Source organism: Novosphingobium sp. 9 (assembly GCF_025340265.1).
GTDB lineage: Bacteria > Pseudomonadota > Alphaproteobacteria > Sphingomonadales > Sphingomonadaceae > Novosphingobium.
This window is the reverse complement of the sequence record NZ_CP022707.1, coordinates 904,839-960,806: the sequence shown is the minus strand read 5'-3', so window position 1 is coordinate 960,806 and position 55,968 is coordinate 904,839. Positions and strand designations below refer to the sequence as shown.

Genomic DNA, 55,968 nt, shown 5'->3' with positions numbered 1-55,968 from the left:
ACGTGCTGCAGCTTACGCTCGATATCGAGGTGCGGGAAGAAGCCTGAAGGGTAGTGGGAACGCGCGCACGGTGATGATCAATGGACGCAAGAGGGCCGCCCACTCCTGTAAAACAGGGCTCAGCCTGCTTCGCGAACTTGCGAGGCGAGCAGCGTCAGGCGTTCCTGACAGACTTCCTGCACCAGCTGGCCGAGCTTTTCGACCCTGGCGGCAAGCCACTCCAAGTCCTCTTTTGCGATGCGGTAGTGCTTGGAGTAGCGCGCCTTCACATAGGCATCCTTGAGCTTCTCGAAGAGCGCTCGTTCACGCCGGGTATTGCGCGGCCATGCATCGACAAGGCGCATGTCGAGGCCCTCAGCCTGCGCGCGCAGGAAGGCGAGATTGTGGTTGTGTGGGGTGTAGAAAGTGCCGACTAAAAGTACGCAATGAAAGAGAAATTCTGCTGACTGGTGCAGGTCGAATGCAGCTTCTTTCAGGTAGCCTTCTTTGATGTCGAAGCGCGCAATGTTGAAGCGCTTATTAGCTGCAGGAAACCACTCGTCGAAGTATTCCTGCGCCATGGCCAGCGCCTGTTCGGGCGTCTTGGGCTTGGGCTCGGGAAGCGGTCTGTCGTCGGCCTCGAACAGCACCACGCCATCGCGGGCGATGTCCATGAAGAAGTAGCGCCCGTGGGCCAGACCATCGCCGACTTCCTGCCACGTATGGACCACGAAGTTGGCAGGCGTGCGCAGACGCCCTGCGAGCTTCTCCTCGATCAACCGCTGGTCGGCAGCGGTCCAGTGCGCGGCGCGGTCGGTCAGGTCCTTCTGGTTGACGATCACCAGCAGGTCGAAGTCCGAGACGTAGCCCTTGGCGGTATGCGGCTCGTCGACCCAGCCGCCACGGGCATGGCTGCCGTAGAGAATAACCTTGAGGATCCGGCCCCGCCGACGGCGCGCGGTGGCATTCTCGTGCGCTGCGGCGAATTCCTCGAACAGGATCTGGACCACACGGTCCAGGTCCCGCTGCTTGCTTGCAGGCAGATGATCGAGGTCGGTTTTCATAAGGCCAGACTCGCTGCTATTCCCTGTAATGCCAAGCACAAAGTGGCAGGCCGGTCCCACCGGGAACCGGCCCTATCCCCTGTCATGCCGCCTTGGGCAAGGCGGTATCGGCATCGGTGTCGGTGTGGGGGCGGTTGCCCCTTCGCCTTCATCGGCTTGGACATCGCCCTCGGCGTCGGCGTCTTCGACCTCTGACACAGGCGCCTCGGTAGATGCGATCCGGCCTGCCCGCTCGACACTGCCGACCCCGCCGCGCATCGTGTAGGCGCTCGCCGGAAACGCCATCCAGCGCGGCACCCAGCTTTCGTGTCTGCGCCGTCCACTGGCCCCGGCAAGGCAATCGCGGATGATCCCGCGCTGTACCTTGGTAGTGGCCTTGGCGTTCTCGGTTGCCACCGCTTCGCCTGCCAGATCGGCCAGCAAATGCCCGATCACCTCGCGGTCGCGCACGGCCTCGAGCAGCGCATCGTCGGCCTGCCAGACATCGGCCATGGTCACGCCCATGTGCGTGCCCAGCATTTCGATCAGGCCTGTACCCACATCGAGCGTCTCGCCCATGACCACGGCCAGAACTTGCAGCACCGCTGCATCGTCCAGGGCGATCAGCCGCAGCAGCAGACCGCAGATGCCGTGCTCTTCCTCGCTGCCGGTGACAGTCGGGGTATCGGGATCGCGTTCCAGCAAGGCCAGAACCTCGCGCCGCCTTGCATCGAACAGGGCTTCGGACAGGCAGGACTCGATGCTCTCGACCACGGCATCGGTGGGGCATTTCTGTGGTTCGATCCGCACGGTCCACAGCCCCGACCCCATGATCGCATGGGCCACCATCACCCGCAGCGACAGGCCGGTATCTTCCACCAGTCTGGCCCGCACGGCAGCATGGCGGTGCAGATCGATATAGGCATTCACCGTGCTCGACACTTCGGGCCGGGAGACCTTCTCCAGTACCTCCCCGCGTTCCAGCCGCCGTGCTTCCTTCGTGGTCACATAGCCTTCGTGGAACGTGACATCGCCGCGATGGCCGATAACGACATAGACCCGCCCGCCTTTACCCTTGGCCATGCGCTCGTGCTCCCATGTGTGGAAGGCATCGCCGCGCGGGAGGATCACCACCTCGCCCCAGCCTGCTTCGCGACAGGCGTCGGCACGGGCCTCGATGGCCTCCATCTGCGCGCTCCAGAACACCTCGGCACAGGCGAAGTAGCGCTCCTCGCCGAACAGGTCGGCAACGATCTCGCCGGGATAGGCCTCCACATCGAACAGCGCGGCCCCGACCGGGATCGAGGCACCCCCGAACAGCCATGCCTTGAGCCATGCTCCGGTCGGTGCTGTTGCGCGTTCGTCGTCATAAAGGGCCAGCCACTCCTTCTGCTTTGCCTTCGAGGCCATCGTCAGGTGCCGCAGCGACACTGCATCGATACCGTCTGCCCGGTAGAGGTTGCGCAGGCGCGGGATCAGGTTGCCGAGCGCCAGCGTGCGCTTCACCTGCAAAGCCGTCAGCCCGAAGGTCAGGGCAATGCCATCCACATCGCGGCCCTCGCGCACCAGCCGGGTGAACGTTTCGCAGCGGGTCATCTCGTCAGGATCGAGCCGTGCAATGTTCTCGATCAGCGAGGCTTCGAGCGCCCCTGCATCGTCCCCCGGCTCGATCACCGCGCAGGGCAGGTCCTCAATGCCGCCACCTTCTTCCACCACGGTAAGCGCCGCATGATAGCGCCGCTTGCCTGCCAGAATCTCGTAAGCAGGGCGATGCTCCACCCCGTCTGCGACCTCACTTCCAGACCGATCCATCTCGCGAACGATCAGCGGCACCAGCACGCCGCGTGCCCTGACCGAGGGCAGGATATTGGCGATGTCGCAGGCCTTCCTCGTGCCCCGCATGTTGAGGCTGGAAACCGACAGACGGGTGATGTCGATGTGCTTGAGTTCCATGATCTTCACTCCTTCTTCCATCGCGCGCATTGACCGGCCGGAGGGCGGGGTGGGCGACAGGAGCGAACCGGCAAGGCCCGCCGTCCGAGGCGGGGCGCACCTGACAAGGCCGCAACGAAGTGCAGGACCTGAGCCAGAGCTCAGGTTGCGCGCCGCCGCGGCGGGCCTAGAGGGTAGTGACGCCCACTCCGCCTGCCCGGCAGGTCCATCAACCCGGCGCCAGCGCGGCCCGCCGCGCTGTCCGCATCCGGAGCGCGGAAGGCGGGACGGCCCCTGCCAGCGATCCTTGCCCGCATGGGACGAGACGCCGCAGGCGGCTCGGTCGAAGCGAAGCGAGGATAGAGCGCGGCCGCGCGAAAGGCGCGGGGCAGCATTCTAATCTGAGTGTTTGGAAACCTCCCCACACGGCGTAAAGAGCGCCATGCGCAGGCGCCATCGAACTGACAACCTGATCAAATTTGACCACTACCGCCGCAGGTCACGGTCCAGAACGACCAAAGTAATTGCCGCATGGTTCGGCGCAGCTGCGCTGGCGGGAGCTGGTGCCGGTGCGGCATCACTAATTTGGCCGGAAAATCCACCGGCCCGTACCGGCCACCCGCTCACCGACTGTCGTGTGGTGGACGGTGATACGCTCAATTGTGCCGGCGAACGCATTCGCTTGCTGGGCATCGATGCTCCCGAACTTGCCGGCCATTGCCGAAAGGGAAGGCAGTGCGCACCTGGCAATCCGGAAGCATCGACGGATAGCCTGCGAGATGCACTGCATGGCCGCCTCACGATCGAGAGGATAGGAACCGACAGGTACGGTCGAACCCTGGCTCTGGTATCCAGCGAAACAGGAGACCTATCCTGCTGGCAACTGGGCAAAGGGGCCGCGATCTACAAGAAGCGGTGGGACGATGGGCAGCGCGTCGCCAGAGTTTGCCCGCAATCTACCAGATGACGAGCTGTCCTTCGTTTGGATCGAGATTCCCAAAAAGCGTCGATGTAGCGCGAACCAGACCATAGGCAGCTATCAACGCAAAGTCCGCATGGTGATTTAGGTTCGGGGCATCACAGCCGGGCCCCCTACGAGAGACACGATGGAAGCACGAAGCGCTGAAGCGTTAGAATGCAGTCTTGCCGGATACGGGGCGTCAGAGCCAGAGCTAGACAAGCGATCTTTTCAGTAGGACTTCATACTGCTCTGGAATGCCGTTCGCAGGCGCTGACAGGAATGAACGCGGGCTCGCCGTACCCGGTATAGACCTCGCTCATCAGCCATGCCCGCTCCGCACCGTGATCCGCCTCCGCGATCTCGGTCGTCCAGAAGCGCAACGCAGAATTCCAGCGATAGCCTCGGGCTTTTAGGCGGTCCTTGGCATCGAAGGGGGCATCGACCGCATTCACCTGGAAAGACGACCGCTCCGAACAGGCTATCAGCTTGGCCATCACGGTTTCGCCGTCCGGCAAGTCATGCGCCAGAAGGTATAGGAGCGCGAGGATGTCGTTTTCAGCCCGATGACCTTCATAGAACCAGCCGCACTGCGAGACGAGATGGGCAAGCGCACGCCCGTCGAAACCGAGTTCCAGCCAGTCCAGTTCGGACATCGAGCAGGCCCAGGCCTTACCGGCGAGCGCGGGCAACCTGCGATCGACGAACGGCCGATCGAACCGCGCGTTATGGGCAACGATCAAATCGGCCGAGCCCAGAATTTCGAGCGCAAGGGTATCGTCGATCGACTGTCCCGCCAGGACCTCATCGGTCAAGCCGGTCAGTTTCGTTATCCTGAGATCGAGGGGCTCACCCGGCTCTTCACGCCAGACCCGGGCCTGGCCGACCTGCACGATCCGCCCGGCATCGTCGTAGCGAAATCGCTGGAGGGCCAGTTCAATGATCCGGTCGGATTCGTAGTCCAGCCCAGTGGTCTCGACATCGATCGCAACGCCGATACGGTTGCGAGCGCCAGGCACCGGTCGATGAAACCCTGCCACTGGACGAAGCTTGCGCAGCACCCGGTATTCCGGATTTTCAGCCAGCAGCGAAGCGGCTCGATTATAGACGTCGGGCGAAACGGTCACCATGCCCGGCTCTCTAGCTTCAGCAACAGCCAAGCGAAAGCCGGACTGTTGCCTGATCAAAAGGGAGCCGGGAAACTTGCCAAATCGCTCAGCCAGTCGCACGATGCAAGGTAATCAAGGTCAGTTCGGACGGCTTGCCCAACCTCAGGGCGAACCCCGGCCAAATGCCGGTGCCGTTGTTGACGTAGAGCGCCATTGTGCCAACCTCATAGAGCCCCGAGACGAAGCCGCTATTGCCGCGCGCGACCAGTCGGTCGAGCCCGACGATCATGCCGCCGTGGGTATGGCCCGAGAGCTGCAACGCCACGCCGCGCCGGGCCGCTTCTTGCGCCCGCCCCGGTTCGTGATCGAGCAGGATGATCGGGGCGTCCGGTGGAGATCCCTCAAGCGCCTGCCCCAGATCGGGGAGCGGCTTGCCGACGCCGCGCGCCGAAGGATCGGTGAGACCGGCCACGACGAGAGCCTCATCGCCTCGCGCGATCACCGCATGGGCATTGCCCAGTACCCGCATGCCCAGCGATGCAAGGTGCGCCATCCATGGATCGTAGCCCGAGAGGTATTCATGGTTGCCGGGACAAAGGTACACCCCGTCTTTCGCGCGCAGTTCGCGCAAGGGTTCGACGCCTGTGCGCCGGTTGTCGACGCTGCCATCGATCACGTCACCCGTCACGACGATCAGGTCCGCATCCAGCCGGTTGGTCGCCTCGACCACGGCGCGCGTCCAGCCGGCGGGGAACAGCCGGCTGATGTGCAGGTCGGTAAGCTGGATGAGGGTATAGCCCTCGAACGCTTCGGGAAGCGCTGGGATCGTGACGGTCACCTTGCGCAGGCGCGGTACGCCGATGGCGTTCCACACGCCGATGGCCGCCAGCACCAAGGCCAGCACAGCGATGGCGTAGCGCGCCTCGATCCAGGGGGCGTCTGCGCCGATCCCGGTTATCGTGGCTGCCAGCCTCACCACGTCGAGCGCGATCTGGAACACGGCCAGCTGGGCAATACACCCGAACAGCCAGTTAAGCACGACGATGAGCGGCCGGGGAAATTCCGGACTGAACACCGATCCCGAAGAGATACGGCTCCACAGGTGCGACTGCGCTCCGACGAGCAGGATCAGGGCGACCGCCAGCTTCACGCCGAGCGCCCAGGGCAATGGCAGCAGGGTGCGCGCGACAACATAGGCCCACGGCAAGGCGAAGATCAGATGGAACATGGTCTTGTGCTTCAGCCGAACGCCACGCCGGTCATCGCCTCGGACCGCGCCCACAGCTGCGCGGCGACCTCGGCATCGCGCGCCTGTGGCTCAATCCTGCCCGCGCCCGGTGGTCCTTTCATCTCGCGAAAGCCCTGCGGCCCGAAATACTCGCCGCCCCGGATACCCGGCATGGTCGCGGCCATCAGTAGCGGCAGCGCGCCGTCTTGGGCGGAATGGCCGATCAGCTTGAGGGCTATCGCGCTTCCCCAGGTCATCAACCGGCTCGCAGCGCCCATACCGTTCGCGACCAGATCGGTGTCGGCAGCACCCGGATGGGCAGCCACGCTGGTGATCCCCCAGCCGTTCGCGCGGCTGCGGCGATCCAGTTCGAGCGCGAACATCAGCATCGCCAGCTTGGACTGCGCATAGACCGGCCAGGGCCTGTAGCCTTGCCCGTAATCGAGATCGTCGATCCGGATTCTGCCGCTGCGATGGGCGATGCTCGACACCTCCACCACGCGCGCCTTGCCTGCGCTCAGCAGCGGCAGCAACTGGCCGGTCAGCGCGAAGTGCGAGAGGTAGTTGGTGGCGAACTGCATCTCGTGCCCGTCGAGCGTGGTTTCGCGCCGGGGCAGCGCCATGATGCCGGCGTTGTTGACGAGAATGTCGATCGGGCGCTCGCTCGCCAGTTGCCGCTGGGCAAAATCGCGAACCGAAGCGAGGCTGGCCAGATCGACACGATCGAAGCGGACGCGGGCATCGGGATGTCGCTGGCGGATCAGCGCTTCCGCCGCGCGTCCTTTGTTCGGATTGCGCGCCGCCAGAATGACCTCTGCTCCCGCGCCTGCCAGCGCGAGGGCCGTCTCCAGCCCGAGGCCTCCGGTGGCGCCAGTGACGATCGCCAGCCTGCCGGACTGGTCGGGAATATCCTTGGTGGTCCAGCTCGCCATTTTTGCTATCCTTCGCATCGATCAGCCACAGGAGGGCACTGGGCGCGATATTGTGCACTCAGTGCAAAAATACAAGCAGTGCAAGACATACTCTCACCTGACACGGTCGGTCTGCGAGCGCGAAAGCGCTCCCGGACCCGCGCCCGCATTCAGGACGAGGCGATGCGCCTGTTTCTGGAACGCGGGTTCGAAGCGACGACGCTCGACGACATCGCTGCAGCGGCAGACGTTTCGCGCCGCAGTCTGTTCCATTATTTCGGCTCGAAGGAGGAGATCGTCTTCTCCACCAAGGCCGATTTTCCGGCGCTCGTGGCAGAAGCGATAAATCGGCGCCCCGTCGAGGAACCGCTGCTCGACATGGTCGAGAACGCCTTCGTGGAATTGGCACAGACCCATCTGTCGGAAGCGTCGCGCGACCTTGCCCGGCTAATCCAGGACACCCCTGCGCTGAGCGCGGGCGATCAGGCCAAGTACGAGAAATTCGAGCGGGTGCTCGCCAAAGCTCTGGCCGATAGGAAAGAGCGCCCGCAAGACGACATCGAATGCCGCGTCACTGCGGCAGCTGCGATCGGCATTCTGAAGCTGTCGACACAGGCCTGGCTCGCGGCCCCCGAAACCGGCCCCGACACCTTCGGCAGGGCTGCCTTCGCCGCTTTACGCGAAGTAGCCGGGCAAGCGCCGGACGTCCGCGAATAGACTGCACTTGGCCGAAAGGAGAAGGACGGGTTTTGGCCAGAAAATGGCGAAGCAGACATTCACGCTTAAAGCGCATAGTCCCCTTCGGCCCAAGAGCCGACCTTCGCACCAGGCGCGGCAGATGGCAGGCCCCAGTCCCTTTCCGACAGCCGGAATTGCTGGTATTTTTCGAAGAAGCTGAATGTGCAGAACTCAGGTTATCTCGTTTTTTAATAGAATCCTCTGAGTTTCGACATCATAAAGATACCGATGCAAGGTCCCCTCTTCGATCAGCTTAGCTGCCTGACCGACGTGTTCTGGCAGGACATAGAACCATTCCTTAGGAAGAACCTTCTTCCCGAACCGATCTGTGACGAATAGTTTAGCCGGACGAGCCGCTGCGAAGAAACGATGCAGCAAGTTCTCGACTTTGTTGCGGGACAGATTTTGCAGGCTGTAGGTCGCGACGATTTCCACCGGCGCCAGAAGAAACGTTGGATCGTTTCTGGCGTCCGCAACACGGCGGGATACATCCTGGCTGGTGACGCCGATCTTATGCAAGATCATACGCTGCCCTTTGATCTCGGGATTTTCAGATCGGGAGCGGGCAACATAGATCGTTCCCGACAGTTCGAGCTGATCGTTTTCCCATTCAGGATCAAGCGGTCCGAGGCCAACCTTCTGGACCATGCGAGCTGTCTTATCGTCATTCAGGGATTTTCGGAATGACGACATGAGCGGGTCGCTCTCTGTACCGTTTGAAAAGATGACGCGAAGCCGATGGTCGCGCGTGCCGCCACGGGCGGTCATTTCCGACTTCTCGGCGATCATGGCGAGCAAACCGTTCCTTATGAAGAAGTCCCCTTCGATCGGCTCGATCACCGACCATTTCCGTACCGGGCTTGCTTGGCGCTCACCTGCTTCCAAGCCCCGCTGAACTGTCTCAAAGCGCTCCCGGAATTGCTCGAAATCCTGACAGAGCACGAAGTCCGCGCGATGATCAGGAACGTGCCTTTCTGCAGCCGGTGTGGTGTGCTTGAGGCTGACCAGTGACGCATCAACATCAAGATCGTCATCAGCAAAGATGTCATCCAAGCTATTGGGAATATCAGCGTCGACAGGCTCATCTTGCCATGAACGCGACTTTGGGGCGGCGGAGGCGCTTAGCAGGCCCAACCGATCCACAGCCCGCATTTGATCGGCGGGAGCCAACTTTACGGTATCCCAGATTGCTCCAAGGCGCATCTCGTCATGATCCATTGCGTCTGGATCGGGGAGGCGCGAATGACGCTCATAGAAGGCGGTTACTTCGAGCAAGGCTGCGACGCCACGATCCTGCGAAGGACCACCGCGCCCCGCGCGAGGTTTGACATCCAACAGGCCGAACTCGTCGTCTTCCATGAAAATATCTTCCAAGCTCGGGCGTGACATCACAGAGCCCCCTCACGCAGGCGCTTGGCCTTTTCGGCCTTCAGCCAAGCGAGTGCCTCTGCCATGCGCTTTTCAAGGGGATTGGCGGAATGGACATTAGGCTCATGCCCTTCGGCAGCGCGGAATGCCTTGATGCGAGGCCAAAGCGTTCGGGCCTCATCGCCGGTCATGTTTACGCGCAAGGCCACCATCGCTGACTGCACATGTGACAGTAGCTCAGAGTTCAGCGATTTCGATGCGACCTCGAAGCGCTCCTGGAAGGTGTTTACGCTGTCGATCAACTCGATATCGATGTCTCGGACGTTGATGAATTTTCGGACCATCTCCAGAAGCGTATTCGGTGCGCTGGCGGGCTCGTCATCATCGTCGTCACCGCTCGGCTTCGGGGCGAACCGCTCAAGGGCGACTGCCCCCCAGCAAAACCGCGTTCGGCTTCCTTCCGCGCCAGCGTCAAGACGTTCATATGCGCCGCCAGATGCTGACGGACGGATTCCGCTTCCTCGGCATCCAGCGCCTCATACCGCTTCTCGATGATATCGGTGAGCACCATCTGGGTCGCGACCTCGGGGGCCGTTTCAGGCGACAGTACGCGCCGGTCCATCTCCTGATAGGCAGTCGCTATCAGATCGTTCATGTCCTTTTCGCAGATCTCGCGCGAACGGTTCGTGGGCGGCTCGACCAGTCCCTTAATGCCGATTGTAATATTGCCTTCATCATCGGTGCCTATGGGCGCCCGCACGTCGCCATCTTCGCGGCGGTAGAACTTGAAGTTGGGGGCCAGTACCTGCTCCATCAGAAGCGACCCGGAGATGGCCTTGAGCATGTCGTTTACGGCATCGGTCACGACACCGGTTTCGACGCCGGGTTCGGCAACAAGGTTCGTGAACAGCGCGCGGGGCTTGCCCGGCGCGTCGCGGGTCGCGCGCCCGATGATCTGCACGATCTCGGTCAGAGACGACCGATAGCCGATCGTCAGAGCATGTTCACACCAGACCCAGTCGAAACCCTCCTTAGCCATGCCGAGAGCAATGATGATGTCGACCTTGGCTCGGTCCGCAACATCATCGCGTTTGCCATCTGGCCCTTTGATTTCACGCGACAGCGATGCCTTCACGATATCGCGGCCCGTCCCGTCATCCACCAGGTCCGCCACTTTCAGCAGTCCGCCATCGGGCTTGCGCACCAGATCAAACCCCGTCTCGGGATCGCGCCCCTCATGTGTGCCCAGCAGGTCGAGGATCTTGCCCACCTCGTTGAACTTGTCATCGAACGCCTCGGACGACCCACGATGCGGGATGTGGATGATCGTTTTCTGATCGGGGTTCAGCACGCCCGGCAGCCCGTTGACGTAATTGCCCTTGTAGAAGTCGTAGTTAATCCCGAGCGCCTTGAGCCAGGCGTAGCCCTCCAGCTGCTCGTAATAGCTGTAGGTGATCTTGGTGAAGCGATCCTCGTCCTCGAGACGAAGCACCGGATCTGCATCGCCACGGAAATAGCTGCCGGTCATCGCCATCACATGGCACTCGGCGCGATTGATCAGGCTGCGCAGGATGACCCCCAGCCTGTTATTGTCCGAAGCCGACACATGGTGGAATTCGTCGATAGCAATGAAGCAGCTGTCGAAGGCCTCGATTCCCTTGGTCTTGATCACCTCGTCAAAACCGAAGCGGAAGGTGGCATGGGTGCAGACCAGCACCCTGGCATCGCTCTCCATGAAGGTCTGGAAGGCTTTCACCTTCTGTTTGCCGGCATCCTCGCCGGTCAGGCAAAGGTTCCAGCGGTCATCGACCTCCCAATCCGCCTCGAAGCCATAGCTGGTCAGATCGGTCGAGCGGAACGAGCCGCCGATCGAGGTTTCGGGCACGCAGACGATGGTCTTGTCCAGCCCCTGATGGCGCAGCTTGTCGAGCGCCACGAACATCAGCGCGCGACTCTTGCCCGCCGCCGGGGGCGCTTTCAGCAGCAGGAACTGCGCGGCACGGGCAGCATAGGTGCGGGCCTGCATCGGGCGCTGACCAAGGGAGTTCGTTGTCGCCTTGGAGGTTCCATAGGTGACATTGACCATCTGAACCATCTATCAGGCCCTCTTTTTCTTTGGCGTGGCTTCCAGCGATTTCACCTTGGCGGCATAGAGCTTGAAGAGCTTCTCCAACCGTTCGGTGTCATTGCGGAAGGAGCGGCCGATATACATGCTTTCCAAAAGCTCGTCGTTTTCCCGATGCACGGCGCGCAGGTCGGCGGGCATTTTGTCGGGGTCATAGAGCTCGGCAATCGTGGCGGGGTAATGGGAATAGCGGCAGCGCAGGATCTTGCGGGCCGAGGCCGAGAGCGCCTCCAACTGATCCTCAGCGAACTTCGGCACCGGGAAGGTGTTCCAGCCGAGGGTGTTGGAGTAGCGGAAGTCGGATTTCAGCTTGCCGCAGACGGTAGCGATCCAAACGAGGTGCAGGCGTGAGGCGATCAGGGCGATGCACCATTCGGGAGCGTTGTAAAGCACCTGGTTAAGGTTCGAGGCTATCACATCTGCCCCGACACGCTCAACAGGCAAGTATGGACGGCGTTCGGAGGTGACGCTGGGGACGAGGATCGAATGCGCCTTCGGGTCGATACGTATTTGATCGAACTCATAAGGCCACTCCGCCATTCGGCGAGTAGGCTCTTTGGTGCTGGCAAGCCGAAACTGCCTGACGTTTTCAAAGCGCTCTTCCAAGGCGGGAATCTTGCGCGCTTCTTCATATTGACTGGCTGAAACCCACAGGCAGTATCGCTCGATCCCTTTGGTTACCTCTTGAGACCCCATGTACCTCTTGATGAAGGGCTCAGCATCTGGTGCAGACGACATGATTGAATTTCGTTCGTCGACTGAGAGGATTAGGAAGCCGCCATCGGCTGGTTTGTTGCCGTAATCCATGTATGGCAGGCCAAAGATGCCATTCCGTATAGCTTCAACGTAGAGTGAAGGTCCAGCCACCAAGTAAGCGTTGATATTTTCGATGACGCTTTCGATACCGTCCACAAATAGACGCTTCGGCTCTTTGCTGCTATTACGTATTCCAATGACGGAACAAATAACAGCCGCGTTCGCCGAAGCATTGTTACGCCATTTGAAGTCCTTATGCGCGAAGCCGATTTCAAGGTCACCCTCCAAGACGTAAGGCCACAAGGCCGCGACCGAGTATCCTTGGCAAACCGAGTTGGTCGACACCAACGCAGCTCGCGATGCCCTGCCTCGAATGAAGCAGGATGCCTTGAAAAACCAGGCAGCGACGAAATCGAAGGCTGCGAAGCTCTTCACTTGCCCTGAGAAGACGTGCGCAAAGTCGGCCTTCTGTTCTTTGCTCTGATACGTTGACCCAAGGAACGGCGGATTGCCCGCAATAAACACTTCCTCGCCTTCACCGGGGGGCGGGCAGACCTCTTCCCAGTCGATGCGCAGCGAGTTCTCGGTGCGGATATGCGCTGCGTCCTTCAGGGGCAGCGCTGCGGGGCGGCGCCCAAAGACTTCGGCAAAGCTTGCATTCGCCTGGTATTCGGCGATGAACAGCGCCAGCTTGGCAGTCTCGGCAGCGAAATCCGCGATCTCGATCCCATAGAAATGGCTGATCGAGATGGCCGAGAACATCTGCATCGAGCCGGGGCCATTCATCTCTTCCAGCCGCCGCAGGATGCGCGTCTCGCGCGCCCGCAGCTCGCGATAAGACACGACAAGAAAGTTGCCCGAGCCACAGGCCGGGTCAAACACGCGGATGCGCGACATCCGGTCCAGCACCTGTTGCAGCGCGCGGGCGCGGTCCCAGGCCTTGTGGATATCGGCATCGAGGTCATCGAGGAACAGCGGCCCGATCACCTTCATGATGTTCGGCACGGAGGTGTAGTGCATCCCCAGTTCCGAGCGTTGCTTCGGATCCGCAACCGACTGGATCATCGAGCCGAAGATGTCGGGGTTGATCTCTCGCCAGTTCAGATCGCAAGCCTCGCGCAGATAGCGGAAGGCCACGCCGTCAAAGCGCGGCGCGTCGATGGCGCCCGCGAAAAGCCCGCCGTTGACGTATTCCAGCTCGCCCGTCCAGGCAGGCAGGCCCTCGCGTTTTGCCTTGGGCCGGTTCATCGCCTGAAAGGCCGCGATGATGGCTTCGCGCGCTTCCTCGCCCTTGTCGCCCGCATGGATGAACAGCAAGCGTGAGAACTGGTTGTCGGGAAAGATGCCGACATCCTCGGCAAACATGCAGAAGATCAGCCGCATCATCAGCTGGTTCATCTCGTGCCGACGTTCGTCGCTGCCCCAGTCCGGATTGGCTTTGGTCAGCGCGTCATAGAGCCGGGCCAGCTTGCCAGTCGCCTTGACGTCGACGGGGTTTTCTTCGACCGCGCGGTAGCGTTCCTTGCCCGCGGCAGGTAGGAAGAAGCCGAAGTTGTCGCCAAGCTCGGCAAAGCGGCTATGGAGCGTATCGCCCGAGGCCGGATGCTCTGCCGAGATCATCTCGCCATCGGTGGCGATCAAAATCGCGGGCTTTGAGGTTTTGGTCTTCTTCGAGCTACGCAGCTGGTCCAGCGTGACATCGGTCATGCCTGCAAGCGCAGGGGCATAGTGGAACTTCTTGCCGAACAGCACACCGCCTTGAAGGTCGGACTTGTTGGTCGCCCCGCTCCGCAGCTTGGAGATCGCAGCCTTGGCACCATCTGTGGCGGCGGCAAAGGCGAAGGGGAATTCGGTGGCGCAAAACGGTTCGGCGGCAATCTCCGCCAATGCGTCATAAATTTCAGTAGGGTTCATCAAGAGCCTCGAGATACTTACCCGTAGCTAAGTGACGCCCAATCTTGAATCCACTGAAAATGCTTTAGCAAAAGAATGAATATCGGTTTGCGCACATGTTAGTCAGTCGCTTCGTGCGCATCTCTGCCGATCGACCGAGATGCAGCGAAAGTCCGCTCCCCGCCCTTAAAGGTCATTCGCACATCGTGCAATGAACGCGCAGCTTTGCGGATCGGATAGGCAATCTCTGAACGGCCAACATGGGCGCAAAGTTGCAGTATCGGGGGCGCACCGCCAACCAAAATCATAGGGGCGCATTCAGCCGCGCTGATTCGAAAACCCTTCGAAAGAAACTCACGCCGCGTCCGAACGGGCTCGCCTCGCGAAGTTGGGTTTGAGGACGCGGGCGCCATCACGCAAACGCTCCAACTCGTCAGACCAAAACTGCATCAACGCCACACGTTCATTCCAGTATTCGCCGCGGGTATACGCGCGGCGCACCCCATTGTTCTCCATGTGTGCCAACTGGCGCTCAATCGCATCGGGATTGAATCGCCCGGCTTCATTGAGCAGCGTCGCTGCCATCGCCCGAAACCCATGCGCCGTCATCTCCTCTTGGCCAAAGCCAAGAGCCCGGAGCGCCGCATTGACAGTGTTCTCGGACATCGGGCGCTGCCCAGACCGGAACGAAGGGAAGCAATAGCGGCCGTGGCCTGTCAGGTCCCATAACTCCTCGAACAGCCTTACCACCTGAGGCGAAAGGGGGACGCGATGCGGCCGACGCATCTTCATCTTCTCAGCGGGAATGTTCCAAACGCAGCGATCGAAATCGAACTCCGGCCACTCGGCCTGCCGAAGCTCACCGGGGCGAACGAAGAGGTGCGCTGACAGCTTCAAGGCGAATAGCGTGATGGCATGGCCTGAATAACCCTCGATAGCGCGCATGAGGTCTCCCGCCCGATCTTCGGTGGTGATCGCGGCGAGGTGCTTGGTTTTGGGCACCGTCAATGCGCCGCGCAGATCGCTCGCAGGATCACGCTCGGCGCGCGTCGTGGCGATGGCATAACGGAAGACCCGGCTAAGCACGCTGCGCATGCGCCGGGCGCTCTCGTGCCGTCCCGTGGCCTCGACGGCACGCAGAACGGCCAGGACCTCCTGTGCTGTGATTTTGGCGATCGGACGATTGCCGATTTTGGGATACGCTTTGTCGAGTAGCCAGCGAAGTTTGCTGAGCGTGACCTCGGCCATACCCTCGCGCTCGTTCTTCGCGACCCATTCCTCGGCCACGAGCCGGAAGGTGTCGTTCTCCTCGATCCGTGCACGCGCCGAATTGACCTTCTGCTGGTGGGAAGGGTCGGTTCCGGCAGCAAGCAGGTGGCGGGCTTCGTCACGCCGCTCTCTGGCGTCAGCGAGGCTGACCTCGGGCCATGCTCCGAACGCCAGCGTGCGGTGCTTTTCGAGATAGCGATAATTGAGGCGCCACAGCTTCGTGCCATTGGGGCGGACAAGAAGGTAGAGACCTCCGCCGTCCGATAGCTTATAGTCGCGCTCGCGTGGCTTGGCGTTGGCGACGGTTGTGGCGAAAAGGGTGGCCATGAAGGTATCGTCCCGTGAAAGGACGAAAATCGATACCCTCGGATATACCCGAATTGTTCCCGATTGGTGCCGAATTCGCCCGGATTTGACTGGACGATCATAACACAAAAAATGGCAGATTTCAGCCTCTCTGCGGACGTCTATGGACGTCCGCAGGAGAACAAATGGTGCCCAGAAGAGGACTCGAACCTCCACGCCCTTGCGAGCGCCAGCACCTGAAGCTGGTGCGTCTACCAATTCCGCCATCTGGGCACGGTAGCGAGGGAGCAGGCTTGCTATCCTCGCTGGGTAGGAGGGCGCCTCTAAGCGGCTGCGGGAGGGTTGTCAACGCGGTTCATGAAGAAATTTTCCCAGAAAATTCTTCACTTGCCGTGAAGCCGGCGCCGCACTTGCACGTTGGGTACAGGAAACCGCAGAAAATCGCTATATTTGCGGGATAACGGACAAGGCAGCTGACGAAAACGAAGCCGGGCTGTGCGCATCCCCGGCTTTCCTGCAAGGAACACATCCAACGTGACCCAACAGCTTTCCGCCTCAATTTCCGCCCCTCACCCACTTTCCGGGAAAATCGTCACTGTCATCGGTGGCAGCGGTTTCGTGGGCCGACATCTCGCGCAGCACCTTTTCGAGCACGGCGCACGCCTGCGCATCGCCAGTCGCAGTCCCGGCAAAGCCTATGCCGTGCGAGCGCTTGCCAACCTGGGGCAAGTCCAGTTCATCGGCACGGATGTCACCCGTCCGGAAATGCTGACAGCAGGATTCACGGGTTCGGATATGGTTGTCAATCTGGTCAGTGCGTTCACCGGCAAGCTCGATGCAATACAGGGCGAGGGAGCAGGCAGAATCGCGGCAGCAGCAAAAGCTGCAGGGGTTCGCGCGTTCATTCACGTCTCAGTGCTCGGAGCGGACGCTACGTCAGACGTACCCTATCTGCGGACAAAGGCCGAAGGCGAGCGCGCGATACTGACAGCATACCCGCAGGCCACGATACTTCGCCCCTCTGTATTGTTCGGGCCGGATGACCATTTCGTGATGATGCTGGCCGATGCCATGGCAAGCGCGCCGATCATGCCGGTCTTCGCGCCGGAAGCGAAGCTCCAGCCGCTTTACGTGGATGATTTGGCCAAGGCGATCGTCAACGTACTCGCCAACACCGAGCACCATGAAGGCAAGATTTACGAGGTTGCCGGGCCTGAGGCGATCTCGATGCTTGAAATCACCCAGCGCATTGCTGCTGCGCAGGAGCGCAAGCGCCATATCTGGCCACTCTCGGACAGCATGGCAAAAGTGCTTCGCGCCCTGCCCTTCACACCGATCAGCGCCGATCAGTACAAGGTGCTAAAGGCCGGTAATACGCTGACGGGTGCGTTGCCGGGCCTCGATGCGCTGGGCGTTACCCCGCGCCCCATAGGGCTTTTCCTGAACCGCTGGATGGCGCCGTTCCGCAAGACCGGGCGCTTTACCGATGACAATGCCGTAGCCCCGTAAAAATCAGCGTCAGATGCGCTCCCAAAGCGCCGTGAAGCGGACCGCAGGCACTCGAAAGCAGAACGGCATGGCATCAAGCCCCAAGGCCCTTGCAAAAGCGCCCGGCCTCCAGTCCAGCGCCTGCATGGGAATAATCGAGTCGAGGTTGATGGGTAGATCTATTCCCGCGAAGGCAAGGTTGCCGGGCTTTTCAAGAGGAGCGATGGCTTCGTCCTGAAGCGTCAACTGCGCGAGCGCTTCGTCATATCCGCCGAAAAAAGGTGCAAATTCCGCAGGCAGGATACGATGTTCGGTATCCCGCCCACGCAAATGCCAGTCCGGTGCACTGCCGCCACCCGAGGCCGCGCCGCTGATCCAGTCAAGCCCATCCCGGCGATGACCGAAATTCACTGCGCGATGCGAGAGCATGGCATCGCTGAACAATCTGGTGCCAAGCGCGTAGAGATCGCTATCGAACGCGTTGCACAGGAACAGCACGGTCTCCACCGCTGGTTCCTGCCCGCCTATGCGTTGGACATAAAGCCGCCAGTTGCTTTGCTTGGGCGAGGGGAACAGCCCTCGCAAAGGGCCCGCCAACGCGGGACCGAAATGACCGTGTACGTAAGTGAGCACGGTCAGGATGGCATGGCCATCGACACTGCGTATCGTGACGCCGGGCGGGATCACATCGGCCAGACGATCGACCGGCACCACCCAACTGGCATAGATCACATCGCGTACATCGCTGACCAGCTTGGGAAAGGGCAAGCGCGAGGTGAAGGCGCGGCGGATGCGGCGCAGCCCCTCGTGATTGGCGAGGCAGGTCTCAATACGCCCGAAGAGACCCTCTCGTGGCGAGGCGAAACGGAGCGGCAACAGCCTGCCTTCACCGCCTCGCAGGCCCTGTTCAGGCATCCACTTCGGCATAGTGGCTGGGCGGCTGGATCACTTCCATCCGCTCGGACAGCAGCGGGCGGAAGCTGGGGCGCGACTTGATCCACATGTACCAGGCACGGGCCTGCTCGTGGCTCGACCAGTCGAGGCCGCCGAGATAGTCGGCGACGGAAATCTGGGCAGCGGCGGCAAAGTCTGCCAGCGTGATCGTTGCGCCCGCCAGCCAGGGGCGATTGTCGATCAGATAGTCGATGTAATCGAGATAATCGTGCGCCAGCTTCATCGCCTCGCGCAGCATCTTCGCATCGGGCGACTGACGCAGGACGAGGCGCTTCTTCATACGCTCGTGCAGCAGCGGCTCGGTGACGGCGGCATAGAAATTCTCGTCGAACATCGCCACCAGACGGCGGATCTCCGCACGTTGCTGGGCGGTGCCGCTGATCAGTGGATTGCGATCGACGGTTTCCTCGAAATACTCGCAGATCGCCCGGCTGTCCGACAGCGTGATCGCGCGCTCGGTCTCGTGGACCACCGGGGTACGCCCGGCCGGATTCATCGCGAAGAAACGATCCTCGCCTTCCCAGGGCCTTGCGGTCTGGAGTTCGTAGGCGATCCCCTTCTCGGCCATCAGCAGACGGACCTTGCGACTGAACGGACAGAGCGGGAATTGATAGATGTGCCACATGGTTTTTCGGCATGCCAAAGGCTCCGAGGCGCGTCCACCCACGGATTTGCGCGGGATGCGCTAAACAGGTGGACAAGTGCAGCGGGCAGGCGCACTCGACGGGCGCGAATTTCGCCTTCGGAGAGCTTCCATGTTCACGCATATCTGTGTCGGCAGCAATGACCTTGCCCGTTCCAAGTCTTTCTACGACGCCATTTTTTCAGCAGCAGGCGGGACCGCCACAGCCAGCGATCCGGCTTCGGGGCGCCTGATGTACGAGCACAAGGGCGGGCGCCTTGTGGTACTGACGCCGAACAATGGCGAGACCGCCAGCTTCGCCAATGGCGGGACCATCGGCCTGCATATGGACACCCCCGAAATGGTCGAGGCATGGCACGCGGCGGGCGTGGCGGCAGGCGGTACAACCTGCGAAAATCCCCCGGGAATCCGCTCGATGCCGGGACGCGAACTGTACCTTGCCTACTTGCGCGATCCCGACGGAAACAAGCTGTGCGGCGCCCATCCGGTCGCCTGACACAGGTCGGCTGACACTGATCGGCTAAAAGGGGGTAGAGGTGGGCTAGAGGCAGGCTCAGCCCCCTCTACCCCGCCCCTACCCCGATCAGACGCCGAGGAAGAATCCTTCGGCGATCTTCACGAAATCGTCGGGCCGGTCGAGATTGACCACATGGGTCGCATCGATCCGACGATAAGTTCCGTGCTTCAACAGCGCCATCGCGCGCTTCGCATCGTCAGCGTCCATCGCGCCGTCGAGCGTACCATCGGGCAGCATCCTGAAATTCGCCTGGAGCAGCAGCACCGGGCACTCGATCCGCGCCAGCGCCGCCGCGTGATCGAACCCGGCGTTCCAGGTGCCGTCATAGAATGCCGCGCCGAAGCGGGGATCGTACTGGTCGAGCCCGCGCACCAGCATGCGGACCGTGTCGTTCTTCAGCAGCCCGATCTCGACCGGCTGATGCGGATGCCCGGACCGCCACGCCTTGACGGCCTGCGTCAGCAGGAAAGGCGTGCCCGGCGCGACGTTGCGGCGGAAGAATCGCGCGTTCTTCTCGATCCAGTAGAGCAGGAAATCGTCGGGCACATCCTTCGTCGCGGTATAGCTGGTGCGAAAGGCCCGCTGGGCGATCGTGGATTTGATGCGCGGATACTCGCTGGAGAACAGCGGCGGGTCTTCGAGCAGCGCCGCGCGGACCAGTTGCGGGCGGTTAGCCGCCAGCCATGTCGCCAGCAGCCCGCCCGAACTGTTGCCCGAGACGAACACCGGCTGGCCGATCTGCCGCGCGATGAAATCGCCAAGGTCGGCGCCGATGCGGTTCGCGGTCATCGGATAGCCCAGCGGCACCCGCGTCGCGCCTTGGCCCGGATAGTCGATATCGTAGACGTGGAAGCGCTTCGAGAGCGCGGGCAGCACCCGGTTGTAGGAAAACCAGTCGAGCAACTGGGCATGGAGCAGCACCAGCGGCGGGCCATTGTCCGGCCCCTCGACATAGCTGAGGCGCACGCCGTTCACCTCGGCCATCTTCGGCACGAACCCGGCGGCGGCGACTTTCGCGTGCCCCGGATCGACGTAGCTGTCGACGCGATCCCGCAGCCACGCCGCCCCGCCGATGCCTGCAAGCACCAGTCCCGCCACCGACCACCCGAGCACCCGCCCAAGCCCCTGCCCCAGCGCCGCCCCGCACGGCGCGCAGGCGTTGGAGAATCGGGAGCATCGGCACGGCTGGTCATCATCGCAATCCATCCCCCCGCCGCGGCCGGGGCTCGGCCAGCGCCTCTCGGAAGGTCCGGGCGCTATAGACGGAGGGCGGTCGGGGCGGATGACAGATTGTAAATGGGGGAGAAGATTTTGGGCGATGGGGAATGATCTGTTCCGGAGCCCGTAAGTCGAAAAGCCCTTTGAGCAGAGCTTGCAGTTTTGCCGGATATTTCCGACAGTGTAGGGGTTTGAATGCGTTACTGGGCAGAGCAAAAAGAATGACAGTCGTGGCGACTGCCTTGATGAAAGAAGCTATCCATCTGCCTTGGTTGGAGATCGTCAGGACCGTCGCGCCGGTTGTGACTGCATGGATCGCGTTTAGAGCACTACGAAACTGGCAACGGCAAGATCGAGCGAAACGCGAAGTCGAATTTTTAGACCAACTCATAGATGCAGCACAACAGTACATCGTAGAAATACGGATTCCGGTTGAACTCTTGCGCATGGCGAAAATTGGAGCTGCAAGCCATGTTCGGGACTGGGAAACACGCGAAGAGGATGACAAGATTATCGCCGGAGCCATTGCATACATCAACAAGCGAGGTGAGCAGGACGGGAAGCGATTAATGGAGGCGCTCGCGGCCATCGAGCCATCCGTCGTCAAATTAAGGTCACTAGCTGTGAAAGGGCAGGTACTGAATTTCAGTGACTACCAAAGATGTCACGATGCCGTGATCAAGATCACTTGGCATTTCGGTCGCCTGCAAGCCTTTACGTCGATGATCCAATCTCCTTCATGGAACTGGGAGAACCCCGAGGTGAGCGGACTCTTAACCAAGGTAATGACCATCGACACAAACGAGATCATACAAGATCTCGACGCAAACGCTGCAACCATCATAGGGTTCGCCCGCGACACGTATAAACGCATCTATGGCTGATTTTTCCCACTCCTTCGTCATTCCCGCGAAGGCGGGAATCCAGTTAGCGCAGCATTTCGACACGAAGATCAGTAGCAAGTTACGCGCCGAAGTTAGAATATACACAGCGGACGAAAAAATGCCCTTTGTCGCGAGGTCGACACTGGATTCCCGCCTTCGCGGGAATGACGAAGGAGGTAAGTAGGCGTCAGAGACTTACGCCACAGTTCAATGCGCCGACGCCCGCAAACCCTCACCGCGACAGAAGAAACACCGCGTGTTCGGCGCGGAAGTTCGCTGCCGCCGCGCTGCATTTCGTGTCACCGGAAAGGAACCAGCGGCCTTCGACGGTAATGCCGCGCTCGTTCAGCAGCGCGCGAAAATCGTCGACGGTCAGGTGATGGATGTTGGGCGTCTCGTACCAGGCCACGGGCAGCAGGCGCGTCACCGGCATGCGGCCGCCCCACAGCAACGAGAGGCGCACGCGCCAGTGGGCGAAGTTGGGGAAGCTCACGAAGGCGCGGCGGCCGATGCGCAGCAACTGGTCGAGCACCAGATCGGGGCGCATCGTCGTCTGCAGGGTCTGCGAGAGGATCGCGTAGTCGACCGACTTGTCGGGATAGAACGACAGGTCCTGATCGGCATCGCCCTGGATCGCCGAGAGCCCGCGCGCCACACAGGCGCCGACGTTGGCCGGATCGACGTCCATGCCGCGCGTGTCGCACGCCAGCCGGTCGCGCAGCGCCGCCATCAGCGTGCCGTCACCGCAGCCGACGTCCAGAACGCTGCTGCCGCGCGCGACATTGGCGGCGATCACCGCAAGGTCGGGGCGCAAGTGGGCTGTTTCGGCAGCGGTCACGAAAGGGCTTTCAGTTCGGCGGCAAACGCGTCCGACAGGCGCTCCATGTAGCGCTCGGGCCGGATCGGGGTGTGGAAGCCCACGCCCTCGTAGACGCCATGGGCATCGGCGGTGACGAGCGCGAAGCGGCGCACGGTGGCATAGTCCGGATTCTCGACGAACCACTGGACCATGCGGCGGCCCACGCCTGCCCCCGCGCGCGATCGTCGACGAAGACGTCGGCCAGCCAGGCGAAGCTCGCCTTGTCGGAGATCATGCGCGCGAAACCCACCTGCCCCAGCTCCGGGTGATAGGCGCCGAGGCAGTGCGAATTGGCGATCTGCTTGTCCACCTGCGCGCGGGCGATCCCCGGCGTCCAGTAGCTGGAGGCCAGCCAGCCGTGCACCCGCTCGACATCGAGGCGGGCCTTGTCGTCAGCCAGTATGATTTCCGGCGAAAGCGCGATCATGCGATGAACCCCTGCACCACGCGGTCGAGCGCGGGCACGTCGAGAAGGAAGGAATCGTGGCCGTAAGGCGCGGACAGCTCGACGAAGCTGGCGGGCAGCCCGGCGGCGTTCAGCGCCTGCACGACGCTGCGCGATTCGGCGGTGGGATAGAGCCAGTCGGTATCGAAGCTGACGAGGCAGAAGCGCGCCTTCGATTTCGCGAAGGCATTCGCGAGCAGGCCGCCGTGCTCTTCGGCAAGGTCGAAGTAGTCCATCGCGCGGGTGATGTAGAGGTACGAGTTGGCATCGAAGCGGTCGGTGAAGGCCAGCCCCTGATAGCGCAGGTACGATTCGATCTGGAAATCGGCGTCGAACCCGAAGGTCTTCTCGTCGCGGTCCTGCAACCGGCGCCCGAACTTGGCGGTGAGGCCCGCTTCCGACAGATACGTGATGTGCGCGGCCATGCGGGCGACCGAGAGGCCCTTCTCCGGCCCCTTCCCGTGCGCGTAATAGTCGCCCTCGCGCCATTCGGGATCGGCCATGATCGCCTGTCGGCCCACCTCGTGGAAGGCAATGTTCTGGGCCGAGTGGCGCGCGGTGGAGGCGAGCACCAGCACCGCGCGGGCGCGCTCGGGGAAGTTGGCGGCAAGGCTCAGCGCCTGCATGCCCCCCATCGATCCGCCGACGAGCGCGTGCAGGCTGTCGATCCCCAGCGCATCGAGCAGGGCGATGTGGCCGCGCACCATGTCGCGGATGGTGATCACCGGGAAGCGCATGCCCCACGGTTGTCCATCCGGCGCAAGGCTGGCGGGACCGGTCGAGCCCATGCACGATCCGATCACGTTCGCACAGATCACGAAGAAGCGGTCGGTGTCGATCGGCCTGCCGGGGCCGACCATGCGCACCCACCAGCCGGGCTTGCCGGTCTTGGGGTGGTGCGAGACGACATGATGATCGCCCGTCAGCGCGTGACAGATGAAGATCGCGTTGTCCTTGGCCGCGTTCAGCGTGCCGTGGGTTTCGTAGGCGATGCGCACGCCGGGCAGGCTCTGCCCGCCGTCGAGCACGAGCGGTTGCGCAAGGTCGAGGACCTGGCTGGAATCGATGAAGGGAGCCGTGGCCATGATGGCACGCCAAGTGGGCCTGCCGCGTCTGCAAGTCAACTTTCAGGCGACAAAGCAGCGCTATTGCCTCCTCGTGCATCTCGCGCTGTCATTTGCGCAGCGCCTGCGGTAAGCCCCGCCGCGCTATGACCGAGACCGTGAACGCCGAGCCCGCAGCCCGCACCGCCCCCACGCCCAAGCCGTGGATCGAGGCGATCCATGCCTATGTGCCGGGCAAGTCCAAGGGCAAGGACGGTCAGCCGCTGATCAAGCTCTCGGCCAACGAGAACCCGCTCGGCACCAGCCCCGCCGCGCTCGCCGCGCGTGCGCAGGCCCCGGCGCTCTACCCGGACCCGGACAGCACCGCGCTGCGCGCCGCTATCGCGCACAAGCACGGCCTCGATGCCGCGCGCGTGGTGATGGGCACCGGCTCGGACGAGATCCTGCACATCATCGCGCAGGGCTATGCCGGGCCGGGCGACGAGGTGATCTACGTGCGCTACGGCTTTGCGGTGTATGACATCGCCGCGCGCCGCTGCGGGGCGACGCCGGTGGTGGCGCCCGATCTCGACTACGGCACCGACATCGACGCGCTGCTGGCGCTCGTCACCGAAAAGACCCGCGTGGTCTTCGTCGCCAATCCGAACAACCCCACCGGCTCGTACCTGCCCAAGGGCGAGATCACCCGCCTGCACGCCGCGCTGCCTGCCGACGTGGTGCTGGTGATCGATCAGGCCTATGGCGAATATGTCGCCGCAGAGGACGAGGACGGCGCCTTCGCCCTCGCCGCCGCGCACGACAATGTGCTGGTGACGCGCACTTTCTCCAAGATCTTCGGCCTTGCCGGAGAGCGGATCGGCTGGGCCACCGGCGCGCCGGGCCTGATCGACACGCTCAACCGCATTCGCGGCCCCTTCAACGTCTCGGCCACCGGACAGGCGATGGCGTTGGCCGCGCTCTCCGACGAGGCCTTCATCGAGGCCGCCCGCATCCACAACCGCGACGAGCGCGCGCGCTTCGTCGAACGCCTCACCGCGCTCGGCAACCACGGCCTTCGCCCGCTGCCCAGTCAGGCGAACTTCGTGCTGGTGCTGTTCGAGGGCAAGCTGACCGCCGAGGCCGCGCTCGAAGGGCTGGCCGATGCCGGGTACATCGTGCGCTGGCTGCCCGGTCAGGGCCTGCCGCAGGCGCTGCGCATCACCATCGGCAAGACGCACGACATGGAGGCCATCGCCGACGCGCTCACCCGCATGGTCGAACAGCAGGGCTGAGGCGGCACCGATGGCTTTCCGTCACGTCGCGATCATCGGCCTTGGCCTTCAGGGCGGCTCGATCGGCCTTGCGGTGCAGGAAGCCCTGCCCGACATGCGCGTGACCGGGCATGACATCAGCGCCGAGACCCGCCTGCGCGCCGCCGAGCGCGGCCTTGTCCAGCAGGTGTTCGAGACCGCGGAAGAGGCCGTCTCCGGCGCCGATCTGGTGATCTTCTGCGTGCCGCCGGGCGCCATGGGCGCGGTCGCGGCACCTTTACGCGAAGCCATCGCTCCCGATGCGCTGGTGAGCGACGTCGGCTCGTCCAAGCAGCTGATCGCGCGCGAACTGGGCGCGGCGCTGCCCGACCACCTCGTGATCCCGGCGCACCCGGTCGCGGGCACCGAGAATTCCGGGCCGGACGCAGGCTTCGCCGCCCTGTTCCGCAACCGCTGGTGCATCGTCACCCCGCCCGAGCAGACCGACCTCCTCAAGCTCTCGGCACTGGTCGAGTTCTGGGAAGCGCTCGGCGCCAATGTCGAGCGGATGAGCCCCGAGCATCACGATCTCGTGCTCGCCGTCACCAGCCACCTGCCGCACCTGATCGCCTATACCATCGTCGGCACCGCGTCCGATCTGGAAGACGTGACCCAAAGCGAGGTCATCAAGTATTCGGCGGGCGGCTTCCGCGACTTCACCCGCATCGCCGCCTCCGACCCGACGATGTGGCGCGACGTGTTCCTGACCAACCGCGAAGCCGTGCTGACGATGCTCCAGCGCTTCACCGAAGACCTCACCGCCCTCCAGCGCGCGATCCGCGTGGGCGACGGCGACCAGCTCTTCGACCACTTCGCCCGCACCCGCGACATCCGCCGCTCGATCATCCAGGAAGGCCAGGACGACAGCCGCCCCGACTTCGGCCGCAGCGATCACGGCAAGGGCAAGTGAGGGTTGCGAGGGGTGATTAGGGCGAAAAGCTGATTCCGGGGCCATCGCCCCGGACCCCGTTCCGTCTCCCGGAGCAGGTATCGGCACTTAGCGAAACCGTACTGCGTGTTTTGAGGTCTGCTGCGCCCACATTCAGGGCGTTCGGCAGCAATGTGCCCGCGCCCAGAACCAGACATTCGGATTTCGACTGAGTATGGTACCAACTGACACCCTTAGTGCCAGCTGGCTGAAACGGATGCTTTTCCTAGAGCACAATATCCGTACGTGCGTTGTGGAAAATTAAGATAGGCTTTGCTATATGAATTATGCGACGATCGGTCGCAGGAGGCTTCCAAGTGTATAATTCAGCAAAGGCGGCGCAGATCATCGCCTATCTTGCGCTGAAAACTGAGGCTCGCGCGATCAATATGTTGAAGGCGATCAAGCTCGTCTACATTAGCGATCGGGAGGCACTGAAGCGCTTCGCCATACCGATGCTTGATGAGCCGCGAGCGTCATTGCCGCACGGCCCTGTGAATTCGTTGACCTACGATAACGCCAAGGGCGAAGTCGAGGACACGAACTGGTCAACCATCCTCGATGATCGGGCCAACCACATGATCGGCGTCAAGCCGAATATCGAGGTGGACGACCTTGACGAACTCAGCGACGCCGAGGTCGAGGTGCTCGACAGCGTTTGGGAGAAGTTCGGCAGCATGACGCAGTGGCAACTCCGCGATTGGACGCACAAGAGCGACAACATTCCCGAATGGGAAGACCCGAACGGCAGCTCAAACCCGATCCCGCTTGAGCGATTGCTCCACGCGGTCGGCATTGAAAACACTGCTGAACATGCGCAATTCCTTCGCGACCAAGCATCGATTACTAAACTGCTCGCCCAGTTAGCATAAGCAGGCGATGGGGTATGGCATTCGCGAAGAAGGGCACACTGCTCATTGTGTCTGGGCCGAAGCACGATCCCGAACGTAAGCATCTGCATGTGGTCTGCAATGATCCAGACGACGATGGGAACGTAGCACTAGTAAGCATCTGCTCGGTCACTGGTACGAACCACGACACCACCTGCATCCTTCAAGAACACGAGCATGCCTTCCTCAAGCATGAGTCCTTCGTGCTTTACGCACGAGCGAAGATCGTCAGCGAGAGCAGCCTCGCGAACGGGGTGGCGGCTAAACTTATGGTCATTCACGACGACATGAACGGGCAAACTTTTCTGCGCGTGCTAAAAGGCGCCTGCCGCTCGCCGCTGACACCGCGCAAGGTAAAGAAGTATCTCGGCTGCGCTGAGTTGGAAGCCGAGTAAAACTCGGCCACCTAGCTTAGCCTCGCTCGTCAGCGCTAGCGCAGACTACGTGACCATTGTGTCGTCATGGCTGCTCGATCAGCGCGCCGTCTCCCCAACTTCCCCCGGCTGATTGGGGCGCGACTGCCCACCAGTGGCCAGACTTACGAATAGCTGGTTCATGACGTGAACCGACATTCCCACCACAGGGCCGAAACCAGTGTGCTGGCCGGCAGCCGGCGCCGATTGATGACTACCACGTCTACGACCCGGTTCCGAACTGGCCATTCGCCTACCAGCCAACAGCACCTCAAACCCTACCAGCCCCCCAGCCCCGTCACGCCCTTGCGGTATTCCTCAATGCGGCGGCGGGTGGCGGGGAAGTGGTGTCGGGGAGATCGTCGAGCGCGAACCAGCCCGCTTCGGCGATTTCCAGCGGGTCGGCTTTGGCGAGATCGGCGGTCTGCGGCGTATCGGTGCGTACGGCGAAGATGACGATGTGGTCGTCCTTGCCCTCGCGGCGGCTGTGGTAGACGCCGAGCACCCGCTCGATCACCGGGTCGGTGATCGCCACTTCCTCGCGCAACTCGCGCAGCAGGGCATCGCCGATGCTCTCGCCCTTCTTCACACCGCCGCCGGGCAGATACCACTGCGCGGTATAGGTATGCCGCACCAGCGCCACCCGCCCCTGCGCGTCGGTCAGCACCGCGCGCACGCCGATGGTGCGGGGCTTCGTCACGCGCCAGAACAGGCGGGCCAGCGATCCGATCAGCCGGTGATGGAAAGCCATGCGCGCGCCCTGCCTCTTCTCTTGTGCCAAGGCGCCGAGATGCTGACGCATCACGCCTTGGAAATGTTCAAACGCCACACGGGCTTAACCAAAGCCCCATGAGCCAAGCTCATCGAGCTTTGGCTTACCCGTTCAGCGCGTTGATCGCGGCGAGCACTTGTGCTTCGGCTTCGGCGCGCGGCAGGCCGGGCTCGATCCGCGCGCCCACCCGGAAGGTGATGACGCCGGGCTTCTTCCAGAGCCGGTGATAGAGCCGCCCGCTGTCGACCGCGATGGGCACCACCGGCACGCCGATCATCTTGTAGAGCCCCGCAAACCCCGATTGCAGCGGCGGCCTTTGTCCATGCGGCACGCGCGTCCCTTCCGGAAACAGCACCAGCGCGCGGCCCTCGGCAGCAAAGGCACGCCCCTGCGCCACCATCGCACGCAGGGCCTTCGCGCCCTGATCGCGCTCCACCGGCACCACGCCATAGGCCAGCGCGGCCTTGCCCCAGCCGGGCAGGCGCGTCAGCTCGGCCTTGGGAAACGGCGCGGGACGGTCGAACAGCAGCGGCAGGTCGATCGCCTCGAAGAAGCTCTCGTGCTTCATCGCCACCAGCACGCCGTCGGTCGGGATCTGGCCCTCGATGCGCACCTCGATGCCCAGCAGCATCCGCGCGCAGCCCCGGTGGAACCCGGCCCAGTGCGCGACCATCCGCACCAGCAGATCATGGTCGATCCGCGCGGCGACCAGTGTCACCAGCACCATCGCCAGCGTGCCGAGATAGAAGATGATATAGAAGGCAAGGGAGCGGACCACGTCCGCCGCGCTCGTTCGCATCAGGCGCCCCACAGTGTCGTCAGCTCGCGTGCGAGCAGCTTGTGATATTCGAGAAACAGCGTGCCCAGGCTCGGCCGCGAGGGCACCGCGTCGCGGTAGAGCGTGACGCCCTTGGGCAGCTCTCTGCGCAGTTCCAGTTCGGCGCGGCGCATGTGCCAGTCCGCCGTGATGAGGCGCACCGTGCGCGCGTGGTGCGCGGCCACCCAGTCCCCCGCCTCGATGGCGTTGGAGCGCGTGTCGAAGGCCTCGTACCCCAGCGTGATGCAGCACGCCATCAGCCGTGGCGGCACCTTGTATTCCACCCGGAACTCGCGCGGCTTCACTTCGCGCCCGACGCCCGAGACCAGCAGGCGCGGCGCCTGACCACGCTTCAGCACGGCGATCGCCTGTTCGATCCGCCCGCCGCTCCCAGTCAGCACGATGGCCGCGTCGGTCTGGCGCGGCCCCAGCGGCCCCGGCAGCGCGACGGCGAACCAGACGAACCCGAAAAGCCAGATCAGCAGGACAAAGGCGGCGGTACGGCGAAACATGCTGTGTCCACTATAGCATCTTGCGCAGCGCGTGCAGCACCGTCATGCGCGCCGTCACCATCGCCAGCAGCGTTGCCAGAACGGGCACGAGCACGATCAGCACCCAGTCGCTCCACACCAGCGCACCGTAATCGACGAGCCCCGCGCCAAGCCCTGCAAAGCGCTGGCCGAGGCCGAGAATCACCGCGACCGCCAGCGCCAGCCCCAGCGCCCCGCCCGCGCCTGCATCCGTTGCCGTCGCGCGCTGGAACACGCCTGCCACCTGCCGGTCCGTCGCGCCGAGCAGGTGGACGATCTCGATCACCTCGCGGCTCGCCCCCAGCGCCGAGCGCGAGGCGAGCAGCACGGCAGCGGCCAGCGCACAGGCGAGCAGCACGATAAGCGCCGCCGCCAGCAGGCGCAGCGACTGCATCGCCCGGAACACCGGCTTGAGCCAGTCCGACTGCGCATCGACACGCGCCGCCGGCGCCACGTCATGCAGCGCGCGGGCAATCAACGCGACACGGCTGGGCGTCGCGGCGGCATCAAGCCGCACGTCGATCAGCGCAGGCACCGGCACCGAGACGCCATCCTCGTCGCTGGCGCCCGTACCCAGCCATGGCGCGATCAGCGCATCGGTCTCGGCCTGAGGCACCAGCCGCAGCCCGGTGACATGGGCCATGTGCTCCAGCTGGCGCGTGGCGGCGCGGGCCTGTGCATCGCGGATCTCGGGGCGCGGTTCGAGCACCTGCACGGTCACGCCGCCGTCGATCTCGGCCCGCGCGGCAGACACTGCGTTGCCGAGCGAAAGCCCGCCCGCCAGCGCGATCGCGGTCAGTGCCACCATGATCGCGATCACCCAGGGCATCGGCCCGGTCAACCGCGCCTGCGGGAACAGGTCGCGCCCGGCCAGCCGCTGCCCGCCGCCGCCCTGCAGGCGCCCGACCATAAGGCGGGACAACACACCGTTGTCGGACCGTTTCGTCAGGGCACCGCTCATGGCGTGCGCCTCGGCGGATAGCGCAGCATGCCGGTGGGGTCGGACAGACGCCCCTTGTCCAGCCGCATGATGAGGCTGTCGGGCACCTTGCGCAAAAGGTCGAGATCGTGGGTGGCGACGACCACCGTGGTCCCCTGCCGGTTAAGCATCTCGAACAGGCGCAACAGCTTGAGCGCCATCTCGGGATCGACGTTGCCGGTCGGCTCATCCGCCACCAGCATGGCCGGGCGCGCGATCACCGCGCGGGCGATGGCGACGCGCTGCTGCTCCCCGCCCGAAAGCGCGGCAGGCGGCGCATCGCGACGCTCGGCCAGGCCCACCCACTGGAGAATATCGGCCACCGGCTTCTCGATCTCGCGCTCGGCGATGCCTGCAACGCGCAAGGGCAGCGCCACATTGTCGAAGGCGGACAGGTGCGGCACCAGTCGGAAGTCCTGGAACACCACGCCGATGCGGCGGCGCATCGCCGGCAGGCGGCGGCGCGGCAAGGTGATCGCATCGGTGCCGAACATGCGGATCATCCCGCGCGACGGACGCTGCGCGAGGTACAGCATCTTGAGCAGCGAGGTCTTGCCCGCGCCGCTCGCTCCGGTGAGGAAATAGAAACGCCCGGCGAACAGCGTGAAGCTTAGGTCCGCCAGAACTTCGCGCTCGGCCGAATAGCGCAGCCCCACATTGTCGAAGTGGACGATCTCCCCATCGGCGGCGGTGGTCATCGAGCGGCGTTACTTCCGTTGACGGGCGGACAGGACAAGCAGGCGAAGCGACCCGAAGAGGCCGTGGGCGCGGCTATAGCGAGCAATGTATGTGGAAAAAAGGGCCATGCGCCGCTTAGTCGTGCACAGGCTGCTTGTCGCGCTTCGTGCAAGCGTGCTTTAGCTGATGAACGATGATTATCGCCTGCCCCGCCTGCACGACACGCTACGCCGTGCCCGATAGCGCGATCGGCCCCGAAGGCCGGACGGTGCGCTGTGCGAAGTGCAGGCACAGCTGGTTCCAGGAAGGGCCGGACTTCGTACCCCAGCCCGTACCGGAACCTGCTCCTGCGATGACCGCCCCGGTCATGGCGCATGCCTCGCCCATGGCAGCTCCAGCGGCAGCGCCGATGGCGCCCCCGGCAGCAGCGGCACCCGTCTATGCCGAACCGGTTGCCGCGCCCCCACCGCCACCACCACCTCCCCCGCCGCCTCCGGTTCCCGAAACGCCGGTGCCGTTCGCCGGGCACGAGGAGGCCCGTCCCGCCCCGGTTCGCGTGCCCCCCGCCGCCGCCGAGGCGCGCGCGGCGGAAAAGCGCACCGCGCCGCCCGCGTTCTACGACGATGCGGCGAACGGGCGGTATGCCGACGAGCAGACCTCCAGCTTCGAGCATTCGCCGCCATTCCGGCCGCGCCGCAACTGGACGAAGATCGGGACCTATGCTGCGGGCATCTTCGCCGTCGTCACGCTGGCTCTGGCGGGCGCAGTCGCCATGCTCGGCCTGCCGGACTGGCTGCCGCTGCCGCACCCGACTTTCGTGAAGGGCCAGAGCGACCTGCAACTGGACTTCCCGGCCCGCCGCCAGGATCGCGAGACGCTGCCCGACGGCACGCAGTTCTTCAGTGTCAGTGGCACTGTCACCAACATCGGTGGCGAGACGCGCGACGTTCCCTCGATCCTGGTGGTGCTGCGCGACAAGCGTGACCGCATCGTCTACGAAAAGGAGATCGTCCCCTCCAAGGCCAAGCTGATGCCGGGCGAGGCCGAGACGATCAACGAAGCGTTGACCGACATTCCCAAGGCGGCTTCGGCTGCCGAAATCGGCTGGAAGCCCGACTGATTCTCTTCCGATCGGCGCCGCGCACCGCCCGCAGGACTGTGGGCGAACTGCCGACACGCGCTCAAAGCCCCGGAAATCCGGCGGTTTTCCCGGCGCCGTCAACGAAACGTCAAAAAAATTCGCGATCCGCAGCTAATGCGCTTGCCGACCCCGAAACCCTTTGCTAGAGGCGCGCTCCTACCACGGGGCACCGTCAAACGGCCCCGTCGATCGTGCGGTCGTGGCGGAATTGGTAGACGCGCAACGTTGAGGTCGTTGTGGGCGAAAGCCCGTGGAAGTTCGAGTCTTCTCGACCGCACCATCTTTCCTGAAAATTCGGAATAATCAACGCCTTCGGGCCACAGCCAGGCTGTGCCCTGAAACTTGCGCTCATCCCTCGGGCGGCTTCCGATCGCACCCGGCATCACCGCACCCAGCGCGCATCTGCAACTTTTTCCGGCAGCGTTTTAAAAGTGTCATGTTGCTCTGCGAAAGGGCGCGGATGCTTCACGCCGTAGAAGCGCGCAGTGCCTGGCTCGCGCGCCACATCCTGCCCCACGAACCCGAGCTGCGCCGCTGGCTGGCGCGCTCGTCGGATATCGGCGGCGACCAGATCGACGATCTGGTGCAGGAATCCTACGCGATTCTCGTCGGACGCACAGAAGTCGATTCGATCCGCGATCCGCGCAGCTACCTGTTTCAGGTCGCGCGCTCGGTACTGCTCCAGCAGCTGCGCCGTTCGCGCGTGGTGGCGCTGGGCGCGCTCGACGATCTCGACCGGCTGGGCGCGGCGACCGACATGCCCTCGCCCGAGCACCAGACACTGGCGCGCGACGAATTCGCCCGCGTGGCCGCCGCCATTGCCGCCATGCCGCCCCAGACCCGCCGCGCCTTCCAGATGCGCCGTGTCGAGGGCCTGTCGCAGCGCGAGATCGCAGGGGCTCTCGGCCTGTCCGAGAACACGGTCGAAAAGCACATCGCCCGTGGCATCCGCGCGCTGATGAAGCAGTTCGGGCGACGGGACCAGCGCGTCGCACCTGCCCCCATCGCGGCGCCCGAGCACGCGCCCCGTCGCGCCAAAGCCTCCTGACCGGAAATATTTCGCGCCCCGGTGGCGGAAACATCGATCCCGCTGCATCTAGGGCTCGCGCCGGGAAAATCCGGTACGAAGCAAAGCCCCACCGGAGCCACCCGTCCCGCCATGATTCCCCCTTCGCCCGCCAAGGCCATCGACGCCGATGCCGCGTCCTGGGCGGCCCGGATGGATCGCGGGCTGAGCGCGGGCGAGGAAGCGCAGCTCGAAGCGTGGCTGGCCGCGAACAGCCGCCATGTCGGCGCCCTCGCGCGGGCTCGGGCGATCTGGGTCCACGCGGAGCAGGCCGGGTCGCTGGCGCCGCTGATCGATGTGCGTCCCGATTCCGAACAGTATCCCGTCACACACCGCCATCTCCTGTCCCGCCGCCATGCCCTCATCGGCATCGGCGCGCTGGCGGCCAGTGCTGCCGCCCTGACGCTTTCGCCGCTGCGGCTGTGGCCGCAGGGGCGCCAGCTTGCCACCGGGATCGGGGAGATCCGCCGGGTGCCGCTGCCCGATGGCAGCGTGGTGACTCTCGACACCGCCACCAGCCTGACGCTGCGCTTCACCGACACCGAACGCCGCGTCCTGCTGCATGCAGGCGGCGCCTATTTCGAAACCGTCGCGGCTGAGGCCCGCCCGTTCGTTGTCGAGGCAGGCGTGCTCTCGCTGGAAGCGGGCGCGGCAGCGTTCTCGGTCCACGCGCTGTCGGGCGTGCCGGTAACGGTGCTGGTGACACGCGGCGTGATCCACGCGCTTGCGCGTGCTGAGAACAACGAGCGATCCCAGAGTATCGGACCAGGCATCCGCGCGGTGCAGAGCGCGGGACTTCCCGGCGAAGCCGCCGATGCCCTGCCCACCCGTCTTGCGCCGCTGCCGCCCGCCGAAGTCGATCGCCTGCTGTCATGGCGGCAGGGGCAACTCGCGTTCGAGGGCGAGACGCTGGCCCATGCCGCCGAGACCTTCCGCCGTTATGCCAGCCCGGCCATCGAGATCGCCTCACCCGAGCTGGCGCGCGAGCCGATCACCGGCCTGTTCGCGGCAACCGATCCTGCCGGTTTCGCCGATGCCGTGGCGCTCAGCCTCGATGCCCGTGTCTCGCGTCAGGATGGCGTGATCTGCCTGACCCGCTGAAAACGGCCCGCTTCAAGATCATTGCCGTTTCGTAAAAAAATTTGCGCAAGGCACGGGCGGAACTTTCTCCCTCACGCATCTAGCCCCTGAAACCCGCGCGATCGCGCCGGTTGCTGTGAGGACTTTCATGAAAGTAGCTTTCTTTGGGCTGGCGACTTCGGTTGCCGCCCTGTGCATCGCCAATCCGGCCCTTGCTCAAACCAGCGCCCAGACCGGCACTCAGGCCGATGCCGAGCTGTCCAGCCCGCACCACTTCAACCTTGCCGCCCAGAGCGCGCTGAAGGGCATCCCCGCTTTCGCGCGTCAGGCCGGTATCCAGATCGTGGCGCCGGCCGCCCATCTCGACGGCGTGCGTACCAACGCGGTGCACGGCGATCTTCCGACCCACGCAGCGCTGGCCCAGCTGCTGGCAGGGACCGGCCTTTCGGTCGCAGGCCGCAGCGGCAACACCATCAGCCTGCACCTGACGGCGGCCTCTGCGGGGGAGCCGGTCGGCGCGTCATCGGCCGATACCCAGACCGATGACGACAGTGCGCGCGCCAACCAGATCGTCGTGATCGGCCAAGCCATCGCCGTTGCCCCTTCGACAACGCCGCTCGATGCGCTCCAGCCGACCTCGAACATCGATCGCAGCTTCATCAAGAACAACATCACCCCGCTGTCGAGCTATGACGACGTGGTGAAGTTCGCGCCCAGCGTGTGGGACCAGAGCCCCAACGGCCCCGGCCTCGGCAAGTCCGAGACGCTGAGCCTGCGCGGCTTTCAGGACGGCCAGTTCAACGTCACTTACGACGGTATCCCGTTCGGCGATTCGACCGACCTGCACCACACCTCCTCGGCGCTGTTCATCGCGCATGACCTGCTCGACGCCTCGGTCGACCGTGGCCCCGGCACTGCCTCGACGATCGGCAACGCGACGTTCGGCGGCAGCATGAACTTCAACACCAAGGCGCCGCTGAACACCTTCACCGTCAATCCCTACCTGACGGTGGGCAGCTTCGACACCTGGTCGCTCGGCACCGAGGTCGACACCGGCGAGACGAAGTTCGGCAAGGCCTTCATCGACGTCCAGCACGAGGAGAGCGACGGCTACCTCTCCTATGCGCAGGAGCAGCGCACCAATATCGAGGCCAAGACCGTCTCGCAGCTGGCGCCCAACATCAAGCTGACGCTGCTGGCCAGCTGGAACCACTCGCACGAGTACACCACGCAGGGCACCACGCTGGCGAACATCAAGGAATACGGCTGGAACTACGCGCTGGGCAACGATCCCAGCCTGCAGAACTACTACAAGTACCAGCCCAGCAACTATTCCTCGGACTTCGAATATGCCCGTCTGGAAGCCGGGCTTGGCGGCGGCTGGTCGGTGGACAACACGCTCTACACGACGTCCTTCACGCATGATTACAAGGAATCGAAGGACGCCTCGGACAACAATCCGGCGGATGTGGGCGTCACCTATTACGACGACAACGGCAAGAAGCTCTCGCCCCAGCCCGCCAATGCCGCGACCGATATCACCGGCAAGCAGACCAATGCGCACTACCGCGCCTATGGCGATACCCTGCGCGTCTCGAAGGATCTGGGCGCCATCGGCAAGCTGAATGTCGGGCTCTGGGCCGAGCACACCGTGGACGACCGCTGGTCGGCGACCACCGACGTGATGACCGGCGATCTGGTGAACACCAAGTACGGCACCCCGTACAAGTACATCTACCATGACACCGCCAACACGCTGCAGCCCTATGCCGAACTGGTGCTGACGCCCGCCTCGGGCCTGACGCTGACGCCGGGCGTGCGCTTCACCTACTTCCAGCGCAAGCTGGATGCGGCGCTGAACTCGGTCTCGCCGCCCGCGCCCGAGAACTTCACCGAAAGCTACCACGCCTGGCAGCCCTCGATCGCGGCGAACTACAAGATCCTGAAGAACTGGTCGGTCTATGCGCAGGTCGCGCGCGGGTTCCTGGCGCCGCCGCTCGACACCTTCCAGACGCAGGTGATCCAGCGCGTCTCGCCCGAACGCACCACCAACTATCAGGTCGGCACCGCCGCCCACATCGGCAACCTCGTGCTCGGCGCCGATGCCTATTACATCGACTTCAACAACTACATCACCTCGGTGAACATCGACGATCCCGACTATGGCGTGGTCTCGACCTACACCAACGGCGGCGGCGCCGTGTACAAGGGTCTGGAAGCAGAAGTGCAGTACGTCGTCGGCAAGGGCTTCTCGCTTTACGGCAACGCCTCGCTCAATTCGGCCAAGTACAAGCACACCGACGTCTGGATCGCGGAAAGCCCGCGCTGGACGGCGGCGGCGGGCGTCCTCTACGACAACCGCACCGGCCCCTATGCCTCGATCATCGCCAAGTGGATCGGCCCGCGCTACGGCCTCGATACCGACGGCACCGATGCGAACGGCGAGCCGGTGTTCGCCAACGATCCGACCACCAGGCTCGACACCTACATGACCACCGACCTCGCGCTCGGCGTCCATCTCGATCGCCTGCTGGACATGAAGAAGGAGACCACGATCAGCCTCAAGGTCTCCAACCTGTTCAACCTGCACAAGATCGTGGACTACGCAGGCACGCAGTCGGCCACCGACGATCCGCTCTACTGGGTCTCGGCCGGACGCTCGGCGTTCCTCAACATCTCGGTTTCGATGTAAGGGGGAAGGATATCGCAAAAAGGCCCTGTCGGATCATCCGGCGGGGCCTTTTTTGTTTCCAGCGATCGCGTTGTGGTCGGAGTCCGAACCTCAGGCGATCGAGCGTGCCGGGGCTTTCATCGCGGGATCGACCTGCTCGCTCTCCCCGCCAGCAGATCACTGACGATGGCATAGGTGCGATCATCGTCGACATCGATCGCCTGCCGTCCGTCCGCCAGCACCGGCGCGCGCAGCTTCAGGCCAAGGCGGCGCGAGGCGTGTTCGAGCGCGTCTTGCAAAGACAGCAGGCCCATGGCGAACCGGAAGCCCGCGCCGAGCCCGAACGCGCGCATGATCCGCCACGCGCTCCACACCCCGCTGGGGCCACCCCGGAACAGCTCGACCGCGCCGAGCGCTTGCGTGCCGGACGCCGCGAACAGATTGCAGTCGGCATAATCGCCATCGGTAAAGCGCAGAAAGCGGCGGTGCGCCGAAGGATGGACCGCCAGAACATCGCGCCGTGCTACGAGCGCCAGCGCCAGGTCGGCACGGTCGAGCGCGTCGATCAGGGTGTCGATCGCCCCGGCGGTCAGCAGCGCGTGATCGGCGGTGGTCACGAGGATGCGCCCATCCCAGCCTTCTGCCGCCGCGCGCACGCTGTCGGCAAGGTCGGCATTCGCCTCGACCAGCCGCGAGGTGCCGCGCCCCGGCAGGCGGGTGAGCACGTCATAGATCGGTGCGAACGCCTCGGTCTCGACCGAGACGGCCAGACTGTCGATGCGCGGATGCGCCGCAGCGGTCTGGAGCACGCGGGCGATCAACGGGCGATCGCCCAGCGGGACGAGGCACTTGTGGCTGACGGCAAAGCGCTGCGCCAGATGATCGGCCTCGTCCGCGCGGCGTCCCGCCAGCACGACCAGCAGCACCGGACGATCCAGCGCGGTCATGCCGTCAGTTCCGGACATTGCGGAACGAAATCAGGAAGAAACGGCGGAAAACGGCGCTGCATGGTCCATCGCCTATGCCCCGCCGACATGACATCGATGTGACTTCGGCGGCAGGTTCCCGGCGGTTTAGCTGGCCGCAGTATAGTTCAGCGGCACGATGTCGGTGAAATTGGCGACGTCGGCGACCAGCTTCGCGGTGCCCGCGTCGGCCAGCGCTGCGGCCATCGCCGCCTCGTCACGGAAGCGCAGGACCGAGATGCAGGCATAGGGCTGGGCGGGATCGGTGGGGTAGAACACCTCGGTGCCGGTCAACCCGTGTGCGCCCCAGACCTCGCGCGCCAGCCCCATGTGATGCTCGTCGTAATAAGCGCGGTCGAAATGCGCGCCGTCGTGGGTCAGGTAGGTGACGATGAGGGCCGGACTGGGCTGAACTGGACTGGGCATGCAACGGGCTCCGTTCTGCAATCAGATACGCCTTGCGATCTGGGTACGCAGCCCCGGATCGCAAGGCGCACAACGCATGAAACTGCACGCAATTTCCGCAAGGCGGGTTCGGTGTCCGTCAAATACCCCTCAGAGCATCCGGCGCAGCACGGTGTCGCGCAGCACGAAGTGATGGCGCAGCGCCGCCGCGATGTGCAGCACCAGAACCACCGCCATCGAATAGCCGAACACGGTGTGGAACTCGTGGCTGAAGCCGACAAGCGCATCGCCCTTGGCGAACGGCAGCTTCGGCCAGTCGAACAGCCCGAACCATGAAAGATCGCGCGGGCTGGCCGACGCGAAGATCCAGCCCGACAGCGGCATCCCGATCATGCCCACATAGAGCAGCACATGGACCAGCGTCGCTGCCCCACGCTCCCAGCCGGGCATATGCGAGGGGTACGGCGGATGCGTCCAGGTCAGGCGCCACAGCAGCCGTGCGACCGAAAGCACCAGCACGGTCAGGCCGATCGCCTTGTGCGAGGGGATCAGCACCGCGCCCATATGCAGCGGCTCGTGCAGGATGCCCGAAAGCAGGTTGCAGATGATCAGCACCGCGATCGACCAGTGCAGCGCCCGCGCGACGCCGTTGTATTTCTCCACGCTTGTCATGGTTATTCTCAAGTCCCTTATCCCTTGGGGCACTGCTTGCGAGCGCCTCTCAATCGCGTGAGACTGGCAGTTTCGCGTGGACCTTCAAGCGCTAAATCGTATCGGCAACGCGACAGGTGCGGGCCGTGGCAAGACGCTCTGGGGAAAGCCGCCCCCTCCCCCTTTGCATCGCGGCCTCGCTTTGCGTATCCCGCCGCTTGTGAAAGCGAACATCGTGATCGGCCAGACCCCGAACGGGGACGCGATCGACATCGACATCACCGAACTTCTCGCGACCCGCCTGCTGGTGCAGGGCAATTCCGGGTCCGGAAAGTCGCACCTGCTGCGCCGGTTGCTGGAAGAGAGCGCCGGGATCGTCCAGCAGGTGGTGATCGACCCGGAAGGCGATTTCGTCAGCCTTGCCGAGGAATTCGGCCATGTCGTGATCGACGCCGGTGCCTATGGCGAGGCCGAGATCGTGCGGCTGGGCGCGCGCATCCGCCAGCATCGCGCCTCGGTGGTGCTGGCGCTCGATTCGCTGGAAATCGACCAGCAGATGAAGTGCGCCGCGCAGTTCCTCAACGCCATGTTCGATGCCCCGCGCGACCAGTGGTATCCCGCGCTGGTGGTGGTGGACGAGGCGCAGCTGTTCGCGCCCGCCGCTGCCGGTGAAGTTTCCGAGGAAGCGCGCCGCATCTCGCTGGGCGCGATGACCAACCTGATGTGCCGTGGCCGCAAGCGCGGTCTGGCGGGCGTGATCGCCACCCAGCGCCTAGCCAAGCTGGCCAAGAACGTGGCGGCGGAAGCCAGCAACTTCCTGATGGGCCGCACCTTCCTCGACATCGACATGATCCGCGCCGCCGATCTGCTGGGCATGGAGCGCCGTCAGGCCGAGCAGATCCGCGACCTTGCACGCGGGCAGTTCCTGGGCCTTGGCCCGGCGATCAGCCGCCGTCCGGTGGCGGTGAACATCGGCGCGGTGCGCACCGGCGCCAAGTCCGTCACCCCCGGCCTCGCCCCGCTGCCGACTGCCAGCACCGAGGACATGCGCGAACTGCTCCACGCCAACCTGCACGTGGAGACCGAGCGCCCGAGTTCCCCCGCCCCGCCCCGCGCGTGGTCGAGGATGTCGAGGAACTGTCCGAGCGGATTTCCGCGCTCGACAGTCTGGGCGGCGCCGTACCGCGCCCCGAACGCGCCGAGCCGGAGCCCGAGGAAAACCGCGCGGCGATGCTCGAAATCCTGAACGGCATGGCGGCAGAGCCCGACTGCACCTTCCAGTCGGCCACCACGCTGTTTCAGGACTACACGATCCGCTGCCGGATGAAGGGCATCTCGGTGCGCGGCCTTGATGCCACCGCCTTCCGGCGCGGTTTCGCTGCCGCACTCGCGGGGATCGAAGACCCCGACGACGAGCGCTGGACCGATCTGGTCAATCTGGCCAAGCACGTCCCCGACGATGCGCTGGCGACGTTCTATACGATCGCCAAGTTCGCGATGGACAACCGTCCCTGCCCCGACGACATGGAACTGGCGCGGATCTACGGCACCAGCAGCCCACGCCGGGTGCAGCGCCTGCTCGACTATCTGGAGAAGGACGGGCTGATCGTTGTGCGCACCGATTTTTCGGGCAAGCGTTCGGTCGCCCTGCCCGATCTGGGGGTGACGACGGCCCCGGTCGAGGCGTAGACTGCGGCTGTCATGGCCGAAATCGTCAATCTTCGCATGGCCCGCAAGGCCAAGGCCCGCGCCACCGCCAGCGTGCAGGCAGACACCGCCCGCGCGCAACATGGTCGCTCGAAGGCCGAAAAGACCGCCACCCGCGCCGAAGTCTTGCGGGTCGGCAAGGCACTGGATGGCGCGAAACGCGAGAAGGAGCAGGACTGATGCGCACGACCTATGGCGAAGCCACTGTCCGGCTCTATCACCTCGATGGCGGAGCCGAAGGCGGTGCGGCCAACACCCTGTTCTACGGCTCGCTCACCGAAGCGCTGCGCATCGCAGAGTTGCAACCCGAAGAAGTGCAGGACGGCCTGTTCATCGCCACCGACAACGACGTGGTGGCCTATCTCGATCTGATCGAGAGCTGACCCCCCGTTCGCGCATGCCGCAAGGCATCACCCGAACGGGGTAAGGTCGCTGCCAGCCCCGCTTTAGATCTTCACCTGCTTCAGGTCTTCAGAAGTGGGCCGTGATACCGGCGGCCAGATAGTGGTCGCCAAGGTCGCCCTTCACCGAGAACAACGGCGCGATCGGCACGGCGACCGTGCCGTAGGGACGCAGGTCATCGCCCATCCAGCGCGCGCCCAGCCCTACCGATGCCATCGGCAGGCTGTAGGTCGCCTCGATGCGGGCATAGAGCTTGGTGCCGCTGCCGTCGCAATGGTGGCCGCCCACTTCGCTGTCGTCGGAATTGGCATAACAGGCGCCGTCGTCCTTGTAATAGCCGGGGTGATCGCGGTCGTAGACGAACACGCCGACCATCGGCGTCACCTTGATCGGGCCGTCGTTGACGATCGGCATGCCGACGCCCAGCTCGCCACCCCACTGGCCTTCGGACTTGGCCACATTGGCTTCCGCCGTGACCTGCGCCGAGGCGGGCGCTGCCATGACCGCAAGGCCCGAGACCGACAGCACCGCTGCCAGCACCACGCGTGCGTTGTTCATACGAAACTTCCCTCATATCGTGTTGAAAGCGCGCATTTCCGCGCCTTCCCCTGTCCTGACCCGGCTACTCCCGCCGGGTGAGGAGCGACAAGCCCTGCCATCGCGACTCGCCCCGCGCAGGACTCGCCTCGTCCCTCAGACGTGCTGCATCAGGGCTGGAACACCACTTTCGTACCCGCCGAGACCATTTCGGCCACGCGCGCGGCGTCCCAGTTGGTCAGGCGCACGCAGCCATGGCTTTCGGTATGGCCGATGTTCTGCGGCTCGGGCGTGCCGTGGATGCCGTAGTGCGGCTTGGACAGGTCCATCCACACCACGCCGACCGGCCCGTTCGGACCCGGCGGCAGGCGCGCGGCCTTGGCGTTCTTCGAGGCATCCCAGAACAGCTTGGGGTTGAACTGGTAATCGGGATTGCGCGCCTCGCCCTGGATCGTCCAGGTGCCGATCGGCAGCGGATCGTGCTCGGACCCGGTTGTGACGGGGAACTGGCCGATCAGGCGGTCCTGCTTATCGAACACGCGCAGCACGCCATCAGACTTGTCGACCACCAGATGATCGGCCTTCGCCTGCCGGGGCGAAACGCCGAGCGAGACCAGCGTCTCGTTCCAGTCGCGCGCGTCCTTTTCGAACCCTTCGGGCTTCACGTCGGGAATATTGGGCACCCACAAGGGCTTGCCCGCCGCGATCATGGCCTGCGCGCCGTTGAGCGCGATCAGCGTTTCGGGCGTGGTGTGGAACCGCTCGGCCAGCGCCTCGGCCATGGTGCGGTAGCCGAGGTTGTCGAACTTCGCCATGCCGCTCTCGCTGGTGGGAAGATCGGGATAGAACTTCTGCGTCACGAATGCCTTGGGCACCGTCACCAGCACGGCGGGCGCTACCTGCTGCCAGCGCGCGAGGGCCTGCCGGGTGGCATCGTCCAGCTCTCCCGTCGCGGCGATGTCGTTGGCACTCTGGAAACCGGCCAGCGCCTTCTTGAACGAAGCGCCCGGCTTGCCGTCGATCACGCCCGGAGAGAAGCCCAGCCGGTCGAGCACGACCTGCGCCTGCATCGCCGGTGTCGCGGCGGCGGGCAGAGGACCGGGATTGGCGACCGGGCGGAAGGCCATACTGGCGACCAGCGCCGCGCTCGGATCGGGGGCCGCAGCCACCGGTGAGGCAGGCGCGGCACCGGGCTGATCGCTCTCTGCCTTACCCGGATCGGGATGACACGCGGCCAGCAGTCCGGCGACGAGCGCGCACGAGAGCAGCGGAAGGCGACCCCTGATAAGGCCGCCGGAGATCAGGATATTATTGTTCTTGTCCATACCCGATAACGCACCAGATCGCCCGAAGGTGCCGCGCGGCGCAAAACCGCAACGCCGTCCCGCCGCCTGCCTGCGACAATTCGCGCAAGTGCCCTGCCCCGCAATGCCACCGTAATCCCATTGCCCCGCTGCGCCCTCTGGCCTACCCGGCAGCATCATGAGCAGGCCCCATTCCCCCCTTGATGCCCCTCTTCGCCAGGCCCTCGACAAGATCGAACAGGCTGGCCGCCGCCGCGTGCTGCGCGCGGCCAGCATGGCTCCGCAAGGGCGCATCGTGCGCGACGGGCGCGAACTGGTGGACTTCGCCAGCAACGACTACCTCGGCCTTGCCACCCATCCGCTGCCCGCACAGCGCGCGGGTGAGTGGGCGCAGGAACTGGGCACCGGGTCGGGCGCCTCACGCCTCGTGACCGGCACCAGCGCGGCTCACCTCGCCGTGGAGGCCCGGCTCGCCGCGTTCAAAAAGTGCGAGGCGGCGATGATCTTCGCCTCGGGCTGGCAGGCCAATGCGGCGACGATCCCCGCGCTGATCGCGGCAATGCCGGGCGTCGCGGTGTTCAGCGACCGGCTGATCCACGCCTCGATGCACGCCGGGATCGCCGCCTCCGGCGTGCGCCAGCACCGCTTCCGCCACAACGACCTCGCCCATCTGGAAGAGCTGCTCGCCACGAAAGGCGCCGAAGCGCCTGCGCGGCTGATCCTGACCGAAAGCGTGTTCTCGATGGACGGCGACCGCGCCGATGTGGCCGAACTCTCGGCCATCGCCCGTCGTCACGATGCGATCCTCTATGTCGACGAGGCCCATGCGACCGGCGTGCTCGGCCCGCAAGGCGCGGGGCTCTGTGCCGAAGTGCCAGAGGGCGTGGACGTGGTGATGGGCACGTTCAGCAAGGCGCTGGGCGGGTTCGGCGCCTATGTGGCGGGATCGCAGGTGCTGATCGACTACCTCGCCAATGCTGCAAGCGGCTTCGTCTTCACCACCGCGCCGCCGCCCGCCATACTCGGCGCGCTCGATGCCACGCTCGATCTGGTGCCGACGATGGATGCCGAACGCGCGCATCTGGCTGCGCTGGGCGATCGACTGCGCGACGGCCTGGCCACGCTGGGGCTGGACCATGGCGGCTCCTCGACCCAGATCGTCCCTGCCGTGCTCGGCACCGAGGCGCGCACAATGGCCATCGCCGCAGCGCTGGAAGACGCAGGCTTCCTTACCGGCGCGATCCGCCCGCCGACGGTGCCCACCGGGACCAGCCGCCTGCGCATCGCGCTGCGCGCCACGCACGGTATGGCGGACGTCGATGCGCTGCTCGCCGCGCTGGCCGAGGCGGTGAAGGCGAACCCTGCGTGAAGCTGCTGTTCCTGCACGGCTGGGGCTTCGACGCCTCGTTCTGGGAGCCCTTGCGCGCGGCTTTGCCCGAATTCGCGCACGAGGCCGACGATCGCGGCTACTTCGGCGATCCGCACACGCTGGCGCCTGACCGCATGAGTACGCCGGTGCTCGCGGTGACGCATTCGTTCGGCACCATGCGCCTGCTCGCCGATCCGCCGCCGGGGCTGGTCGGCCTTGTCGCGATCAACGGCTTCGACCATTTCTCCGCCCGGCCCGACCGCCCCGGCGTGCCGATGCGTGTGCTCGACCGGATGCTGCGCCGCTTCGACGAAGACCCGGCCCCCGTGCTCGCCGAGTTCCGCCGCCAGATCGGCTGCCACGACGATTTCGAGATGTGCGAGCCCGAGCCCTTGCGCGAAGACCTGCTCGCCATGCGCGATGCCCACCTCTCGCTCAGCCCGGTGCCGGTGCTGGCAATCCACGGCAGCGCCGATCCGCTGCTGCCCCCGGATCTGCGCGCCGCGACCTTCACGCGGGGCACGCATCCGGCGCGGCGGATGGACTCGCCCGAAGGCGGGCACCTGTTGCCGCGCGAGAACCCGGCGCTCTGCGCCGCCGCGATCCGGGGCATGATCGCCTCGCTGCCCGCAGGACCCGCGACGGCATGAGCCCGATCCCGCACGAGGAGGTCGCCCACCGCTTCGGCGCCGCGCGCGACTATGACGGCAACGCCCATGTCCAGAATCGCATCGCCGGGGCGCTCGCCGCGCGGATCGCCGCCCTCGACCTCCCCCGCCCCGTGCGGGGGCTGGAAATCGGCTGCGGCACCGGGTTCCTGACGCAGGCGCTACACGAACGCGGTATCGAGGGCGAGTGGCTCGTCACCGATCTTGCGCCCGAAATGGTTGCCCGGTGCGAAGCACGCATGGCAGGCAGCGCCGCGCATCATTTTGCGGTGCTCGACGGCGAGCGCGAAGCGCTCGAGGGTGGCCCGTTCGACCTGATCGTCTCCAGCCTGGCCGTGCAATGGTTCGACGACGCTCCCGCCGCGCTCGCCCGGCTGGCCGCGCAACTGGCACCCGGTGGCCATCTGGTCGTGACGACGCTCGGCCCGAAGACCTTCTCGCACTGGCGCGCGGCGCATGAGGCGCAAGGACTTGCCCCCGGCACGCCCGCCTTCGCGCCGGTCGAAGCATTTCGCGCGCTGGGAGACATCACAGTCGAAACCCTGAGCGAGGACCACGCCGATGCCCGCGCTTTCCTGCGCGCAGTCAAGGCCATCGGCGCGGGTCATGCCGCCAGCGAACACCGCCCGCTCAGCCCGCGCCAGTTGCGCGCGGTGATGGCCCAGTTCGAGAAATCGGGAGCCTGTGCCGACTACGAGGTGGTGACGGTGCACCTGCAAGCTGGCAGGGAGCAGGCATGACTACCTCCTCCAACTTCCATCCCATCATCGTCACCGGCACCGATACAGAAATCGGCAAGACCGTCTTTGCCGCCGCGCTGGCAGGCGCGCTGAACGCGCAGGGCAACGCCTATTACTGGAAGCCGGTACAGGCCGGGCTCGAAGCCGACGGCGGCGACCGCGACCGCGTGGCACGACTTTCCGGCCTGGCGCCCGAGCGGGTGCTGCCCGACGCCTATCGCCTCACCACCCCTGCTCCCCGCACCTCGCCGCCGAGATCGACGGCGTGACCATCGACCCGGCCCGTCTCGCGCTGCCGCAGGTCGACGGGCCACTGGTAGTCGAAGGCGCAGGCGGCGCCCTCGTTCCGCTCGACCGGCAGACCACTTATGCCGACCAATTTGCCCGCTGGCGCGCGCCGGTGGTGCTGGTCTCACGCACGCAACTGGGCGCGATCAACCACGCACTGCTCTCCATTGAGGCGCTACGGTCGCGCGGAATCGCGATCCTCGGCGTCGCGTTCGTGGGCGACAACGTGGAAGACAGCGAGGCGACGATCTGCGCGATGGGCGGCGTGAAGCGGCTCGGTCGCCTGCCCAAGCTCGATACGCTCAGTCCCGAAACGCTGCGCGAGGCCTTCGCCGCCGCGTTCGACATCGCGGACTTCCTCGCATGAGCGGCTCCTCCATCTGGCATCCCTTCACGCAGCACGGTCTGGGCGAGGAAATCCCGCTGGTGGACCGGGCCGAGGGCGCGCTGCTCCATCTGGCCGACGGGCGCACGCTGATCGACGCGATCTCCTCGTGGTGGGTGACGACGCACGGCCATGCCAACCCGCGCATCATGGCGGCTATCGCCGCGCAGGCAGGCAAGCTCGACCAGATCATCTTCGCCGGATACACCCACGCGCCTGCCGAAGAGGTCGCCGCGGGCCTGCGCGCGATCATGCCCGAGAGCCTGACGCGGGTGTTCTTCTCGGACAGCGGCTCCACCTGCGTCGAAGTCGCGCTGAAGATGGCGCTCGGCTACTGGCAGGCCCGCAACGAGGCCCGCCACCGCATCGTGGTGATGGAGCATTCGTACCACGGCGACACCATCGGCGCGATGTCGGTGGGCGAGCGCGGCGTGTTCACCCAGCCTTACGGCCCGCTGCTGTTCGATGTGGGCCGCGTGCCCTTCCCGGCGGCAGGCGCCGAGCAGGCGACGCTCGATGCCTTGGAGGCGCTATGCGCGCAGGGCGACGTGGCGGCATTCATCGTCGAGCCGCTGGTGCTCGGCTCGGGCGGGATGCTGTTCTATTCCCCCGACATTCTCGCCGCGATGCAGACGATCTGCGCCGCGCACGGCGTTCTGTTCATCGCCGACGAGGTGATGACTGCCTGGGGCCGCACCGGGACGCTGCTGGCCTGCGAACAGGCGGGTGTCGTGCCCGATATCCTGTGTCTGTCCAAGGGGCTGACCGGCGGCTCGGTGCCGCTCGCCGTCACCATGGCGCGCGAGGAGATCTTCCAGGCGCACTGGTCGAACGACCGGGCGAAGATGTTCTTCCACTCCTCCAGCTACACTGCCAACCCGATCGCCTGCGCAGCGGCGGCGGAGAACCTCGCCATCTGGCGCGAGGAGCCGGTGCTAGAGCGGATCGCCGATCTCGGCACCCGCCAGCAGCAGCGGCTGGACGCGCTGGCCGCCACCGGCGTCATCGACAACCCGCGCCGCTGCGGCACTATCGCGGCGGTGGACCTGCCGGTGCGCGAGACCAGCGGCGGCTATCTCGACACCCGCCAGCCGCGCCTCGTCGCCTTCTTCCGCGAACAGGGCGTGCTGCTGCGCCCGCTGGGCAATACCGTCTACGTGATGCCTCCCTATGGCATCACCGACGATCAGCTCGACACCGTGTGGGCCGCCATCGCCGAGGCCGCCGCGCGGTTCTAGGCGTCGTGGACAAATTTGACGTCCATTGAATGGCAGTGGTGGGTGGCTAGCGGTCATAGCCCTCTCCCCTTCAGGGGAGAGGGTTGGGAGAGGGGAGCGCGGCCTAACCCCTCTCAACTACGGCTAGGCAGCAAGCTGCCAAGCCTTCGTATCTCTCCCCTGAAGAGGAGAGAGAAGATCGTCCGCAATGGGGCGTTACGGACCATTCGAATTCGTCAGTGCGCTTCCAGAAGCCGGGAACGGGTGAGGCGCTCACGCGCTTGATTCCCTCAAGAGGTGCGGCGGATGTGACGCCGCGCTCCATGGGGAGGCCCGACGCATGATCCTTGTCCACCATCTGGAAAACTCGCGCTCGCAGCGTGTGCTGTGGCTGCTGGAGGAACTGGGGCTGCCTTACGAGGTGCGCCGCTATGCTCGGGACAAGAAGACCATGCTCGCCCCGCCCGAGTTGCGGCGTATCCATCCGCTGGGCAAGTCCCCGGTAATCGAGGACAACCAGACCGGCCTGACGCTGGCCGAGACCGGGGCCATCGTCGAATATCTCGTGGAGAAGGCGGGTGGCCGGTTCGGCCCGCCTGTCGACGATGACGGCGCACGGCGCTATCGCTTCTTCCTGCACTATGCCGAAGGATCGGTGATGCCGGTGCTGCTGCTCAAGCTGGTGCTCAGCCGCATCCCGATCATGGGCAAGGTCGCGCTCAGGCGCGTGGCGCCAATAATTACGGTGCATCTGGACTATATCGAAAGCGAACTGGCGCAGCGGCCCTGGTTCGCCGGAGACAGCATCAGCGCCGCGGATGTGATGATGAGCTTTCCGGTGGAGGCCGCCCGGTCACGCGCGGGGATGGACGCAGCGCACTATCCCCATGCCGCAGCCTGGCTGGCGAGCATTCACGCGCGGCCCGCGTATCAGCGCGCGCTCGAAGTGGGCGGGCGCTATGCTTATGCGTGAGGCATGGGGGTGGTGAACTGCTGTTCTTCGCCTACCCTACTCGTCACCCCGCGAAGGCGGGGATCCAGTCAGCGGGTGCGCACAGGCAAAGCGTCGAGGCTGGATTCCCGCCTACGCGGGAATGACGAAGTAAAAGCGTGCCCCCTCAGACGTAAGGCGGCTGGTGCCAGCCCTTGGCGCTCTGGGTGAAGATTTCCACGCCGTCCGCCGTGATGCCGATCGAATGCTCGAACTGGGCCGAGAGCGACTTGTCGCGCGTCACTGCCGTCCAGCCGTCATTGAGCATCTTCACGGCGGGCTTGCCGAGGTTGATCATCGGCTCGATGGTGAAGAACATGCCTTCGCGCAGTTCCGGGCCGGTGCCGGGGCGCCCGGCGTGGACGACCTCGGGCGCATCGTGGAACAGGCGACCGACGCCATGGCCGCAGAAGTCGCGCACCACGCCGTAGCGGTTCGCCTCGGCATGCTCCTGGATCGCCGCGCTGATATCGCCCAGACGGATGCCCGGACGCGCCATGTTCACGCCGATCATCAGGCACTCGTAAGTCACATCGACCAGCTTGCGCGCCTTGAGCGGCACATCGCCGACAAGATACATGCGGCTGGTATCGCCGTGCCAGCCATCGACCAGCGGGGTCACGTCGACATTGACGATATCGCCGCTCTTGAAGGTCTTTTCCGAGGGAATGCCGTGGCACACGACATGGTTGATCGAGATGCAGCACGAGTGCGCATAGCCGCGATAGCCCATCGTTGCCGGCACCGCGCCGGCATCGAGCGTCATCTCGCGCACCTTGTCGTCGATCGAGGCGGTGGTGACACCCGGCTGGATCAGCGGCGCGATCTCGTCGAGGATCGCGGCGGCGAGCGCGCCTGCCTTGCGCATGCCCGCAAAGCCGTCCGGCCCGTGCAGCTTGATGGTCCCGTCACGCAGCAGCGTGTCGCCCGGCTCGACTGTCTGATATTCGGTCATGCCGGGCGATATAGCGCCGATGGTCGCGGATTGCGAGGGCCGGCGCGCCTCTGTTTCAAGCGCTCCGGCGTTGCCGTCCCGCTGCCAGCACGGCGATCAGGCTCACCAACGCAATGACGCTGAGCCACACGCCGGGAATGGCGCGGTTATGCGTCGCGCCGATCGCCCATGTCACCAGGAATGGGGTGAACCCGCCCACCGCCGTCGCCAGACTGTAGGCGAGGCTGAAGCCCGAGGCGCGAACCTCGGCGGGTACGATCTCGGTCAGGTAGACGACCATCGCCGAGTTGTAGCTGGCATAGAGCGCCGAGAGCCACAGTTCGACCGCGATCAGCCGCACCACGCTGGGCTCCGTCGCCAGCCAGATCATCGCCGGATAGGCCGTCAGCAACATCAGCACAGTGCAGGCGAGCAGGATCGGCTTACGCCCGATCCGGTCGGACAGTGCGCCCATCAGCGGCAGCCAGATCAGGTTCGAGGCACCGACGCCCGCCGTCACCCACAGGTTCGCCTCCTCGGGCAGATGCAGCAGCTTGCCGAAGGTGGGGGTGTAGGCGGTGATCATGTAGAAGCTGACGGTGGTCATCATCACCATGCCAAGGCCCGTCAGCACGATGCCCCTGGACTTCCACAAGTGCCCCAGCACAGTGCCGAGGCTGGCGGGCGGCGGCCGGTTCTCGAACTCGTCGCTTTCCTTCAGATGGCGACGCAGCAGGAACAGCAACGGCACCAGCAGACATCCTAGGCCCAGCGGCACGCGCCAGCCCCAGGCCGCAAGCTGGTCGGGGCCCAACATGCGCGACAGTGCCACACCGACGACAGCCGCGAACACCACCGCCACCTGCTGCGAGGCGGACTGCCAAGACACGAAAAAGCCCTTATGCTGCGGCGGCGCGATTTCGGCGAGATAGACCGAGACGTTGCCCAGTTCCGCGCCTGCCGAGAAGCCCTGGATCAGGCGTCCGAACAGCACCAGCACCGGCGCCAGCACGCCGATGGTGGCGTAGGCGGGCGTGAAGGTGAGCGTCACGATGCCCACGCTCATCAGCGCCAGCGTCAGCAACAGACCTGCCCGGCGACCATGGCGATCGGTGAACCCGCCCAGCACGATGGCGCCCAGCGGACGCATCAGGAACCCGGCACCGAACGTCGCCAGCGATTTCAGCAGCGCGCTGGCATTGTCTCCGCTCGGGAAATAGGCCTGCCCGATGGCGGCGGCGAAATAGCCGAACACCATGAAATCGTACATTTCGAGGAAGTTGCCGCTGGCGATACGGAACACGTCGCCTGCGGTCGCACCCTGTGCGCGTTGCTGCTCGGACACTTTCGGTCGCTCTCCTGACTACGTGCGACCAACCGCCGCTGCCCAGCCGACCTAGAGCCATTTCCGCGATATTCATAGCGTGCAGAAGCAATAATAATCGCGATCGATGCAAACGGTTGTTCCCGCTCAATTCCGCACACTCACCAAAAACACCCGGTGACAGGATCAAAATATGTTTGTACCGGATAGTTCATAGTCAGGGCGCGAGCATCAAATCGCGCCGTCATTTTAGGTGGAGTAGGAAAATGCCCCTGTTGCAGCGCCGTGAAACCCTTTCCCTTGGAGCTGTAGCCGGGATGCTTCCCCTGCTCTCCAGCGCGGCAAGCGCCGCCACCGCCAAGGCCGCTCCGGCTCCCGTCCAGATGAAGCCCGTGCGTATCCGCGACGTCGAGATCGGCACCGGCCGCACCAAGACCATCGTCTCGCTGATCGAGGCGACGCCCGATGCGGTGCTGTCCCGCGCCCGCCTGATGGGCGCCATGGCGGAGATCGACGTGGTGGAATACCGCATCGACTTCCTCGACGCCGCGCTCGATCCGCAGGCCGTGGCCGCCACGATGCGCCCGGTCGCCGATGCCATCAAGGGCAAGCCGCTGGTCGTCACCTTCCGCACCAAGGCCGAAGGCGGCCAGAAGGCCATCACCCCGGCCCAATACGCCGCCGTCTACAACGCCGTGCTCGACAGCGGCGCGGGCGACCTGATCGACATCGAGGCCGCGCTGATGGCCGATCCCGCCGTCGCCGCGCTCAAGACCCGCGTGCAGGGCATGGGCCGCAAGGTCATCATGTCGCACCACGATTTCCAGACCACGCCTTCGACCGAGGTCATGGTCGCGCTGCTGCGTCGCCAGCAGGCGCTGGGCGCGGATATCTGCAAGATCGCGGTGATGCCGCACGATCCGGGCGACGTGCTGCGCCTGCTCGACGCGACGTGGACCGTGCGCCGCGATTATGGCGATCGCCCGCTGATCACCATGGCGATGGGCGGCCTTGGCACCGTGTCGCGCGTGGCGGGCGAGATGTTCGGATCGTCGCTGAGCTTCGGCGCGCTGGGCGATCCTTCGGCACCCGGCCAGATCAAGGTCTCGGACCTCAACGAAACGCTCACGCTGCTGCACGGCGCGCTGGGCAAGTAAGAACGAGTGGGTGGGGGGAGGCTCGGCGCTTCCCCTCACCCGTCAGCAATTACCCAGCAGGCGAGAAGCTCGCCCGGTATTGCGGCTTGAGCGCATTCATCAGCGCGGGCGTGACGGGCAGCGTCACTTCATAGGTCCCTTCCGAGTACGGCCCGGCCTCGTAAGGCGGGATCAGGATTCCCACGCGGTCGAACGCCTGCCCGTTGGAAGAACCGAAGATCACCGTCTCCTTGGTCGGGTCGATGCACTGCGTGAACTCGCTGATGGTGCCGCCCATGTTGGCCTGACCGCCGCGCTTGGCCGCGCGCTGGCGGTTCAGCGCCGCGCAGAACGGGGCGTTGATCGCATTCAGGAAATTCGCAGGCGATGTGAACAGGTCCATCGGCTTGCGCTCCTGATTGGTGTTCTTGTCCCACAGGATTTCGCCGAACCACGAATTGCCGTGCGCGCCGCCGGTATAGGCATAGCCCTGCCCCGAAAGACTCAGCCAGTTCGGCAGGTCCGCCACGACCTTCCAGTTGATCTGCCGTTCACCCGCATGGAACGGGATCGGCGTGTTCGTGCTGCCTGCCATCTGATCCGCCGCCGACTTGTCCGAGGCATCCCGGTCCGCCTGCGCCAGACGGCGCGTCTTGCCCTGCTGCTGGGCCAGATCGGCATCGAGCATCGCCTTCAGGCCGGGCAGCGCGCCTGCCGCATCGGGATAGCTGTAGGCGAAGTTGTACAGATCGTTCTGCACCTGCACGGAGCGCCCTGCCCCGGCGCCCGGTGCATCGCTGGCGCCATCGGTCGGCGCATCGGGCGCAGGGCCGAGCATCGGCGGCGTATCGGGCGCGCTGGGCGTCTCCACGCCGGTCAGCGAATCGGACTGGCTGCCGTCGCTGTTCTCGCCCGCCTGCTTCACCGAGGAATCGCAGGCGGCAAGACCAAGGCACAGCGCCAGACCGAGGAGCGGAAGAAGCACGGGACGGGACATTTTTTCTCTCGCAACTTGCGCCCGGTCGGGACTAGGATCACCCCCGACATGAGCGAAAAGACCCCTTTGATAAAGCCCGCATTGATACAACCTGACCGCGGACAGAGCGCAACGGCGATCCACCTTGTGGACAAGGCCGGGCTCGACGCCTTCGTGAAGGCCCGCAGCGGCGGCCAGCGTGCCGCGCTGGAGGCGCAGAAGTTCAAGGCCGCGCCCGGCAGCCACGCGATCGTGCCCGATGGCGAAGGCTGGTTGGTGGCCGCAGGCGTGGCCGATGCCGCTGCGCCCGGCACCTGGTGCCTTGCGAAACTCGCCGAGGTTCTGCCCGCCGGAACCTATCGCTGCACTGGCGCAGAACCCGGCGTTGCAGGAATCGGCTGGGTGCTGGGGCAATACGCCTTCGACCGATACCTCAGCGAACCGTCCGAGGAAGGCCCGCGCGTTCTCCTGACCACTGCCGTCGCCGGGATCGAGGCGACCATCGCCGAGGCGGAAGCGGTCGAACTGGTGCGCGATCTCGTCAACACGCCGCCTGAGGACATGGGGCCTGCACAACTCGAAGCCGAGATCGAGGCGTTGGGCAAGGCACACCGCGCAGAGGTGAAGGTCGTGCGCGGCGACGTGCTGGAGCGCGACTATCCGATGGTCCATGCCGTCGGCCGCGCCGCAGGCCGCAGCCATGCCCCGCGCCTGATCGAACTGGAGTGGGGCGATCCGGCGCACCCGCGCCTCGCGCTCGTCGGCAAGGGCGTGTGCTTCGATTCGGGCGGGCTCGATATCAAGCCTTCGGCAGGTATGCTGCTGATGAAGAAGGACATGGGCGGCGCGGCGCATGCCATCGCACTGGCGAAGCTGGTGATGACCGCGCGCCTGCCGGTACGGCTGCATCTGGTGGTGCCCGCAGTCGAGAACGCGATCTCGGGCAACGCCTTCCGCCCCGGCGACGTGCTGCGCAGCCGCGCGAAAATCTCGGTCGAAATCGGCAATACCGATGCCGAAGGCCGCCTGATCCTGGGCGATGCACTGACCCGCGCGGGCGAGGCCAAGCCCGACCTCATGCTCGATTTCGCAACGCTGACCGGCGCCGCCCGCGTGGCGCTCGGCCCCGACCTGCCCGCGCTGTTCGCCCGCCGCGACGAAACCGCGCAAGCACTGCTCGATGCAGGCACCGCGCATGACGATCCGGTCTGGCGCCTGCCGCTGCACGATGGCTATCGCGAGATGCTGAAAAGCGACGTGGCGGATGTCAACAACGCCGGATCGGGCGGCTTCGCCGGCGCCGTCACCGCCGCGCTGTTCATGGACCGCTTCGTACCCGAAGGGATCGACTGGGCGCATTTCGATACGTTCGCCTGGCGCCCGGCCTCGAAGCCCGGTCGTCCCAAGGGCGGCGAGGCACTGGCCCTGCGCGCCGCATGGCACATGCTCAAGGGCCGCTACGGCGCGAAATAAAAAGCATTTTCTAATCAGGTGGATACACCTGATGACTCGGAAAATGCGACAATCCAAAAATTCCGGAGCAGTTGAGCTGGCGTAGCCAGATCGGAAACTGCCCCGGAAGCTCGTCGGGTGGGGCTGCGAAGGCCCTGCCCGATGGCAAATTCGCCACAGACTTGGCCCAATTCGACGCGAACCTTGCGGAATCGACGGTCCAAGGCTAAGCGCGCGCATCCCAGAACACGGAGAATGACGCGCCTTGGCGACCCAGGATACCCAGAACCGCCCCTATGCGATCGACGGCATGCTTGCCATGACCGGCCCGAGCGTCTCGGTGGAGCCCGGCCATCTGCCGGTGCGCGGCGATCTGGCGCATATCCGCCTCGCCGGTCGCTACTTCGTGCCGCACTATGCCGTGCCGATGCCGCATAGCGCGCGCGCCGGTGCCGTGCTGCGCGCTGCCGGCCATGCGGATGGCGAGACCATATGCACGCTCGACGAAGGCGCCACTTTCGAGGTTCTCGACATCGCCGGAGCATGGGCCTGGGGCCAGCTGGGCGCAGACGGACCGGTCGGCTACGTAGCCCTTGGTGAACTGGAAGTAATTTCGGCATGACGACCCACAGCGTATTCATCGACGGTGCCGCGGGCACCACCGGCCTCGAAATCGCCGAGCGGCTTGCGGGCCGCGAGGAATTCGCGCTGATTACGCTGGACGAGGCCCGCCGCAAGGACGAGGCCGCCCGCGCCGAGGCGATCAACGACGCCGACTTCGTGATCCTGTGCCTGCCCGACGATGCCGCCCGCGATTCGGTGGCGATGATCCGCAACGATCGCACCCGCGTGATCGACGCCAGCTCCGCCCACCGCACTGCGATCGGCTGGACCTACGGCTTCCCCGAGGTGATCGGGCATGACCTGATCGCGCAATCCAAGCGCGTCAGCAATCCGGGCTGCTATCCCACCGGATTCATCGGGCTGCTGGCACCGCTGGTCTCGGCAGGCATGCTCCCGCGCGAATGGCCTTACGTGTGCCACGCGGTCTCGGGCTACTCGGGCGGCGGCAAGGCGCTGATCGCCCGGTTCGAGGAAGATACCGACATCGCCTATCGCGCCTATGGCCTGGCGATGGGCCACAAGCACGTGCCCGAAATGCAGACGCACACCGGCATCACCATCGCGCCGATCTTCGCGCCCGCCGTGGTGCCCGCGCACCGGGGCATGCTGGTCGAAGTGCCGCTGCATCTCGAAGCCATGACCAATGCCGCGACGCCCGACGTGCTGCACGCCGCACTGGTCGAAGCCTATCGCGGCAGCCCGGTCGTCTCGGTCAGCGAGGAGCGCCCGAGCGAACTGCTGCTGCGCGCCTCGATGCAGCCGGTCGATACGCTGGAACTCTCGGTCTTCGCCGCCGCCGATGGCAAGCAGGCGCGCCTCGCCGCCCGCCTCGACAATCTGGGCAAGGGTGCCAGCGGCGCTGCTGTCCAGAACCTCAATATCATGGCGGGCTTGCCCGAAACCGCAGGCCTGCGACTGGGCTGATCGCAGGCGCGCGAAGCTTCACAAAAGT

At 64.7% G+C, this 55,968-nt stretch carries 56 protein-coding genes, 2 tRNA genes and 1 pseudogene (1 of these 59 cut by a window edge); 29 read left to right on the top strand and 30 right to left on the bottom strand.

Annotation, left to right across the window (positions count from 1 at the left end; translation table 11 throughout):
- A protein-coding gene (locus CI805_RS04785; protein WP_260926737.1) for a hypothetical protein crosses the window boundary here: on the top strand, window positions 1-47 show its end. 316 nt of this gene lie to the left of the window's left edge; the window shows 47 of its 363 coding nt (coding positions 317-363); the start codon falls outside the window, past its left edge; the stop codon is at window positions 45-47.
- A 72-nt stretch (window positions 48-119) separates the two neighbouring features.
- Here CI805_RS04785 and CI805_RS04780 read toward each other — a convergent pair whose 3' ends face one another.
- Window positions 120-1,043 (bottom strand): HEPN domain-containing protein, encoded by a 924-nt coding sequence (locus tag CI805_RS04780; RefSeq protein WP_260926736.1) that lies wholly within the window; start codon window positions 1,041-1,043, stop codon window positions 120-122.
- A 72-nt stretch (window positions 1,044-1,115) separates the two neighbouring features.
- On the bottom strand, window positions 1,116-2,975 hold the full coding sequence (locus CI805_RS04775) for a ParB/RepB/Spo0J family partition protein (RefSeq protein WP_260926735.1): 1,860 nt from the start codon (window positions 2,973-2,975) through the stop codon (window positions 1,116-1,118).
- A 421-nt stretch (window positions 2,976-3,396) separates the two neighbouring features.
- Between CI805_RS04775 and CI805_RS04770 the strand changes: the two genes are divergently transcribed.
- Window positions 3,397-3,921: a thermonuclease family protein gene (locus tag CI805_RS04770; protein WP_313958528.1), complete on the top strand. Its 525-nt coding sequence runs from the start codon at window positions 3,397-3,399 to the stop codon at window positions 3,919-3,921.
- 233 nt (window positions 3,922-4,154) lie between these two features.
- On the opposite strand, the gene CI805_RS04765 is transcribed toward CI805_RS04770, so the two are convergent.
- The 3 genes from CI805_RS04765 to CI805_RS04755 are packed head-to-tail and all read right to left on the bottom strand — an operon-like array spanning window position 4,155 to window position 7,181.
- Window positions 4,155-5,141, bottom strand: a complete 987-nt coding sequence (locus CI805_RS04765) for a 3'-5' exonuclease (RefSeq protein WP_260926734.1) — start codon at window positions 5,139-5,141, stop codon at window positions 4,155-4,157.
- Window positions 5,128-6,249: a metallophosphoesterase gene (locus CI805_RS04760; protein WP_260926733.1), complete on the bottom strand. Its 1,122-nt coding sequence runs from the start codon at window positions 6,247-6,249 to the stop codon at window positions 5,128-5,130. Before CI805_RS04760 ends, CI805_RS04765 begins: the two co-directional genes overlap by 14 nt.
- An 11-nt stretch (window positions 6,250-6,260) precedes the next feature.
- Window positions 6,261-7,181, bottom strand: a complete 921-nt coding sequence (locus CI805_RS04755) for an SDR family oxidoreductase (RefSeq protein WP_260926730.1) — start codon at window positions 7,179-7,181, stop codon at window positions 6,261-6,263.
- 162 nt (window positions 7,182-7,343) lie between these two features.
- Here CI805_RS04755 and CI805_RS04750 point away from each other — a divergent pair, with 162 nt between their 5' ends.
- Window positions 7,344-7,877, top strand: coding sequence for a TetR/AcrR family transcriptional regulator (locus CI805_RS04750; RefSeq protein WP_260926728.1), 534 nt, complete (start codon window positions 7,344-7,346; stop codon window positions 7,875-7,877).
- A 192-nt stretch (window positions 7,878-8,069) separates the two neighbouring features.
- Here the strand turns inward: CI805_RS04750 and CI805_RS04745 are convergent, their stop codons facing one another.
- From CI805_RS04745 to CI805_RS04720, 6 genes are all read right to left on the bottom strand, one after another.
- Window positions 8,070-9,257: a GIY-YIG nuclease family protein gene (locus CI805_RS04745; RefSeq protein WP_260926726.1), complete on the bottom strand. Its 1,188-nt coding sequence runs from the start codon at window positions 9,255-9,257 to the stop codon at window positions 8,070-8,072.
- 29 nt (window positions 9,258-9,286) lie between these two features.
- Window positions 9,287-9,610: a hypothetical protein gene (locus CI805_RS04740; RefSeq protein ID WP_260926724.1), complete on the bottom strand. Its 324-nt coding sequence runs from the start codon at window positions 9,608-9,610 to the stop codon at window positions 9,287-9,289.
- Window positions 9,565-11,292: a DEAD/DEAH box helicase gene (locus CI805_RS04735; protein ID WP_409934944.1), complete on the bottom strand. Its 1,728-nt coding sequence runs from the start codon at window positions 11,290-11,292 to the stop codon at window positions 9,565-9,567. The genes CI805_RS04740 and CI805_RS04735 overlap by 46 nt, the downstream gene beginning before the upstream one ends.
- Before the next feature lie 72 nt (window positions 11,293-11,364).
- On the bottom strand, window positions 11,365-14,061 hold the full coding sequence (locus CI805_RS04730) for a class I SAM-dependent DNA methyltransferase (RefSeq protein WP_260926721.1): 2,697 nt from the start codon (window positions 14,059-14,061) through the stop codon (window positions 11,365-11,367).
- 333 nt (window positions 14,062-14,394) lie between these two features.
- A complete protein-coding gene (locus CI805_RS04725; protein ID WP_260926719.1) occupies window positions 14,395-15,636 on the bottom strand; it encodes a tyrosine-type recombinase/integrase in 1,242 nt (413 codons plus the stop codon).
- Between the two features lie 165 nt (window positions 15,637-15,801).
- A tRNA-Leu gene (locus tag CI805_RS04720) sits at window positions 15,802-15,888 on the bottom strand.
- Window positions 15,889-16,149: 261 nt separating this feature from the next.
- On the opposite strand from CI805_RS04720, the gene CI805_RS04715 reads away from it, so the two are divergent.
- Window positions 16,150-17,124, top strand: a complete 975-nt coding sequence (locus tag CI805_RS04715; protein ID WP_260926717.1) for a complex I NDUFA9 subunit family protein — start codon at window positions 16,150-16,152, stop codon at window positions 17,122-17,124.
- 9 nt (window positions 17,125-17,133) lie between these two features.
- Here CI805_RS04715 and CI805_RS04710 read toward each other — a convergent pair whose 3' ends face one another.
- Complete coding sequence (locus CI805_RS04710; RefSeq protein ID WP_260926715.1) at window positions 17,134-18,018, bottom strand: DUF2071 domain-containing protein; 885 nt, start codon at window positions 18,016-18,018, stop codon at window positions 17,134-17,136.
- Entirely contained in the window at window positions 18,011-18,682 is a 672-nt protein-coding gene (locus CI805_RS04705) for a glutathione S-transferase family protein (RefSeq protein ID WP_260926713.1), read from the bottom strand. Before CI805_RS04705 ends, CI805_RS04710 begins: the two co-directional genes overlap by 8 nt.
- A 130-nt stretch (window positions 18,683-18,812) precedes the next feature.
- Between CI805_RS04705 and CI805_RS04700 the strand changes: the two genes are divergently transcribed.
- Window positions 18,813-19,196: a VOC family protein gene (locus tag CI805_RS04700; RefSeq protein ID WP_260926711.1), complete on the top strand. Its 384-nt coding sequence runs from the start codon at window positions 18,813-18,815 to the stop codon at window positions 19,194-19,196.
- Between the two features lie 87 nt (window positions 19,197-19,283).
- On the opposite strand, the gene CI805_RS04695 is transcribed toward CI805_RS04700, so the two are convergent.
- Entirely contained in the window at window positions 19,284-20,330 is a 1,047-nt protein-coding gene (locus CI805_RS04695; protein WP_260926709.1) for an alpha/beta fold hydrolase, read from the bottom strand.
- Window positions 20,331-20,665: 335 nt separating this feature from the next.
- Between CI805_RS04695 and CI805_RS04690 the strand changes: the two genes are divergently transcribed.
- Window positions 20,666-21,319, top strand: coding sequence for a hypothetical protein (locus CI805_RS04690; protein WP_260926708.1), 654 nt, complete (start codon window positions 20,666-20,668; stop codon window positions 21,317-21,319).
- A gap of 232 nt (window positions 21,320-21,551) precedes the next feature.
- On the opposite strand, the gene metW is transcribed toward CI805_RS04690, so the two are convergent.
- The 3 genes from metW to CI805_RS04675 all read right to left on the bottom strand — a co-directional run bounded on the left by metW (window position 21,552) and on the right by CI805_RS04675 (window position 23,708).
- A complete protein-coding gene (metW, locus tag CI805_RS04685) occupies window positions 21,552-22,157 on the bottom strand; it encodes a methionine biosynthesis protein MetW (protein ID WP_260926706.1) in 606 nt (201 codons plus the stop codon).
- Entirely contained in the window at window positions 22,154-22,330 is a 177-nt protein-coding gene (locus CI805_RS20835) for a hypothetical protein (protein ID WP_313958527.1), read from the bottom strand. The genes metW and CI805_RS20835 overlap by 4 nt, the downstream gene beginning before the upstream one ends.
- Window positions 22,331-22,601: 271 nt before the next feature.
- A complete protein-coding gene (locus CI805_RS04675; RefSeq protein WP_260926704.1) occupies window positions 22,602-23,708 on the bottom strand; it encodes a homoserine O-acetyltransferase in 1,107 nt (368 codons plus the stop codon).
- 125 nt (window positions 23,709-23,833) lie between these two features.
- Here CI805_RS04675 and hisC point away from each other — a divergent pair, with 125 nt between their 5' ends.
- The 4 genes from hisC (at window position 23,834) to CI805_RS04655 (ending at window position 27,189) form a co-directional block, all read left to right on the top strand.
- Entirely contained in the window at window positions 23,834-24,958 is a 1,125-nt protein-coding gene (gene hisC, locus CI805_RS04670) for a histidinol-phosphate transaminase (RefSeq protein ID WP_260926703.1), read from the top strand.
- 10 nt (window positions 24,959-24,968) lie between these two features.
- The gene (locus tag CI805_RS04665) at window positions 24,969-25,886 is read left to right on the top strand and encodes a prephenate/arogenate dehydrogenase family protein (protein ID WP_260926701.1); all 918 of its coding nucleotides are present in this window, start codon (window positions 24,969-24,971) and stop codon (window positions 25,884-25,886) included.
- 335 nt (window positions 25,887-26,221) lie between these two features.
- Window positions 26,222-26,776, top strand: coding sequence for a Panacea domain-containing protein (locus CI805_RS04660; protein ID WP_260926699.1), 555 nt, complete (start codon window positions 26,222-26,224; stop codon window positions 26,774-26,776).
- Window positions 26,777-26,790: 14 nt separating this feature from the next.
- Window positions 26,791-27,189, top strand: coding sequence for a hypothetical protein (locus CI805_RS04655; protein ID WP_260926697.1), 399 nt, complete (start codon window positions 26,791-26,793; stop codon window positions 27,187-27,189).
- 316 nt (window positions 27,190-27,505) lie between these two features.
- Here CI805_RS04655 and CI805_RS04650 read toward each other — a convergent pair whose 3' ends face one another.
- The 5 genes from CI805_RS04650 to ftsE all read right to left on the bottom strand — a co-directional run bounded on the left by CI805_RS04650 (window position 27,506) and on the right by ftsE (window position 31,003).
- Window positions 27,506-28,009: an NUDIX domain-containing protein gene (locus CI805_RS04650; RefSeq protein WP_260926695.1), complete on the bottom strand. Its 504-nt coding sequence runs from the start codon at window positions 28,007-28,009 to the stop codon at window positions 27,506-27,508.
- A gap of 73 nt (window positions 28,010-28,082) precedes the next feature.
- Window positions 28,083-28,778 (bottom strand): lysophospholipid acyltransferase family protein, encoded by a 696-nt coding sequence (locus CI805_RS04645; RefSeq protein WP_260926694.1) that lies wholly within the window; start codon window positions 28,776-28,778, stop codon window positions 28,083-28,085.
- Entirely contained in the window at window positions 28,778-29,308 is a 531-nt protein-coding gene (locus tag CI805_RS04640) for a YdcF family protein (RefSeq protein WP_260926692.1), read from the bottom strand. The genes CI805_RS04645 and CI805_RS04640 overlap by 1 nt, the downstream gene beginning before the upstream one ends.
- Before the next feature lie 10 nt (window positions 29,309-29,318).
- A complete protein-coding gene (locus CI805_RS04635; protein ID WP_313958526.1) occupies window positions 29,319-30,287 on the bottom strand; it encodes a cell division protein in 969 nt (322 codons plus the stop codon).
- Window positions 30,284-31,003: a cell division ATP-binding protein FtsE gene (ftsE, locus tag CI805_RS04630; RefSeq protein ID WP_260926690.1), complete on the bottom strand. Its 720-nt coding sequence runs from the start codon at window positions 31,001-31,003 to the stop codon at window positions 30,284-30,286. Before ftsE ends, CI805_RS04635 begins: the two co-directional genes overlap by 4 nt.
- 173 nt (window positions 31,004-31,176) lie before the next feature.
- Here ftsE and CI805_RS04625 point away from each other — a divergent pair, with 173 nt between their 5' ends.
- From CI805_RS04625 to CI805_RS04605, 5 genes are all read left to right on the top strand, one after another.
- Window positions 31,177-32,103 (top strand): zinc-ribbon domain-containing protein, encoded by a 927-nt coding sequence (locus tag CI805_RS04625; RefSeq protein WP_260926688.1) that lies wholly within the window; start codon window positions 31,177-31,179, stop codon window positions 32,101-32,103.
- Between the two features lie 214 nt (window positions 32,104-32,317).
- Window positions 32,318-32,404, top strand: a tRNA-Leu gene (locus CI805_RS04620).
- A gap of 180 nt (window positions 32,405-32,584) precedes the next feature.
- Complete coding sequence (locus CI805_RS04615; protein WP_260926687.1) at window positions 32,585-33,172, top strand: RNA polymerase sigma factor; 588 nt, start codon at window positions 32,585-32,587, stop codon at window positions 33,170-33,172.
- A 111-nt stretch (window positions 33,173-33,283) separates the two neighbouring features.
- Window positions 33,284-34,291 (top strand): FecR family protein, encoded by a 1,008-nt coding sequence (locus CI805_RS04610; protein WP_260926685.1) that lies wholly within the window; start codon window positions 33,284-33,286, stop codon window positions 34,289-34,291.
- Between the two features lie 127 nt (window positions 34,292-34,418).
- Window positions 34,419-36,962, top strand: a complete 2,544-nt coding sequence (locus CI805_RS04605; RefSeq protein ID WP_260926683.1) for a TonB-dependent receptor domain-containing protein — start codon at window positions 34,419-34,421, stop codon at window positions 36,960-36,962.
- A 116-nt stretch (window positions 36,963-37,078) separates the two neighbouring features.
- On the opposite strand, the gene CI805_RS04600 is transcribed toward CI805_RS04605, so the two are convergent.
- The 3 genes from CI805_RS04600 to CI805_RS04590 all read right to left on the bottom strand — a co-directional run bounded on the left by CI805_RS04600 (window position 37,079) and on the right by CI805_RS04590 (window position 38,983).
- Window positions 37,079-37,906 (bottom strand): nucleotidyltransferase family protein, encoded by an 828-nt coding sequence (locus CI805_RS04600; RefSeq protein WP_260926681.1) that lies wholly within the window; start codon window positions 37,904-37,906, stop codon window positions 37,079-37,081.
- A 108-nt stretch (window positions 37,907-38,014) separates the two neighbouring features.
- Window positions 38,015-38,332 carry an EthD family reductase gene (locus CI805_RS04595; RefSeq protein ID WP_260926679.1) on the bottom strand — a complete coding sequence of 106 codons (318 nt, stop codon included), beginning with the start codon at window positions 38,330-38,332 and terminating at the stop codon, window positions 38,015-38,017.
- Between the two features lie 129 nt (window positions 38,333-38,461).
- Window positions 38,462-38,983: a cytochrome b gene (locus tag CI805_RS04590; protein WP_409934935.1), complete on the bottom strand. Its 522-nt coding sequence runs from the start codon at window positions 38,981-38,983 to the stop codon at window positions 38,462-38,464.
- Between the two features lie 199 nt (window positions 38,984-39,182).
- Here CI805_RS04590 and CI805_RS04585 point away from each other — a divergent pair, with 199 nt between their 5' ends.
- The 4 genes from CI805_RS04585 to CI805_RS04575 are packed head-to-tail and all read left to right on the top strand — an operon-like array spanning window position 39,183 to window position 41,052.
- A complete protein-coding gene (locus CI805_RS04585; RefSeq protein ID WP_409934934.1) occupies window positions 39,183-40,208 on the top strand; it encodes a helicase HerA domain-containing protein in 1,026 nt (341 codons plus the stop codon).
- Window positions 40,193-40,651, top strand: coding sequence for a hypothetical protein (locus CI805_RS21060; protein WP_409934933.1), 459 nt, complete (start codon window positions 40,193-40,195; stop codon window positions 40,649-40,651). The genes CI805_RS04585 and CI805_RS21060 overlap by 16 nt, the downstream gene beginning before the upstream one ends.
- A gap of 12 nt (window positions 40,652-40,663) precedes the next feature.
- Window positions 40,664-40,849, top strand: coding sequence for a DUF4169 family protein (locus CI805_RS04580; RefSeq protein ID WP_260926673.1), 186 nt, complete (start codon window positions 40,664-40,666; stop codon window positions 40,847-40,849).
- Complete coding sequence (locus CI805_RS04575) at window positions 40,849-41,052, top strand: hypothetical protein (protein ID WP_260926672.1); 204 nt, start codon at window positions 40,849-40,851, stop codon at window positions 41,050-41,052. Before CI805_RS04580 ends, CI805_RS04575 begins: the two co-directional genes overlap by 1 nt.
- A gap of 88 nt (window positions 41,053-41,140) precedes the next feature.
- On the opposite strand, the gene CI805_RS04570 is transcribed toward CI805_RS04575, so the two are convergent.
- Both CI805_RS04570 and CI805_RS04565 read right to left on the bottom strand, forming a co-directional pair.
- Complete coding sequence (locus tag CI805_RS04570) at window positions 41,141-41,629, bottom strand: hypothetical protein (RefSeq protein WP_260926671.1); 489 nt, start codon at window positions 41,627-41,629, stop codon at window positions 41,141-41,143.
- 149 nt (window positions 41,630-41,778) lie between these two features.
- Window positions 41,779-42,933, bottom strand: coding sequence for a L,D-transpeptidase (locus CI805_RS04565; RefSeq protein WP_260926670.1), 1,155 nt, complete (start codon window positions 42,931-42,933; stop codon window positions 41,779-41,781).
- Window positions 42,934-43,090: 157 nt separating this feature from the next.
- Here CI805_RS04565 and CI805_RS04560 point away from each other — a divergent pair, with 157 nt between their 5' ends.
- The 6 genes and pseudogenes from CI805_RS04560 to CI805_RS04535 all read left to right on the top strand — a co-directional run bounded on the left by CI805_RS04560 (window position 43,091) and on the right by CI805_RS04535 (window position 48,552).
- On the top strand, window positions 43,091-44,281 hold the full coding sequence (locus tag CI805_RS04560; protein WP_260926669.1) for an aminotransferase class I/II-fold pyridoxal phosphate-dependent enzyme: 1,191 nt from the start codon (window positions 43,091-43,093) through the stop codon (window positions 44,279-44,281).
- Window positions 44,278-44,931, top strand: coding sequence for an alpha/beta fold hydrolase (locus tag CI805_RS04555; protein ID WP_260926666.1), 654 nt, complete (start codon window positions 44,278-44,280; stop codon window positions 44,929-44,931). Before CI805_RS04560 ends, CI805_RS04555 begins: the two co-directional genes overlap by 4 nt.
- Window positions 44,928-45,689, top strand: coding sequence for a methyltransferase (locus CI805_RS04550; RefSeq protein WP_260926664.1), 762 nt, complete (start codon window positions 44,928-44,930; stop codon window positions 45,687-45,689). The genes CI805_RS04555 and CI805_RS04550 overlap by 4 nt, the downstream gene beginning before the upstream one ends.
- Window positions 45,686-46,344: pseudogene (gene bioD, locus CI805_RS04545) on the top strand (dethiobiotin synthase). The gene CI805_RS04550 and the pseudogene bioD overlap by 4 nt, the downstream one beginning before the upstream one ends.
- The gene (locus CI805_RS04540) at window positions 46,341-47,600 is read left to right on the top strand and encodes an adenosylmethionine--8-amino-7-oxononanoate transaminase (RefSeq protein WP_260926662.1); all 1,260 of its coding nucleotides are present in this window, start codon (window positions 46,341-46,343) and stop codon (window positions 47,598-47,600) included. The pseudogene bioD and the gene CI805_RS04540 overlap by 4 nt, the downstream one beginning before the upstream one ends.
- A gap of 319 nt (window positions 47,601-47,919) precedes the next feature.
- The gene (locus tag CI805_RS04535) at window positions 47,920-48,552 is read left to right on the top strand and encodes a glutathione S-transferase family protein (RefSeq protein ID WP_260926660.1); all 633 of its coding nucleotides are present in this window, start codon (window positions 47,920-47,922) and stop codon (window positions 48,550-48,552) included.
- A 145-nt stretch (window positions 48,553-48,697) separates the two neighbouring features.
- Here CI805_RS04535 and map read toward each other — a convergent pair whose 3' ends face one another.
- Window positions 48,698-49,525, bottom strand: a complete 828-nt coding sequence (gene map, locus CI805_RS04530; RefSeq protein ID WP_260926658.1) for a type I methionyl aminopeptidase — start codon at window positions 49,523-49,525, stop codon at window positions 48,698-48,700.
- A 55-nt stretch (window positions 49,526-49,580) separates the two neighbouring features.
- Window positions 49,581-50,849: a tricarballylate/proton symporter TcuC gene (gene tcuC / locus CI805_RS04525; protein WP_260926654.1), complete on the bottom strand. Its 1,269-nt coding sequence runs from the start codon at window positions 50,847-50,849 to the stop codon at window positions 49,581-49,583.
- 296 nt (window positions 50,850-51,145) lie between these two features.
- On the opposite strand from tcuC, the gene aroD reads away from it, so the two are divergent.
- Window positions 51,146-51,985, top strand: coding sequence for a type I 3-dehydroquinate dehydratase (gene aroD / locus CI805_RS04520; RefSeq protein WP_260926652.1), 840 nt, complete (start codon window positions 51,146-51,148; stop codon window positions 51,983-51,985).
- A 49-nt stretch (window positions 51,986-52,034) separates the two neighbouring features.
- On the opposite strand, the gene CI805_RS04515 is transcribed toward aroD, so the two are convergent.
- Window positions 52,035-52,949 carry a DUF3298 and DUF4163 domain-containing protein gene (locus CI805_RS04515; RefSeq protein ID WP_260926650.1) on the bottom strand — a complete coding sequence of 305 codons (915 nt, stop codon included), beginning with the start codon at window positions 52,947-52,949 and terminating at the stop codon, window positions 52,035-52,037.
- Between the two features lie 60 nt (window positions 52,950-53,009).
- On the opposite strand from CI805_RS04515, the gene CI805_RS04510 reads away from it, so the two are divergent.
- From CI805_RS04510 to argC, 3 genes are all read left to right on the top strand, one after another.
- A complete protein-coding gene (locus tag CI805_RS04510) occupies window positions 53,010-54,413 on the top strand; it encodes a leucyl aminopeptidase family protein (RefSeq protein WP_260926648.1) in 1,404 nt (467 codons plus the stop codon).
- A 244-nt stretch (window positions 54,414-54,657) separates the two neighbouring features.
- A complete protein-coding gene (locus CI805_RS04505) occupies window positions 54,658-55,014 on the top strand; it encodes an SH3 domain-containing protein (RefSeq protein WP_313958525.1) in 357 nt (118 codons plus the stop codon).
- Entirely contained in the window at window positions 55,011-55,940 is a 930-nt protein-coding gene (gene argC, locus CI805_RS04500; RefSeq protein WP_260926644.1) for an N-acetyl-gamma-glutamyl-phosphate reductase, read from the top strand. The genes CI805_RS04505 and argC overlap by 4 nt, the downstream gene beginning before the upstream one ends.
- Window positions 55,941-55,968: the final 28 nt, after the last annotated feature.

Bases quoted from the DNA above. Each gene is read 5' to 3' on its own strand.
- CI805_RS04780 (WP_260926736.1), bottom strand. From the start codon at position 1,043: ATGAAAACCGACCTCGATCATCTGCCTGCAAGCAAGCAGCGGGACCTG.
- CI805_RS04775 (WP_260926735.1), bottom strand. From the start codon at position 2,975: ATGGAACTCAAGCACATCGACATCACCCGTCTGTCGGTTTCCAGCCTC.
- CI805_RS04770 (WP_313958528.1), top strand. From the start codon at position 3,397: ATGCGCAGGCGCCATCGAACTGACAACCTGATCAAATTTGACCACTAC.
- CI805_RS04760 (WP_260926733.1), bottom strand. From the start codon at position 6,249: ATGTTCCATCTGATCTTCGCCTTGCCGTGGGCCTATGTTGTCGCGCGC.
- CI805_RS04755 (WP_260926730.1), bottom strand. From the start codon at position 7,181: ATGGCGAGCTGGACCACCAAGGATATTCCCGACCAGTCCGGCAGGCTG.
- CI805_RS04750 (WP_260926728.1), top strand. From the start codon at position 7,344: ATGCGCCTGTTTCTGGAACGCGGGTTCGAAGCGACGACGCTCGACGAC.
- CI805_RS04745 (WP_260926726.1), bottom strand. From the start codon at position 9,257: ATGGAAGACGACGAGTTCGGCCTGTTGGATGTCAAACCTCGCGCGGGG.
- CI805_RS04740 (WP_260926724.1), bottom strand. From the start codon at position 9,610: ATGGTCCGAAAATTCATCAACGTCCGAGACATCGATATCGAGTTGATC.
- CI805_RS04735 (WP_409934944.1), bottom strand. From the start codon at position 11,292: ATGCAGGCCCGCACCTATGCTGCCCGTGCCGCGCAGTTCCTGCTGCTG.
- CI805_RS04730 (WP_260926721.1), bottom strand. From the start codon at position 14,061: ATGAACCCTACTGAAATTTATGACGCATTGGCGGAGATTGCCGCCGAA.
- CI805_RS04725 (WP_260926719.1), bottom strand. From the start codon at position 15,636: ATGGCCACCCTTTTCGCCACAACCGTCGCCAACGCCAAGCCACGCGAG.
- CI805_RS04710 (WP_260926715.1), bottom strand. From the start codon at position 18,018: ATGCCTGAACAGGGCCTGCGAGGCGGTGAAGGCAGGCTGTTGCCGCTC.
- CI805_RS04705 (WP_260926713.1), bottom strand. From the start codon at position 18,682: ATGTGGCACATCTATCAATTCCCGCTCTGTCCGTTCAGTCGCAAGGTC.
- CI805_RS04700 (WP_260926711.1), top strand. From the start codon at position 18,813: ATGTTCACGCATATCTGTGTCGGCAGCAATGACCTTGCCCGTTCCAAG.
- CI805_RS20835 (WP_313958527.1), bottom strand. From the start codon at position 22,330: ATGGTCCAGTGGTTCGTCGAGAATCCGGACTATGCCACCGTGCGCCGC.
- CI805_RS04675 (WP_260926704.1), bottom strand. From the start codon at position 23,708: ATGGCCACGGCTCCCTTCATCGATTCCAGCCAGGTCCTCGACCTTGCG.
- hisC (WP_260926703.1), top strand. From the start codon at position 23,834: ATGACCGAGACCGTGAACGCCGAGCCCGCAGCCCGCACCGCCCCCACG.
- CI805_RS04665 (WP_260926701.1), top strand. From the start codon at position 24,969: ATGGCTTTCCGTCACGTCGCGATCATCGGCCTTGGCCTTCAGGGCGGC.
- CI805_RS04655 (WP_260926697.1), top strand. From the start codon at position 26,791: ATGGCATTCGCGAAGAAGGGCACACTGCTCATTGTGTCTGGGCCGAAG.
- CI805_RS04650 (WP_260926695.1), bottom strand. From the start codon at position 28,009: ATGCGTCAGCATCTCGGCGCCTTGGCACAAGAGAAGAGGCAGGGCGCG.
- CI805_RS04645 (WP_260926694.1), bottom strand. From the start codon at position 28,778: ATGCGAACGAGCGCGGCGGACGTGGTCCGCTCCCTTGCCTTCTATATC.
- CI805_RS04640 (WP_260926692.1), bottom strand. From the start codon at position 29,308: ATGTTTCGCCGTACCGCCGCCTTTGTCCTGCTGATCTGGCTTTTCGGG.
- CI805_RS04635 (WP_313958526.1), bottom strand. From the start codon at position 30,287: ATGAGCGGTGCCCTGACGAAACGGTCCGACAACGGTGTGTTGTCCCGC.
- ftsE (WP_260926690.1), bottom strand. From the start codon at position 31,003: ATGACCACCGCCGCCGATGGGGAGATCGTCCACTTCGACAATGTGGGG.
- CI805_RS04625 (WP_260926688.1), top strand. From the start codon at position 31,177: ATGATTATCGCCTGCCCCGCCTGCACGACACGCTACGCCGTGCCCGAT.
- CI805_RS04615 (WP_260926687.1), top strand. From the start codon at position 32,585: ATGCTTCACGCCGTAGAAGCGCGCAGTGCCTGGCTCGCGCGCCACATC.
- CI805_RS04610 (WP_260926685.1), top strand. From the start codon at position 33,284: ATGATTCCCCCTTCGCCCGCCAAGGCCATCGACGCCGATGCCGCGTCC.
- CI805_RS04605 (WP_260926683.1), top strand. From the start codon at position 34,419: ATGAAAGTAGCTTTCTTTGGGCTGGCGACTTCGGTTGCCGCCCTGTGC.
- CI805_RS04600 (WP_260926681.1), bottom strand. From the start codon at position 37,906: ATGTCCGGAACTGACGGCATGACCGCGCTGGATCGTCCGGTGCTGCTG.
- CI805_RS04595 (WP_260926679.1), bottom strand. From the start codon at position 38,332: ATGCCCAGTCCAGTTCAGCCCAGTCCGGCCCTCATCGTCACCTACCTG.
- CI805_RS04590 (WP_409934935.1), bottom strand. From the start codon at position 38,983: ATGACAAGCGTGGAGAAATACAACGGCGTCGCGCGGGCGCTGCACTGG.
- CI805_RS21060 (WP_409934933.1), top strand. From the start codon at position 40,193: ATGCTCGAAATCCTGAACGGCATGGCGGCAGAGCCCGACTGCACCTTC.
- CI805_RS04580 (WP_260926673.1), top strand. From the start codon at position 40,664: ATGGCCGAAATCGTCAATCTTCGCATGGCCCGCAAGGCCAAGGCCCGC.
- CI805_RS04575 (WP_260926672.1), top strand. From the start codon at position 40,849: ATGCGCACGACCTATGGCGAAGCCACTGTCCGGCTCTATCACCTCGAT.
- CI805_RS04570 (WP_260926671.1), bottom strand. From the start codon at position 41,629: ATGAACAACGCACGCGTGGTGCTGGCAGCGGTGCTGTCGGTCTCGGGC.
- CI805_RS04565 (WP_260926670.1), bottom strand. From the start codon at position 42,933: ATGGACAAGAACAATAATATCCTGATCTCCGGCGGCCTTATCAGGGGT.
- CI805_RS04560 (WP_260926669.1), top strand. From the start codon at position 43,091: ATGAGCAGGCCCCATTCCCCCCTTGATGCCCCTCTTCGCCAGGCCCTC.
- CI805_RS04550 (WP_260926664.1), top strand. From the start codon at position 44,928: ATGAGCCCGATCCCGCACGAGGAGGTCGCCCACCGCTTCGGCGCCGCG.
- CI805_RS04540 (WP_260926662.1), top strand. From the start codon at position 46,341: ATGAGCGGCTCCTCCATCTGGCATCCCTTCACGCAGCACGGTCTGGGC.
- CI805_RS04535 (WP_260926660.1), top strand. From the start codon at position 47,920: ATGATCCTTGTCCACCATCTGGAAAACTCGCGCTCGCAGCGTGTGCTG.
- map (WP_260926658.1), bottom strand. From the start codon at position 49,525: ATGACCGAATATCAGACAGTCGAGCCGGGCGACACGCTGCTGCGTGAC.
- aroD (WP_260926652.1), top strand. From the start codon at position 51,146: ATGCTTCCCCTGCTCTCCAGCGCGGCAAGCGCCGCCACCGCCAAGGCC.
- CI805_RS04510 (WP_260926648.1), top strand. From the start codon at position 53,010: ATGAGCGAAAAGACCCCTTTGATAAAGCCCGCATTGATACAACCTGAC.
- argC (WP_260926644.1), top strand. From the start codon at position 55,011: ATGACGACCCACAGCGTATTCATCGACGGTGCCGCGGGCACCACCGGC.